Raw genomic sequence first — 47,293 nt, forward strand, 5'->3', positions numbered from 1 at the left:
ATAGTTTTTTATATTGCCTGCTCAATATATAGGCATTTAGATATCAATTAATTCAATATATATGTTTCATATTCTAACGTTGTGTTACATTCGCGGCTCAGAGCTATAAGTGCTTAATTTTTAAGTGTATATATTCTTAGGGTCTTGATTTTTCAACTTGAATATATATTTCAACCAAAGTTAACTCTTTAGTGCTAAGTAGCATAATGTCTGTGCCAACGTCGTTGTATGCACTTATTAGTTGTAATTTTTACTAAGAGTGCGGTGATAAAAAATAGAGAAATAATATAGATGAATTATAAGCATATTCTCATCCCATTAATGTCTGGGATGATGTTCGCCTGTGGACAAGGTAGCGATGAAGACTCATCCAGCACACCACCCGTGCACGGTAAAAACTGTATAACTATCGAGTCAAATCAGTTGTGTACCGCTAGTTCGATAGATGCCCAATCTGGGCAAAGGATAGCAATTGAAGTTTCAGGAATATTACCCGAAGGGTATAGTCTCAATTGGTCAACTGAACAAGTTGATGGCGTAAAAACCCCTTTAATTTACTCACAAGACTATACCGGTTACGTGGTTTTACCCAGAGTACCAACGGATACAGGGCTGAGTGTCTCGGTCACAGCAGTAAAAGAAGCAAACGATGGCGCCAGTGAACTAAAGACGGTTATTAATGTTTCAGATCGTGAAGCACTTATTCTCAACGGAATAACATCGGTTCGGCTAAATACAGATGGCAATTTGTACGTAAATTGGTTGCCTGCGATAACAAGCGACGGTCAAATTTATGATGGCACCTCTTACACGTTATCGGTAACTCGATTTCAAGATGGTGAGCCAACACCTGACATTTCAGAGGTAACAACCTTAAATACCTATGAAGAAGTTCCAGTTAGGTTAGGGGAGACCTATCGCTTACTTCTTAAGGCTATCGACTCAAGTGGTGTCGACTCGTATGCAGACCATATGGACTTTATGGTACCGAGCACATTGCCACAACTTCGAGAAGTACAAACAATCCAGGCATTCTCTTTACCAGACGCCGACGACTTTGAAGAAAATACTTTACTAGAAATAGACAACGAATTGTATATCGTCCGTGTTAATGACGAAGACCAGAGTAAAATCATTACACTAGCTTTAGAGCAAGACATCTTTTTAGAAGAAGCACCATTGGTGATTCAAACACGGTTAAAAGAGCTCACTGAAGAAGAGAAAAAAGCGTTTTCCTCATTAGATCTGGTCGCGAATTATGACGGAAACACAACTGTTTCATTTGAATCTTTTGACATCACTTTTAACCCTACTAACTCTACGTTTGCAGAAGCCAAATCGGGTGGCCCCACTCAATGCTTGAAGTACACAACTTCAGCGGGAGAGGTGTCCGCGTGCTTAGATCCGGAAACGACCATGAGTTGTGACGTGAAGAGTGAAATATCAAGCAGCCCTAAAACAACCCAGATATGTAAAGGCGCTTTTGGAGCGCAGTTTACAGGTGCAATTAAAGGAGAAATTAAAGGTGACTTATATTGGCCTGGTAGCGCGATTAAGACGACTGTAAAAACAGGTTCACCTTATTTTGGTGGTGAGCTTGATAATGAGTATGGACTTCGTGCTGGAATAAAAACTGCCTTTGACTTCGGGACAGTAGAAGTGGGTACTGGGTTTAGATCCTATCAAACATTTACTTCTACATTTAACAATGAAATCAGACGATTAATTCCAAGAATGTCAATGGATATTGATTTGGGGACATCGAAGGTTATTCAAAAGCTACCTGAAAAAGACAGTTGGTGGTGGCTTAGTTTCCCCTCAAAGGATGGTAATAAATACTCCATGAAAGGGGCAATTTCTCTAGGCGTTTTTCCAATTACTAAGCTTGGTGACTCGATTAAAATCGAAGGTGCGTTTGCTGGCAGAGGAAATATCAATCAAGATATAGGTTCTATTCCCGGCATGGAACTCGTTTTCCCGCCTGTTGTTGGAGCGAAAATCTTCATTGATCCTCACTTAGAAGCGAAAGTCATCCTTACCCTGCCTTGGAGTGGAGAATTTGAGTATGAGGGTAAGTTCCTAACCGATGACAAGTATCATATTAGCCTCTACAAACATCCTGAGAAGATAAGACTCGATTTTGACTCCTCACGTGTTTGTACCGGTAACTATAAATATAATGGTGAGTATCCCGTCGATGCTGTTCCAGAATATGGCTCGTTGCAGCCGGGTGATCGTTATGGTCAAGGCTGGCGAATCAACGAAGAAATCGCATTCCCCTATTTGGGAACATTCCGTTTAGTCGATTTCAAAATATCTGGCGATGGCGCACAATTTGTTAAAAACGATCTCGTAGTAAATGAAAAAGGTGGGTCGGTTAGTTCAGAGTACGACACTAAGTATAATCTGCCAGAGCGCTCTTTTGTTAGAATGTATCACCTAGTTAACAAAGAGAGTTGGGCCGGTTTGATGTTCCCTACCTACGTCGCGTCTGAAGCCAGCATGAACTACGGTCCTACCGATTATCCATGGGTATGTTGGGGTAATGCTTACTACCCTGAAGTTGAGACCGAAGATTTCAATATGAAGCTAGAAGATGCATTGTGGATTAGTGATTAACAATAATAAAAAAGCGCTCAACTAAGTTGAGCGCTTCGCAATCATACGAACAAATACTTAATCCACATTATTGTTATAAATCAAATTTTTTACCAGAATAATTACCGACTAGAAGACCAATAAATGAATCAACAGCCTGCGCCATGTCTTGTACTACAAGTACTCTTCACCGGAAGTCTTGTCAGTAGAGGTTACTGAAACTGCATCATTCGTCACATCTTTTATATGTTCAGAATTAGATAAAACGGTTGAGTTACCGAGTATGGATAGCGGTTCCTCTAGGCTTAACTTTGCCCATATAAAATGGTTATTTTATTTGTGATTAAACGGCGTGAAGGGACAGGCATGATGGAAGTCAATCAGTTCGGTGCAATAAGGAATTCGAGGTAATTGGGGGTAAATACCCCCAATTATGATTCAATTAGCGTTTTGCTTTTGTCGCGCTGTCCATCCAAACGGCAAGTAATAGGATTCCGCCTTTAACGACATATTGCCAGAATGTGGGGACATCCATCATGCTCATGCCATTATCGAGTGATGCCATAATAAAAGCACCGATTACTGCACCGATGACCGTACCCACACCACCTGCCATACTTGCGCCACCAATAACGCACGCTGCGATAGCATCAAGCTCCGCAATGTTACCCGCTGAGGGCGATCCTGCACCCAGTCGGCTGCTTAATACCAAGGCTGCAGCGCCAACAAGGAAACCGTTCATTGCATACACAGAAAGCTTCGTCTTTTCTACGTTAATACCAGACAAACGACTGGCTTCGATGTTGCCACCAATGGCATAAATACGACGGCCAAACTGAGTTTTCTTAGCGATAAACGTACCGGCTATTAGAAATGCCGCTAATAAAAGAACAGGAGTTGGGACACCACGGTAATCATTTAGGATAAGAATGATGCTCAACACACCAACACCGAGAAGGCTATGTTTTATCATTGCCGTTTTTGCCGCCTCAACAGGCAGTTGATAGTGAGTTCTTGTTACTCGGCGTTTCTTTTGCCATCCAAAGTACATTGCAAGACCAGCAACACCCAAGATCATGCTGATCATGTTAGGTAGGTAGCTTTGCCCTATTAGCCCCATTTCACTGGAGATAGGGGCGACGGTTGTACCGTCTGTAATACCAATCAAAATACCTCTAAACGCCAACATACCGGCTAGAGTTACGATGAATGAAGGCACTTTTCTGTAAGCTACCCACCAACCATTCCATAGACCTAGCAAGAAACCAGCGCCAAGTGTGAGTACAATGGTCAGTGGCAACGGTAGGCCAAACCAGACATCTAGTATCGCAGCAGCCCCACCGAGCAGCCCCATCATCGAACCTACTGATAAGTCGATTTCACCACTAATAATGACGAAGACCATTCCAATGGCTAAGATGCCAGTGATTGAGGTTTGTCTGAATAAGTTTGATATGTTTCGTGGCGATAAGTACGCCCAATCCGTCATCACGCTGAAAAACAGCATAATAATTATAATTGCCGTCGCCATGACAAGCAGTTGAAGTTTCGCTCCCTGAAACCAACCTTTCCAATTGAACCCAGAGTTTTCTGATACAGATTTTATTTGTTCCATGACATCATACCTCTTCTGCGATCGGCTCTGAGAGCGCGCAGTCCATGATTTTTTCTTGAGTGAGATCCTGATTAACCAGATTGCCTTTCAATTTTCCTTCGTGCATGACAAGTACACGGTCACTGATACCTAGTACTTCGGGCAATTCTGATGAAACCATAATGATGCTGATGCCTTGCTTCACCAGCTTAAACATTAATTTGTATATCTCATATTTTGCACCTACATCGATGCCCCGTGTTGGCTCATCTAATATCAGTACTTTAGGGTTAACCATTAAGAAACGGGCCAAAATAGCTTTTTGTTGATTACCACCCGATAGGTTTCGGATTGGAAGCTCGGCGTTAGGTGTCTTTACGGTGAGAGATTGGATCGATTTTTCGATCTCAGATGCTTCTTTTACATCATCTAATATGCCTGATTTAGCAAAGCCATCTAAGCCTGCTAGTGTTATATTTTCGCCTACACCCATAATCGGGATAATACCGTGGCGTTTACGGTCTTCCGGTACCATTGCAATTCCTGCATGTAACGCGTCTCGACTGCTGGATAATTTAAGCACCTTGCCATCAAGCCAGACTTCACCTGTTGATTTGCCTTGGTAGCAACCGTAAATGCATTCCATTAGTTCAGTTCGACCTGCACCCACTAAACCCGCTACACCGAGTATTTCGCCTTGGCGTAAGACAAAATTCACGTTATTTACTTTAGAAATATGCGTATTCATTTTGTCTTGGGCTTTGATGTTCTTGGCTTCAAGTACAATCTCGCCAATATCGTGTTCCTCTCTTGGGAACAATTGCTTCATTTCACGGCCAACCATCATGGTAATAATGTCATCAGTCGTCATATTTGAAGCGGATTTAGTACCAATGTGGGTCCCATCACGAATGACACAGATTTGATCGGAAATCGCTTTTACTTCGTTGAGCTTATGCGAGATATAGATACAACTAACGCCCTGCTTTCTTAGGTCTTCTACCAGTTCCAATAAAATGTCGGTTTCCGACTCCGTTAGTGGCGCTGTTGGCTCATCAAGCACCAAAATCTTTGCGTCTTTAGAGAGTGCTTTGGCAATTTCTATTAACTGTTGTTGCCCAACGCCAAGATCACCAACTCGTATTTCTGGCGAAATGTTTAGTTTTACTTTTTCCAGCAGCTTCACTGACTCTGCATGCATTTGGTCGAAATCGAGAATCCCATATGACTCTATTTCTGCACCTAGGAATAAGTTTTCCAATACCGACAGTTCTTTAACCAGCGTCAACTCCTGGTGAATAATGGCAATTCCAAGGGCCTCGGTATCAGCAATTCCTTTTGCTTCAACTGCTTGACCTTCGAAGATAATTTCCCCTTCGAATTCACCATGCGGATAAATGCCGCACAGCACTTTCATTAAGGTAGATTTTCCCGAACCATTCTCACCACATAGAGACAATACCTGACCACGACCTAACGTAATACTGACGCCGTCCAGTGCTTTTACTTCACCGAATCGTTTGACAATATTGCGCATTTCTAACAGCGACTCCATATCTCACTCCTTAATCACTGAACGCGAACTAGGGCAAGAGCCCCAGTTCTTGATTGATACCTTATTGGTAGATAGCGTTTTCAGCGTGGAAGTTGTCAGCAACAACGGTTTTCTTGATGTTGTTTTGATTCACAGCGATAGGTTTTAGTAACCACGAAGGTACGTCTTTCACACCATTGTTTAATACCGCATTTGTTTCTGGCGTTTCGTCACTACCAAGCTCAACCGCAATCTCTGCAGCACGTGCAGCTAGTTTGCTGATTGGTTTGTACACTGTCATGGTTTGTGTACCCTCGACGATTCGACGAATTGCCGCTAAATCAGCATCTTGACCTGAAATAGATACTTTGCCGGCTAACCCTTGTGCGTCGAGAGCTTGAATCGCACCACCAGCAGTTGCATCGTTAGAAGCAACCACAACATCGATGTTATTGTTTGTCGCTGTTAGGGCATTTTCCATGATTTTAAGTGCGTTCTCAGCTAACCAAGAGTCGACCCATTGATCCCCTACAACGGTGATATCGCCAGAATCGATCTTAGATTGGAGCACATTCATTTGCCCTTTACGGAACAACTTGGCGTTATTATCTGTTGGAGCACCACCCATTAAGAAGTAGTTACCATTTGGTTTTTGCTCAAGCATTGCTTGTGCCTGCATTTCACCTACTTTTTCATTATCAAATGATAAGTAGAAATCAATTTCTGCATTATTGATTAAACGGTCGTAAGCGAGAACTTGAATACCATCACGTTTTGCTTCTGCAATGACATTTGTTAATACTTCTCCGTTGTAAGGAATGATGACCAGAACATCAACGCCACGAGAAATCATGTTCTCGATTTGAGAGATTTGAGTTTGTTCGTTACCGTTTGCAGATTGTACATAGACTTTAGCGCCAAGTTCTTCGGCTTTATCAACAAAGATATCTCTATCTTTTTGCCAGCGCTCTAAGCGAAGATCATCTATCGCCATACCTATTTTTACGGTATCAGCAAATGTAGGGGTAGCAGCAAAAGCGATGGCGGCAGTACATAGAAGAGAAATTACCTTTTTCATTATATTATCCTTTTTGTTTCACTATGACTTATTTAAAAACCAATTAATTGGCAAGCACAATTAAATTAGCCGTAAAAAAATAATTCTTCCTTTCGTTTTTCTCACTCTCTTTTTACGTTATTTTGTTTTTGTAGAAAGGTGTGACGTAGGTTATAAAAAATACAAGATAAGTCGAATCTTTGCTATTAGAAGAATCCATTTGTATGGGTTGGTGACTGGATGGTTAAGTAAATCGTGATCGGAGTATCATATTTATTTGTAACTCAAAGGTTTATAGGGCATTAACGGTTTTATTTCTAAACGACATATACACCAATCGAAAGGCTATTTATGTGATGTTCTAAGCATTATGTTATTTTGTATAACCCTAAAGAGGTAATTATTTTTCTTGATATGCATTCAGCAGCGTATCTCTTATAGGGGCTAAAGAGGTAATGTCATTACTTTAAATGATTTCTTTCTGTAAGTTGTTGAAATGAATGAAATAAATGAAATAAAACCCCCACACGAGTGTGGGGCGATGTCTATCAGGAACAATAAACTTCTTGCGGGGAATACCATAATAGTAACCTCTATATATGCTTATCTATTGCAAGATATACTATCGGACTTATGATATTTATCTAACGTGATCGCCATCATTTTACCGCTGTTATATTACGTTTGTTTTTGGGATGTTAAGCACATAAAACAAATAGATGAAATTTGGAATCAAAAAACATAATTGCCGTATCTAGGAAAAAGGTAAATATTGATATTGAAACAGGACCTTGTAAATAACTGACTGGATATGGATATGACTGAATATTTCAAAAACATTAATAAAATTCAATTTGAAGGTTCTGAATCTTCAAACGCACTTGCATTTCGTCATTACGATGCCGATAAAATGGTTCTTGGTAAGAGCATGAAGGAACATTTGAGATTTGCAGCGTGTTACTGGCACAACTTTCGCTGGGGAGGCGCTGATATATTCGGTGATGGCAGCTTTGATCACCAGTGGCTAAATGCGAATGATCCAATGGAACAGTCGTTAATGAAAGCTGACGCAGCGTTTGAATTTTTTTCAAAACTGAGTGTTCCGTACTACTGTTTCCACGACACTGATATTGCGCCTGAAGGGAACTCAATAAAAGAATACGTCAATAATTTTCAAACGATGGTGGACGTGTTTGAAAAAAAGCAAGAAGAGACGGGGATGAAGCTGCTTTGGGGGACCGCGAATGCGTTCTCTAATGCACGTTATATGGCGGGAGCGGGTACTAACCCTGATCCTAAGGTATTTGCTTATGCCGCGACCCAAATATTTAACGCGATGGGAGCGACACACCGACTTGGTGGAGAAAACTATGTACTCTGGGGTGGTCGTGAAGGGTATGAAACGCTATTAAATACAGATTTACGACAAGAGCGTAAGCAATTAGGGCGCCTCATGCAAATGGTTGTTGAGCACAAACATAAGCTTGGTTTTAAAGGTACCATTCTTATTGAACCGAAACCTCAGGAACCAACGAAGCACCAATACGATTACGATACTGCTACTGTATATGGCTTCCTAAAGCAGTTCGGTTTGGAAAATGAAGTTAAGGTGAATATTGAAGCTAACCACGCGACTCTTGCGGGCCACAGTTTCCAACATGAAGTTGCAACCGCCACATCTCTTGGATTATTTGGTTCTATTGATGCCAATCGCGGTGATCCGCAACTAGGCTGGGACACTGACCAATTCCCTAACAGCGTAGAAGAGAATACGTTGGTTATGTATGAAATTCTTAAAGCGGGCGGTTTCACAACAGGTGGATTCAACTTTGATGCTCGAGTTCGTAGACCATCAACCGATTTGGCGGACCTATTTCACGGCCATATTGGCGGGATGGATACAATGGCACTCTCTCTTGAACGTGCAGCAACAATGATTGAAAATGATGTGTTGTCTCATAAAATTGCGCAGCGATACGCCGGTTGGAATGAAGATCTAGGTAAGAAGATCTTGGACGGTGATATGAACTTACAACAAGTTGCTGAGTTTGCTGTAAACAATAATATTCAGCCGGTGAAATCATCTGGGCAGCAAGAGCATCTAGAGAATATTGTTAATGGCTTTATCTATAAATAATACTCGATGAGCTTATACATACTGGCCCAAATAGTGTTAACTCGCTATTTGGGCTAAATTTATTGGGAATGACGGTTCCTCTCCTTCAGTGACTTAGCTATCGATACAAACATCAACACTAATCACAGATTCAGCATCGTAAAAATTTAAGTCAGTCATATCCATATTGACATGTCTTCGTCGTCGCACATTTACGGAAACTTCCTCTATCGATAAACCAAGCCTGATTACGAGGGCTGATATATGAACAAGGTTAATCCTAAAGTACTCTTGGTTAGGTGAAGGCTAAAACAGCCCTAAAAATAGGGCTGTTTTATAGGTGTCGTCGCTTGTTAGTCAGCACAATCTGCTCTTGACGCTTCTCGGTAATCTTTGGGAGTTTTCTCTAGATTTTTCTTAAAGACGGTATACATGTATTGCAGTGAGGGGTAGCCACACAACTCAGAAATTTCAACGATAGGCAGCGAAGTACCTTGTAATAAAGAACAGGCGCGCTTGAGCTTTGAGTTGTGGATCTCTTGATGAATGGAATGGTTACGTTCTTCTCTAAAACGCGCTTCCATATTAGATCTAGAAATACCAACATTATCGAGAACTTGATCCACCTTAATGCCTTTACAAGCATTGTGACGAATAAAGTGCATGGCTTGTATCACGTAAGGATCTTTGAGTGCTTGATAATCGGTACTTTGGCGTTCAAATACTTTCGTCGGAGGAATCAAAACTCGCGCAAAGTCTTGTGTGACGTTATTACACGCTTCACCCAGATGTTTCTTGTCGAGTAATTTATGAAGCATTTTCGCTGCTCTATAACCCATGTCTTTACAGCCCTGACCAACAGAGCTAAGTGAGACACGTGTGAGATAGCGAGCAAGCTCTTCATTGTCGATCCCAATAACAGACACTTTGTCTGGGACCATGATATTAAGTTGTTCGCACGTTTGCAGTAAGTGACGCGCGCGCGAATCCGTCACAGCAATGATGCCCGTTGGTGTGGGTAAGCGTTGTAACCAGTCGGCCAATCGATTCATATCGTATTGCCATGTTTGTGGGCTGGTTTCCTTACCTCGGTAAATTGCACTAGAATAGCCTTCACGTTCCACTATTTTCTTAAACGCAAGTTCTCGTTCTAGAGCCCATCGTTTAGCGGAATCATGTGGGATACCATAAAAAGCAAAATTCTCTAGGCCTTTTTCTTTTAGATGCTGAAAACCTAACTCAATTAATGCCTCATTATCTGTCGCTACATAGGGGACAGGGGGGTAATCATCTTTATTGGTGTAAGAGCCACCGACACCAACAACGGGAATATCGGAATCGGAAAGCAGAGCTTGAATTTCTGGGCTATCAAAATCTGCAATGATGCCGTCACCACTCCATTCCTTGAAGTTATCTAGGTGTGTAACAAAATCCTCTTCTAAGAATATATCCCATTCACATTGAGATGCCTGTAGATATTCCCCGATGCCCTCAATTACTTGACGGTCATAGACTTTATTGGCATTAAAAAGCAAAGTAATACGATAGCGTCTATTCATAATGTCCTTATTGTTAGTTTTATTATTGTTAGTTTTATTATTGTTTTAGGATTGTAACAGTGAAAAGCAAGTACAGGGTGTGATCTCTATCCCAATCAATAAATGAGTGAAAGACACTATTAAATAACGCAATTGTGTAACATTTTATGTTGATTAATATTGAAGTGTAGGAAAGAACAACCGACATACATCCCGATGCGTACAGCTCGTGCTTTGTCGTATTTTAATCAACAGAGGTTTAGTTATGTATATTGGAATTGACTTAGGTACGTCCGGTGTAAAATCCATCCTTATGTCACGAGACGGGATTATTATTGGCACTAAAACAGTAGCGATGTCTGTTTCTCGCCCTAAACCACTGTGGTCTGAACAAGACCCCAAAGATTGGTGGGAAGCAACGTGCCAAACCATTGAAGCGCTAAAAAATGAGTTTGATTTGTCCGATGTAAAAGCGATCGGCCTGTCGGGACAAATGCACGGTGCAACCCTTTTAGATAGTGATGGTGAAGTCATTAGACCCGCTATCTTGTGGAATGATGGTCGGTGTGAAGAAGAGTGCCGAGAATTAGAACAAAAAGTGCCTGATAGTCGTTTAATAACGGGCAATATTATGATGCCGGGCTTTACCGCACCCAAGTTGAAATGGGTGGCTAACTATGAGCCAGAGAAATTTAAACGCATCGACAAAGTGCTACTGCCGAAGGATTATTTGCGCTTTAAAATGACCGGTGATTTTGCTTCAGACATGTCAGATTCAGCAGGCACGTGTTGGCTGGATGTAAAGGCTCGAGATTGGAGTGACGCGTTATTGCATGCGACGGGTTTAGCCCGTAAAAATATGCCTAAACTCTATGAAGGAAGTGATGTGACAGGAGTGCTGACCCAAAAGGTGGCAAAGCAGTGGGGAATGCCATGTGTTCCTGTTGTTGCTGGTGGCGGTGATAACGCTGCAGGCGCCGTTGGTGTTGGGTTAACCGAACCCGGTCAAGCAATGTTGTCACTAGGGACATCGGGTGTCTACTTTGCTGTGAGTGATGGCTTTATCTCAAACCCTGAATCTGCATTACACAGCTTTTGCCATGCCGTTCCTAATACTTGGCATACCATGTCCGTTATTTTGAGCGCCGCATCTTGCTTACAATGGGTCGCCAAATTAACAGGTTTTGATGATGTTGGTGAGATGATTGCTAGCGTTGATGAACACGCCGATGAGGACTCTCAAGTGGTGTTTTTACCATACTTATCCGGTGAACGTACTCCACATAATGATCCCAATGCCAAAGGTGTCTTTTTTGGAATGACGCACTCAACCACACGCAATGAACTTGCTTTGGCCGTGATGGAAGGCGTAGGGTTTGCATTCGCAGACGGCTTTGATGCGTTGCATGTGACTAAGGTGGTGCCAGAGGAGATTTCGTTGATTGGAGGGGGTGCTCGAAGTGAATATTGGCGTCAAATGCTGGCAGATATAGTTGAAAAGCCACTGGAGTATCGTAAAGGGGGTGACGTTGGTCCGGCTTTAGGTGCAGCTAGGTTGGCAATTTTAGGTACTGAAGAAGCCGTGTCATTAAAAGATATTTGTCCCGTGCCGGAACTGGTGCAGCGTCATGAACCCAATAAAGATAGACAAAATTATTACCAAACGAAAAGAGCGGTGTATAGAAACTTATATATTAAGCTGAAAGATTTATTCTAAATTATAAGGTTGATATGCGATCAGATGAGTTTATTTTGTTCGCGTATTCTCTTTACTTATCAAATGTGCCGTCAAATTTCTGGCTGTTTTTTGTTGCTGAAATATTATTCATCTAGGAAGTTAATATCTAAAGTGTTAACTTCCGAGGTGAATGGTAGAGAGTGGATTTTTTACATAAGTATTAACTTTTATCTATCCTCTCGTTGTTAATCAACTAACTTGTTAATCAACTGGCTTGTTAATTATTTTGTATGTCTATTACTTATTTGACTGGTATCTGTTGACCATTCTTACATCGAGATAATTTTCCAGTGAGGATTGTTGCCTCAATAATATTGTCTGCATAATATCGTCCAAATAATGTTTTCGCATGGGTTTGTTGGTCATTGATACACTGTGGCGATAGATATTTCCTCTACTTAATTTAGTAATTATATTATGATTTTTTGTAACTGTGATTATTCTTTTGTTTATAAAGTGAGCAGCCTTATCTTGTGTATGAACTGAACTTTACTACGTAAGGTGATTCTTACGGGACGTGTAATGTCGTGTAAATCACTATGATTAAAAATAATTCAGACATGGTAAAACAAGGAAGAATAGATTGATGAATATAAAAGTTAGCAGTTCAATTAATCGGAAAAACTTATTGCTTGCTACTCTTATTACCCCATTTATCGCGGCCAATGCGTATGCTGAAACACTTCGAAATAGAACATTACTCCCAGAAGTTTGGGCTCCAAATTTGATATGGGATGGTGGAAATAATCCGCACTTTAATCAGTGGCAGCCAGTGGGTTCTGCTGATCCTACAGCGAAAGTCTTTGATGGAAAGCTGTACGTTTATACCTCAACAGACAGTAAAGACCTATGTCAGCTGAGGTCTGATAAATTGCAGAAACATTCTTATTCTCCGTGGGCAAATACCGGTTTTTGTATGCCTGGTTATCAGGTGTTTTCGTCGGTTGACACAGCATTGAATCAAAATACGTGGCAAAAACACGGATTAGTGCTTCGTCAAAAAGATGTGCCTTGGGCAAGAAAGTCCGCAGAGGGGTGGGGCAATAGCGCCACTATGTGGGCTGCAGATGTTGTTCAAGGTGACGACGGGAAGTTTTATATGTTTTTCCCTAGTGTACGCCAAGACAATAACCATCAGACGATTGGTGTTGCGGTCGCAGACACTCCCGCGGGGCCTTTTGTAGCAAGGGCAAACCCTATTTCCACCAGCAATAACTTTGATCATGTGTTTGACCCATCGGTGATTAAGATCGGTACACAGTGGTACATGTTCTACGCTAAGAATGGCAGTGGTGGAAATAAAGCGATTTGGGCGGCCAAGATTGATGCCAACTTTAATTATATCTATAGTCCTATGGACCTCATGTTAGAGCCTGGAAGTTACTTAGAGGGACCACATGCTTACAAAGTAGGAGAAGATGTTTGGTTGCAATGGGCGAGTGTTACTGCGCCAGCCGACTGGCCATATCCAGGAGGGTATCAAATAAAGCAGGCGGTTGCTTGGAATAATAGCAATCCAATGCATAACTTTGATCAACGAGGGATTTTGGTTCATCCATTTGGCAATGCTGGAACGAATCATGGTTCAGTGGTGGAGTGGGCTAACAACTACTGGGCGTTTTACCATGATCATTTAAATGGTAAAAGCGACGGGTACAACCCAACCGCTCCTGATCAGGTTCATAATTACCGACGGGCGATGTACAGCTTAGTCGATATTGATGTGACAAAGCGTGGCCAAATTAATGCCTTTAGGCCTGATAACATTGTCAGTCAACCAAGTCTTTCAAACTAGAGTCGGTGTTGATGTCTTTAATTGAGCTGTAAACTGCAAATAGTAACAGCGGTACAAAGGAAGATACATTTCGGATTTGTTATGTATCTTCTACTTAGAGGATTCATCTCGTTACCTTGATTTTACTATTACGTCCTTCATGGAGCGCACGCCATGTTATCTAAAGCATTAACCCCGGTTGTTGCCATAGCAATAAGCGTAGGTTTAATCTTTGTTTTACGAACTATCATTTTCGCCAGTACAGAGTCCGTTTATCAAGAGAAGCCAAGTGAAGAATTAGAAAAGAGCGGATTTGAATCAGAGGTGCATCATGCTGATTTGATTGCTCGTTCCGCTGACATTGAAAGCGTGGAATCAAGCATTGACTATTCATTAATAAACAATGCTTTCATCAAACATCATCTAGAGTCAAAGAAGCAAGCAGAGGTGAGTCGTGAAAACATTCAAACCACACTTTTATTGCTACAAGAAAGCACAGCAATGAAGCCATCTTTGGCCATAAAGAAAATAATCGAACTTAGTCGGCACGACCTTGATACTGTTTTGGCGTGGTTGCCACAGTTAAAGGTTGAGCAACAATCCCTTTATTATCAGGCGATTTTTAACGATTTACGTTACCGATTAGACGATAACACGCTGTCGGTTGTCATGGAGCATTTCTCACATCTTCATACAAACTTGCCAAGCAGAGGACATTTTATTGCTGAATTAAGCTCTGAGATAGCGAAGAATGATATTGACCTCGCTCTTCGTTGGTTAAATGATTTAGAGCAAAGCTCTGTTGTTAGTTCTGCGCGATCCGCTGTTCTTATGCGATGGTCGCAGAGGGAGCCCATGGAAGCATTGGAGTTTATTTTGCTCAATAGCGAGGTTAACTCCGCATCTAACGTACAAATTATTCAAAATGCATCCGCTGCTTTTTCGGATAAAGAGGTGGCTCAATATCTAGAATCTTTACCCAGTTATGATAAAACTGTTCAGCAAGTGATGATGGAGTCTCTAATGAGCACGCTGCTCGAGAACAACACTGAAGTACTCCATGAGTGGTTTAGTCGTCAAAGCTCGAGCGCGCTAAAGGATACTGCGCTTTTAGGGTACTTGAGACAAAAAAAATCGACCTTGAGTGATGACGAGCTATCTCAATATATCGTTCAGTTTGACGATACTGAGTTAGCGGTATTAATCGATTAGCTTGGGTATTACGACAGCAAGCGTGTAAGCAAATCTAGCATGTTGTTTGGATTGCGAATGAACGCCTTCTCCTTTCGATGTTTAAGTATCGTTTCTGGTATCTAAAACGTCTGGTGCCGCTCTTATTCTGAGCGGGTATTTTTCGGTATCAGGAGGCGGCTAGATGATTAAAATCCGAATGTCAGTCCCACTCGGATTTTAATCTTAGTATCAATACTATATCTCTTAAATCTCTTATATCGCTATCAGGCCCTATAGTCCCAGTTTATGCGCGGTTAGAATTGCGGCGTAAACAGACTTTGAAGAAACAGGGAAAGGCATGTTGTGGATCGTTTCCCCGTCATCACAGGATGCTTCTGCCACTTCCATTAACTTCTCATGGTTAAGCTCTTTAACACCCATATCGTGCAAGTTCGTTGGTAGACCAACGGCTCGGCAGAAATTGAGTACTTCTTCGATTTCTTCTTTCGGGGCGTTCTCAAGCACGAGTTGAGTCAAAGTACCAAACGCGACTTTTTCGCCGTGAAGAAGGTGATGGCATTCTTCGAGTTTGGTAAGACCATTGTGGATGGCATGTGCAGCGGCTAGACCTGAGCTCTCAAAACCGATCCCGGAAAGGTAAGTATTTGCTTCAATGATGTTTTCAACTGCTTTAGTCGAGACTTTATTTTCTACCGCTGCTTTTGCTTTTTCACCATCCGCAATCAAGGTGTCATAACAAAGCTTCGCAAGTGCTTGCGCTGAGCGAGTCGGAGCGCCACCAGCCATCGTAGCTTTACCTGATAGGCCGTTTGCACGCGCTTCAAAGTATGTGGAGAGCGCATCACCCATGCCTGCAACGAGCGTGCGGACGGGAGCTGCTGCAATGATACCCGTATCCATGATGACCATATTTGGGTTTGATGGGAATAGTAGGTACTCACTGAACTCACCTTCTGGGGTGTAAATTACGGCTAGAGCGGATGTTGGGGCATCAGTTGATGCAATAGTAGGGACAATAACCACAGGTAGCTTGGTGTAAAATGCTGTCGCTTTCGCGGTATCTAGTGTTTTACCGCCACCGATGCCTATGATGACATCGTTCCCCGCGGTTTTGCATACTTCGACAAGGCGTTCGATTTCTGCGCGAGAACATTCGCCATTAAAAGTATCAAAGCTAACACTCAGACCTTCACCAACTATGCTTGTTTCTATGCGGTCACGAGTTAAACCCATAACAAAGTCGTCAGCGATAGCTAATGGGTTTTTACCAAAGACTGAAACGTAGTGACCAATGTTATCGATCGCGCCTTCACCTTGAATATACTTGCTTGGTGAGATGATGATGTTGTCCATGTTCTATTCCTTCAATTCTTTATACTATTAATCACTATAGGGGTAGGGGTGCTGAACTCCGCTCTGAGCTCAGCACCTTTAAGCTTGTTCGTCTTGAGTTATTGGCCCTGAAGCTGTGTGAAGACGGTTTCTACTGCAAATGCACCGGGATCTTTCGTCCCAGATAGGCTGTCACTATTAAGGTAAGAGGAGCGACCGGCATTCGCGTTGCCCATTTCAACGGTTGATTCCGCTCCGGCTTTCGCCGCGTCAATACCAGCAGCGAAGCCTTGGTTTTCCCATGCCATCAGTGCAGGGTGAAGGGCATCAATCATCGTGCGGTCACCAGGTTTGGCTCCACCGTATGCCATCATCTGTTGTAACCCTGCTTGAAGTGCTTTTGGTAGCGAGCCATTGATTTCGTAATCGCGGCCTGCTGCAGTAAACATAATGGACAGAAGTACACCTGAAGACCCCCCCATAACTGAAGTTAGGTTGTCTGCAATGATCGTGAGAAGCTTCGCCTTGTCTTGCAGGGGAAGGTTGTTCGCTTCTAACTGAGCCAACACCTTACGAGCACCCGCAGCAAATGTAGAACCCGTATCACCATCACCAACAATCGAATCAAGATGGTTTAGCTCAGCTTCAATATTAATGATTGCGTGACACACTTTGCCTAGGACTTCAGCCGTCTCTGCGTCATGAGATGCTTCAAACTCTTTTTTTGCAATGTGATTTTGACACTTAGTGACCGGCACTTCGCGTCGTGCTACTGCGCCAGGCCATGCTTGTGTTTCAACGTCAAAAGTTAGGGCTTTTGTAATGTCTTCGTTTAATTGAATGGTGGAAATAGAGAAGCCTTTCATATCGACAGCCGTCATTAGAGGGCCACTGATAATGAACTTCGCTTGAGTACCAAGATCAGACTCCATTACTTCTTTCGCAACGATGTTCATTTCGATTGGAGATAGGCCACCGAGATTATTCAATAGGATCGCGTTTTCAGTGGTTGGCTTTGCTTGTAAAATTTTGTTGACCATCGTTGTCACAAGATCTTTAGCCGCTGGAAGATCGATCGTTTCAATCCCAGCTTCGCCGTGAATACCAAGGCCTAATTCAGCTTTGCCTTGTGCAATACGGTCATTCGTTTCCCCTGGCAATGAGCAGCTGGTTAATGCAACGCCAATAGAGGCTGTTTTCTCACTCGCATCAACGGCGGCTTGCTTTACTTCTTCCAATGAGCCACCGATCTGTGCGACGTATCCAGCAACTTTCTGTACAAATAAGGTGCCAGCAATACCGCGAGGTTGTGGGTTACCAGGAATAGAGATGTCATCGCCAACCACGATGAGGTCTACGTTACGGCCCATTTCTTTGGCTTTTTCTACTGCCAGACCAAAGTTGAGACGGTCGCCGGTATAGTTCTTGATAATAACAAGACAACCTGCAACGCCCGTTACGTGCAAAATCGCATTCAATACTGCATCGACGCTCGGAGCGGCGAAAAGGTCACCACAGACGGCGGCGGTCAACATACCTTTACCAACAAAACCAACGTGTGCAGGCTCATGACCAGAACCACCGCCACAAATTAGAGCAACTTTATCTTTATTCCAATCATTGCGCGCAACGACCTTAATATCATTATCAAAGTCTAAAAACGTTAGGTTGTTGTGCTGTGCGGTATAAAGGGTTCCTTCAATAGAGTCGACGACGAAAGACTCTTTATTATTTAAAATAAGATCAGACATTTTATTTCCAGATTTTGTTCAAGCGTAAGGGGACAGAGACTGCATATTTTGTTAGCAAACAGTCTTATTTATAATGTGCTTTGGGATCATAATGGCCAAATATAAATGATTTGGCCATTATTTACAGAGTGGTTATTTAGTATAAAAAGTACGAGTAAGGGCTAATTCAACGCCACGAATCTCAGCAAGACCTTTCAAACGACCAATACAAGAGTAACCTGGATTTGTCTGTTTCTTTAGGTCGTCAATCATCTGATGGCCATGGTCTGGACGCATAGGGATTAAACGCGTTTCACCCGCGTCTTTTCGACGGTTTTCTTCTTTTAACAGCGCATTAATCACGTTGTACATGTCGACATCACCTTCTAGGTGTGCCGCTTCATGGAAACTTAACTGGTTTTCTTCACGCTGAGTTGAACGCAGGTGAGTAAAGTAAATGCGATCACCAAAGGTCTCAATCATATTCACTAAATCATTATCACCACGAACACCGTAAGAGCCTGTACACATAGTAATACCATTCATTTTGCTCGGTACAGCTGTAGTTAGCGCTTCGATATCTTCAATGGTTGATACGATACGCGGTAGACCAAGGATCGGACGTGGTGGATCGTCAGGATGAACCGCTAGTTTCAGGCCGTATTGGTCGCAGATTGGCATTAGCTCTTCAAGGAATAGCACCATGTGCTCACGAAGTTTAGCTTTATCAATGCCTTTATAAGTATCTAGGCGTGCTTGAAACTCTTCTAACGTGTAACCCTCTTCCGCACCTGGTAGACCAGCAATGATGTTCGACGTTAGCTTATCTATTTCCGCTTGAGTCATCGACTCAAAGCGCTCACGAGCATCTTTTTGTTCCGCTTCAGTGTATTCAGCGTTTGCGCCAGGGCGTTTAAGGATGAATAATTCAAAAGCCGCAAATTCGATTTGGTCAAAACGTAGCGCTTTGGACCCATCTTCCAATTCAAACTCTAGATCGGTACGAGTCCAATCCAATACAGGCATGAAGTTATAACAAACAGTGTCAACGCCACATTCAGCAAGGTTGATCAAGGATTGCTTATAGTTATCAATCCAAAGCTGAAAGTCACCTGAGCGAGTTTTAATTTCTTCATGCACCGGAACACTTTCAACAACAGACCATACAAAGCCTTTCGCTTCTATAATGTCTTTGCGTTTTAGAATTTCTTCTTTTGTCCAAACTTCGCCATTGGGAATGTGGTGTAGTGCATTTACAATTCCGGTTGCGCCCGCTTGTTTAATATCATCTAGAGATACTAGGTCATCTGGGCCATACCAACGCCATGTTTGTTCCATAATCAATCACCTATTTTTTATTCCAGCAATTATTATTGATATATTACCGGTATTTTCATGAGACGTGACTGATGAGCAATGAGTTAGTCATGACTCATCAGTTAATATAATTTAAATTGTTATCTTGTTTATATGTCTATTATCTAAATAGAAACCCATCAAATTGAGGGTCATCGACATCAGATAATTCAAATAACGTTTGTTTTACGTTTTCAAGATGATCCCACATTGCTTTTCGAGCCCCTTCAGGGTCACGGCGTTGTAGTGCTCTAAGAATAATCTCATGGTCTTCAAGCCAAGCAGAACGATAACTGATGTCAGTGATGCGAGAATGCAACTGGCTCCACATTGAACTTTCATCTCGGCGGAACCATAAATCCTGAACAATATCGCTTAAGACGCTGTTTTGTGAGGCTTCGGCAATCGTAAGGTGAAACATCTCATCACCATCGTAATCGCCATGCCCAGTCTCAAGCTGCTTACGTTCTGTGTCTAATGCTTCACGTAACTTTGAAATATCATTCTTAGTGACATTCATTGCCGCAAAACTGGCGATCTGGCTCTCTAATACTTGTCGAGCCTGAAGTAGTTCAAATGGACCAATATCAGAGGATTCACGTGCAACATTAACAGGTGCTCGTTGCGTGTCTTCGTTGGTCGGTAGCTTATTAACATAAACACCCGAGCCTTTGCGCACCTCAACTAAACCTTGCAACTCCAACATGATGATTGCTTCTCTGACTACCGATCGGCTTACCTGCATATCTTCAGCAAGGTCGCGTTCTGGTGGAAGTCGTTCTCCAATTTTAAACTCACCGACTATGATACGCTCTTGAAGCGCTAAGCCGATTTCTTGATAAAGTCTTTTTGGAGCAGAGATAGCAATATTCATAGATACATCTTTATAACTGTTATAGGGTAATAATATCACTCAAACGCAATTGGTCAACCAATTGGTTGACCAATTGTGAGAGCTAAAGCATAGTTTCGCTTTTTAACTTAGCGTAAAAATCAGCGAGTAATGTAAACGACTGTTTTTTAGTAAATTTATCATTTGCAATTAAGCCCTTTCGGTTCCAACCTAATTGGAACATGTTCTGACGACGTTCAACACGGAAGTCATACATAATCCAAGGTGATATCCCTTTGATATAATCAAGCTTTTCTAAGTACTCAATTTGTTTTTTGTATACTTCAGTCATGTAGGACTCACTAAAGAAACCAGTCTTTGGTGCACCTTCACCAATAAAGCCATCCGCGCCTGTCTCAGAAATCACCACAGGCTTACCTGGGTTAGAGTTCTCACCAATTTCAATGAGTTCATCAAAGACTTCTTCATACCAACCGTAATATTCGTTGATACCAATGACATCTAAGTGGGCAGCCAGTCTATCTTCAATCTTGTTCTTAGCGTGGTTAACTAAACACGCAGCAGAGATGAGGCGGCATGGGTCGTTGTCTCGTGCCGCTTTAATCAAATTGGACATGAAGGTTAGACGAGCATCAGTGTCTGCGTTCTCGTTACCCACAGACCACATGATAATACTGGCTCGGTTTCTATCACGCTTAACCATCTCTAATAGCTGGTTTTCTGCGTCGTTGTACGTCGCTTCATTTTCAAAGTCAATCGCCCAATACACAGGAATTTCAGCCCAGATCAAGAAGCCCATTTCATCGGCCATCTTGGTTGCCAATTCATGATGTGTATAGTGCGCAAAGCGCATGTAGTTACAGTTTAGTTCCTTAGCATGCTGAAAGCGACGTTTTAAGTCTTCAGGTGTCACCACTTTACCTAGCGTTTTATCGTCCTCGTGGACACTGATCCCACGTAGGAATGTATTGACACCGTTGATAAAAATATCAGTCCCAATGACTTCAACTTGACGGAAACCGACGCGGTCATTGGTAACGTCTTGTCCAAAGGTGGCTTTGACATCGTATAACTTCGGATTTTCTGGCGACCATAGTTCAGGCTCAACGCATAATTCAGCGGTTGCTGTGCCGTTTGTCACTGGTAACCTAATCGAAATGTTCAGTTCTTCTATCGTGAAAAGAACCTCAGATTCGTCACCTTCAACTTCAACATCGACATGCAACAGATTGTATTGATTATTGGGAACAAGATATACATGTAAATCACGAACTATCGATTTTGGCGTTCTTACGATCTCAACATCTCGATAGATGCCGCCGTAATTAAACCAATCTGTATTACGCATAGGGACTCGGTCTAGTGTTCGAGTATTGTTTACACAAAACATAATCCAGTTACGGCCAAGGTTCAGTTTGCCCGTGAATTCAGCGAAGAATGGTGTAGAACCACCATAGTGGTTACCCACAAACTCTCCGTTTAAGAAGACCTTACAATCATACTGAGCGGCACCCACGCGCAAGAATACACGTTCATCTTGTTCTACTTCTTCATAATCCCAAGCTTTGGTATACCAAGCGCTGCCTTCAAAGAAGTACCATTTCTCTTTTTGCATCTGCCAGCAAGAAGGAACAGGCGTTGTTTCGCCAACGTATGGGTCATAATCCCAAGGTTCTGTTCTTTGTTCTGCGGGCATTGGTTTCATATCATACCAACGCTGACGAAGACCAGTATCAAGCAGGTCTACTGCAAAGTTCCAGTGTCCATTAAGAGATTCAGTCGTACGCTCTCCCATGAACAACATATTGGTATGATTTAGATTTTGTAGGTTAAATGGCAGGTCATACTGCTCATCGTGTAGACAGTTGATAGCATTTTCTGCTAATTCCGAACGCTCTAACATGATGGTAAAAACTCCAAAAAAAAGAGCGCCTTGCGGCGCTCTAATACTAGCCTAGGTTAATTAGTTGCTAATGCATCAATACCACTAACGTATTCAGCAATTGCTGGATTGTTCAATGCGGCATCATGCATAGGTTTTACTGCATCAACAAACGGTTGCTTCTCAACAGAAACAAACTTCACGGACATTGAATCTTGCGCTTTCTTAACCGCTTCTTCTGTCATTTCAGTCCATAGTTCCTTATGGAACATCATTGATTCTTTCGCCGCTTTCTTGATTGCTACTTGTTGATCTTTTGGAAGTTTATCCCATGAAGCAGAACTGATAACTAACACGTCAGGAATCATTGTGTGCTCATCTTGGCTGTATACTTTCGATACTTCACCATGACGAGAGTTAGTCAGTGCTGTCGGGTTGTTTTCTGCACCGTCTACAACACCTTGTTGTAGTGCTGTATATAGCTCACCATATGCGAGTGGTGTTGGTGAACCGCCCATGAGTTTTATCATCTCAACCGCTGTTGGGCTTGGTTGAACGCGAATTTTTAAACCTTTAAGATCTTCTGGAGAGTTAATCGGTTTGTTAGCGTAGAAGCTACGAGAACCCGCATCATAATAAGTGAGGCCAACGAAACCTTTATCATGAGAAGCTGCTAGGATTTTCTCCCCAACTTCACCGGTCATTGCTCGGTAGTAGTGGTCACGGTCGCGAAAAATGTAAGGAATATTGAATGCGCCGTACGCGGGTTCAAACGACTCCATCTCACTCGCATTCGATTTTGCGATCTGAAGTGCGCCATTTTGTAGTAGTTCCATTGACTCACGCTGAGTACCTAGCTGACCATTAGGGTAAATACGAATTCTTACTTCACCGTCAGTGTATTCTTTTACTTGGTCTGCCATGAACTGCATTGATTTGTGTACAGGGTGGTTACGATCTTGGTTGTGACTCAGCTTAAGCGTGGTTGCCGCGGATGCCGCAAAGCTTGTTGTTGCTAGTGCACAAGTTACGACTGTCGCCAGGGCTTTTTTGTTCCAACGCATAGTGTTTCTCCATTTCGTAAATTGTAATCGGATTAGTTGTTACATTCTGGTTAACCAGTTTATTGGTTTCCAGTTATTATTGACTGCCTGAATAATTTGGCGCTATTCCAACCAAATCTCAAGCACATATTTCCAATTGGTTGACCAATGCCACACTTTGGTTGACAAAATTGGCCGGACCAATCTTTCTGTGACACCTATCACGCGGAATATCTTAAGTCTGTGATTAAATCCTACCAACTTAATGTCCTTAACTCTTTTTCTTAAATATTTAGGCGCACAGACTCGCCAATTAGGAGACTTTATGAATAAGCTCATAACGATCATGAATAAAGCGTTGTCTTTATTTTGTATCTCACTGAGTAGTGTGTTGGTTCTTTGCGTTGTGTGGCAGGTATTCTCTCGCTATGTATTAAATGTACCAAGTACGTTCACTGACGAAGTTGCACGCTTCTTGTTTATTTGGGTGGGCCTAATGGGGGCCGCTTATACGTTAGGGCAAAAACGTCACTTAGCCATTGATTTATTTGCAATGAAGCTGGAACACGATGAGAAAAAACATAATCAGTTGCGACTTGTCATTAATGTAATCAGTCTCACTTTTGCTTCAGTCATCATGGTTTACGGCGGTGGGAAATTAATGTTGAAGACACTTTCAACCGGTCAGGTTTCACCAGCGTTAGGCATTGAAATGGGGATGGTATATGCAGCAATCCCTCTATGTGGTTTATTTATGATGATCTATTTACTACGCGATATTACAGAAAATATATCGAGTATTTCTAATTCTTCTACCCCGACTAATAGTTAAGAAGGAATATAACAGTGGAATGGCAAGTTATTATTGTTTTATTTGGTAGTTTCTTTCTCTTTTTAGGGCTAGGTGTACCAATTTCATTCGCGATTGGTATCGCATCATTATTAACCGTTATGCTTTCTTTACCGTTTGATGCTGCGATTGCGGTTATTTCGCAAAAAATGGCATCAGGTCTAGATAGTTTCGCCTTGCTCGCAATACCGTTCTTTATCCTCGCGGGTAATATTATGAACCAAGGTGGTATCGCAATTCGTTTGATTGAGTTTGCAAAGGTTCTTGGTGGTCGTTTACCAGGGTCTCTTGCACACGTTAACGTATTAGCAAACATGATGTTTGGTGCAATTTCTGGTTCAGCTGTCGCCTCTGCAGCGGCCGTGGGTGGCACAATGGCACCGTTACAAAAGAAAGAAGGTTATGATCCCGCTTTCTCTGCCGCGGTTAACATTACTTCGTGCCCTACAGGTCTATTGATTCCGCCAAGTAATACTTTCATTGTTTACTCTTTGATCTCTGGTGGTACTTCTATCGGTGCACTTTTCCTTGGTGGTTACATTCCAGGAATGCTGATGGGTCTTAGTCTGATGTTGGTGGCTGGTTTTATTGCGAAGCGTCGTGGTTATCCAGTATCGCCTAAGCCAAGTGGCTCAGAAGTCATGAAAAAGACGTGGGACGCTCTACCTAGTTTAAGCTTAATCGTTGTTATCATGGGCGGTATCATTGGTGGTATCTTCACAGCAACGGAAGCGTCAGCCATTGCGGTTGTTTATACGTTACTTCTAGCGGTCGTGTTCTACCGTGAAGTCAGCATCAAACAGCTTCCAAGTATCATTCTTGAATCTGTGGTTACCACATCAATTGTGCTTCTTTTGATCGGTGCTTCAATGGGGATGTCTTGGGCGATGGCGAACGCTGATATCCCTTATATGATCAGCGATGCTCTTGTCGCAGTATCAGATAATCCAATCATTATCTTACTGATTATCAACGTTATCCTATTGGTCGTTGGTATCTTCATGGACATGACACCAGCACTATTAATTTTCACACCTATTTTCCTACCAATAGCGATGGATCTAGGTATGGATCCAGTACATTTCGGCATCATGATGACGTTCAACCTAGCAATTGGTATCTGTACTCCACCAGTAGGCTCTGCACTGTTCATCGGCTGTTCTGTCGCGAAGGTCAAAATCGACAAGGTGGTTAAGCCATTATTACCTTTCTATGCGGTACTGATTCTGGCACTCATGCTTGTGACATTCATCCCACAACTTAGTCTGGCACTGCCTCAATTCTTCCTAGGCTACTAGTCACACGACGTCACTCAGTATTTCTAATAAATTTATAACGAGAGCCCAATGTAAAGGGCTCTCTCATCAAATCGGAATTCATAATGAAAAGCTTAAAAAACTGGACATTCAATAAGCAAGACAATAATGAAATCATCCTAAGTGTGGATGAGAAGCATGCTCTGCACCTATTCGTATTAGAAACTAACCTTATCCGTGTTCTTATTAAGCGCAAAAACGAGCTTCGTTTAGATCGTACGTGGATGGTTGCCCCAGATGGGCAAGATGTGCCTTGGGAAGGTCGTGACCGTATGTCGACAGACGGTTTTTCTCTACCAAACTTTAAGTTAAACCAAAACGAACAACAGGTCGTCATTGAGACGGAGCAACTCCGTCTCACTGTGCACCAACCCCTTTGGATGGAGTGGGAACACAACGTTGATGGCGAGTGGATGCCACTAACAAAAGACCGCAAAACAGGCGCGTACCAACTGGGTGTATCTGAACCGGGTATTAGCCATTACATGAACCGTGGTGATGATGAGTTTTACTACGGCCTGGGCGAAAAAACAGGTAATCTAAACCGCGAAGGTCGTCGCTTTGAAATGCGTAATCTTGATGCGATGGGCTATGATGCGAGCAAGACTGATCCACTGTATAAACACGTCCCATTTTATATTACAAAAACAACATCAGACGACAGTGCTGCTTCTTTCGGTGTATTCTACGATAACCTTGCAAGCTGCTGGTTTGATCTAGGTAATGAGCTCGATAATTACCACATTAAGTACCGTAGCTACCGCGCAGAAGATGGTGATATTGACCTGTACTTCATGTATGGAGAAAGCATCAAAAGTGTCACTAAGCAATTCGTAAGTCTGACTGGTGGTACGGCATTTGGTCCTAAGTGGAGCTTAGGTTACAGCGGGTCAACAATGCAATACACCGACGCGCCAAACTCTCAAGAATTACTAGAAGGCTTCGTTGACCACTGTGCTGATCACGGTATGCCATGTGATTCATTCCAACTCTCTTCAGGCTACACATCAATTGGTGACCTACGTTATGTATTCAACTGGAACTACGATAAGGTGCCAAACCCTGAGGCAATGTCAGAGCATTTCCACAACAATGGCTTAAAGTTAGCGGCAAATATTAAGCCTTGTCTACTCCACGATCACCCTCGCTTTGAAGAAGCAAAAGAGCAAGGCCTATTTATTAAAGACTCTGAAATCGATCAACCAGAAAACTCTGTATTCTGGGATGCAGACGGTTCACACCTTGACTTCACAAACCCTAAAACGGTTAAGTGGTGGCAGGATAATGTGAAAGAACAACTGCTTGAAAAAGGCATTGATTCAACTTGGAATGATAACAACGAATACGAGATCTGGGATAAAGGCGCGCGATGCTTTGGTTTCGGTAAAGAAATTCCTGTAAGCCTAATTCGTCCTCTTCAGCCATTATTGATGATGCGTGCGTCTTACGAAGCACAAACAGAATTTGCTCCTGAACTTCGTCCGTATCTGATCTCTCGTTCTGGTTGTCCTGGCATGAATCGTTACGTACAAACCTGGAGCGGAGATAACCGAACAAACTGGACAAGCCTTAAGTACAACATCAAGATGGGACTAGGTATGAGCCTGTCTGGCCTATACAACCTTGGTCACGATGTCGGTGGCTTTTCTGGTGAGAAACCCGATCCAGAGTTGTTCGCTCGCTGGGTCCAAAATGGCGTGATGAACCCGCGTTTCACTATCCATTCTTGGAACGATGATGGCACGGTGAACGAACCATGGATGCACCCATCGGTCACACCGATAATTCGTGACGCTATGAAGATTCGTTATCAACTTCTTCCTTATATTTATGATTCTCTATACCAAGCGCACGCATTTGACGAGCCGATGCTGCGTCCAACATTCTTAGATCATGAGCACGATGCGAACACATTTGTAGAAAACGATGATTACCTGCTAGGTAAAGATCTACTGGTCGCTTCAATCGTTGAAGAAGGTCAGCGTCAACGTCAAGTTTATCTGCCAAATAACGAAAAGGGTTGGTACGACTACTATACCGGTCAATGGTACAGCGCTGGCAGCACTGTCACGGTTGATGCACCGCTGGAACGTATCCCGCTTCTCGCACGCGCAGGCTCAATCATTCCAACCAGTGAGCGTATTGCCAATGCTGACGCGAAGAAAGATGACCGTCGTGGTTTGAATATCTACCCACTTCAAGGTGTAGGTTGCAGCCAAAGTAGCCTATTCGATGATGATGGTGAGTCGAATGGTTATCAGTCTGGCGATCACATTACCTTAGACATCGAAATGACATGCGACAACAGCACGATTGAACTTACTATTATTCGCTCTGGTGATTTCAAGCCTGCTTACGAAGCACTAACGCTTCGTTTGCCACAAGGTGAAACTCGTCAGCTTGTTATCAACGGCGAAACGTACCAAAACGGTGCCGCGTTTCCACTTGCATGTGCAATCGCTAAATAAGGAACAGATTCAATGACTAATATTAGCAATCAACCACTAAACGCATCAGTAAGCCAACCCACTTATGATCGTTCCAAGCTAAAATCTCGAATCGTTCACCTAGGATTTGGCGCGTTTCATCGTGCCCACCAAGGCCTTTTTACAGACGAAGTTGCTCGTAAAACAGAAAGCGATTGGGGGATGTGTGAAGTCAACCTGTTTGGTGGTGAAGATCTAATCAAATCTCTACGTGAGCAAAACCATTTATACACAGTTGCCGAGAAAGGTGCGGAATCAACGGATGTGAAAATCATCGGGTCTGTAAACGAATCTCTACATCCAAGCTGTGATGGTACTGACGCTGTTATAGAAAAGATGGCTGAACCTCAAGTTGCCATCGTTTCTATGACAATTACAGAAAAGGGCTATTGTGCCGATCCGGCAACGGGTCTCCTAGATAAGAATAACGCATTAGTTATCGCTGATCTTGCAAACCCAACACAGCCAAAATCGGCATTGGGTTACATCGTCCAAGCACTGAAGATTCGTCGAGAGCGGGGCTTAACGCCATTCACCGTCATGTCTTGTGATAATGTTCAAGAGAATGGCCATGTCGCAAAAGCGGCGATACTGGAATTTGCACAACTGCTTGATGCGGAGCTTGGGGCTTGGATAGAAGCCAATGTAACCTTCCCATGTACAATGGTTGACCGTATCGTTCCCGCGGCAACAGAAGAAACGCTAAATGAGATCACTGAATTACTTGGCGTTCAAGACCCTTGTGGCATTGCATGTGAACCTTTCCGTCAATGGGTGATTGAAGATAATTTTGTGGCTGGCCGTCCAGATTGGAACCTCGCGGGCGCTGAATTTGTTGCCGACGTTGTGCCATACGAAGAAATGAAGTTGCGCATGCTAAACGGCAGCCATTCATTTCTTGCTTACCTCGGCTACCTTGGTGGTTACGCTCACATCTCTGACACTATGACAGATGAAGGCTATCGCACGGCTGCATTCGACATGATGATGCAAGCCCAAGCCCCTTCATTAAATATGCCTGAAGGGACGGATCTTGAAGGTTACGCTAAACTGCTGATTGACCGTTTCACGAACCCAAGTTTGAAGCACAAAACGTGGCAGATAGCGATGGACGGTAGCCAGAAAATTCCTCAGCGTATGGGGGGAAGTTTACGCTTCCACTTAGAGCAAGGCTCAGATTTTAAATGGTTAGCCGCGGGTATTGCAGGCTGGATGCGTTATGTTTCAGCGGTAGATGAGCAGGGTAACGACATCGATGTACGTGACCCAATGGCTGATATGCTAAAAAGTGTATGCGATGAACACGGCCACAATGTTTCTGTGGTTCCAGCATTATTGTCTGTTGAAGCGGTTTTTGCTCCTGAGATTGGCAAAAACGCACGAGTTATCAAAGAAGTAAGCGCAGCATACCAATCTTTGATTGAGAGTGGCGCACGTGCAACTGTAGCGGCACTATAAGAGGAATAATGAAATGAAAAACTTTTTATGTGATGATTTCTTATTGAGCAATGAGACGGCTCGACGCCTCTACCATGAGCATGCTGCGGACCAGCCAATTTTTGATTACCACTGCCACTTAAACCCAGCAGAAGTCGCTCAAGACCGTCAATTTGAAAACCTAAGCCAAATTTGGCTTGCAGGCGATCACTACAAATGGCGTGGTATGCGTTCCGCAGGTATTGAGGAGCGCTTAATTACCGGTGATGCTTCTGAAAAAGAGAAGTTCCAAGCATGGGCGAAAACCGTTCCAATGACACTCGGAAACCCTCTTTTTCATTGGACTCATCTAGAGCTGCGTCGTCCATTTGGTATTACCAACAAACTGTTGGGTCCCGATACGGCAGAAAGTATTTGGCACGAATGTAATGACATGCTGAAAACGCCTGAGTTCTCTGCTCGCGGCATTATGAAGCAGATGAACGTTGTCATGGCTGGAACAACGGATGATCCTATCGATTCACTCGAACACCATAAAGCTATCGCTGCAGATAACGGGTTTGATGTTGAGGTTCTACCAAGCTGGCGTCCAGACAAAGCATTCAAAATTGAACTCGATGGCTTTGCTGATTATATGAGGCAACTCGGTCAGGCTTCGGACATTGAAATCACAAGTTTTGATGCTCTCACCCAAGCTTTAAATGTTCGCCTAAAACACTTTGATGCCCATGGCTGCCGCGCAGCTGACCATGGCATTGAAGTGGTTCGCTACGCGATAATTCCATCAGAGAAAGTACTTGATAGCTTAATTACTCGTCGTCAAAGCGGCGAAGTTCTGACAGAAGAAGAATGTGCACAGTTTTCAACCGCGGTACAAGTATGGCTTGGCAAGCGTTACGCGCAGCTTGGTTGGGTTATGCAGTTACACATTGGTGCACAACGTAACAACAGCACTCGTATGTTTAAGTTACTGGGTCCTGACGCAGGTTTTGATTCTATTAGCGATCGTACGTTCGCATTTGAATTGGCGCACCTACTGGATGAAATGGACCAAACTGACGAGCTACCGAAGACTATCTTATACTGCCTCAACCCTCGTGATAATGAGATGATGGCAACTATGATTGGTAACTTCCAAGGTGGTGGCATTGCAGGGAAAGTACAATTTGGTTCAGGTTGGTGGTTCAACGATCAAAAAGATGGAATGACGCGCCAAATGGAACAATTGTCACAGCTAGGTTTATTGAGCCAGTTTGTCGGAATGTTAACGGACTCTCGTAGCTTCCTTTCTTATACTCGCCATGAGTACTTCCGTCGCATCCTATGTGACATGGTGGGTCGCTGGGCTGAGAATGGGGAAGTACCTAATGACCTATCTCTATTAGGCCCAATGGTTGAAGATATTAGTTTTAACAATGCAAAATGTTACTTTGCATAGTTAAGGCGTGAGTCAGACATTGATGAATAAGCGAAACGGCAAGCCGATTGGTTAGATGCAGCACATCGTTGCTAGAAGTACGTTTAATGCTGCGGTTTATTTAATGTTACGGCTTAGTTAATGTTACGGCTTATTTAAGCGGTAGCAGCGAATTGGATACCGATTCAATCACCCACTGTTTCTGTGTAAACCTCTCCTTTGTGGGGAGGTTTTTGTTTAAGAATGGATAAAGGAACATTGTCTGTTATGAAAATATTGTTTCTTCACACCCTTGCTAGCAACATTGCGCTGTTCAAACCGCTCGCGGCTGAACGCTTCCCACAGCACGACCTCCATCATGATTTACAAGAAGACTTCTTAACGGATATACGCAAGTACGGCCAAAACACGATGTCTACCCAGGCCATTCATGACTACCTCAATACACAGATAAATATGGGTATGGATTATATCGTCTGCACCTGCTCCACATTGGGGCCAGTGGTGGACAGCTTTCCTAGTGAGTGTGTGTTCCGTGTCGATAAACCCATGGCACAGCTTTGTAAGCATTACCAAACTATGCTTGTGTTAGTCACACTCGAAAGCACGATTGAACCCACACGTCAGTTGCTTGAATCGCAAAGTAACAGCACGAATTTTGTTTTTCAGCTCATTGAAGGGGCCTGGGAGCATTACGCCTCTGGAGACGTGGATGCATTCAATCAGTGTATTGTCGATGGAGTTGGTGTGAGTTTGCGGCAAGATCACAGCTTTCAAGCCATTGTTCTGGCTCAAGCTTCGATGATGAGCGCCGCTCCGTTGATCTCAAAGGATCTTCAACTTTCCAATGTAATCCCGGTATTAACCAGCCCTGAAATATGCTTAAGTTACCTTGCTGAGCACCTTAACTAGATTCATAAAGGAATAACGCGATGATAGCAGCGCAAATCGTAGGTGGTATCGCTTTTTTATGTGGTGTCTTGGCCTTCTTACAAAAAGAAGATTTGCGCTTTCGCTATGGCATGGTCGGGTTCTGTTTCATCATGGCGATCCACTTTGTCATGATGGACGCAACAGTGGCGGCGATCGGGGTCACGGTGAATGGTATTCGTGCTTTTGTGTCGATCAAAACGCAATCTCGATGGGTGATGTGGGTCTTTATCGTCTTGCTTATTGGCGTGACCGTACCACAGTTGAGTGCTCCGATTGAAGCACTGACAATCGTTGGTTCAGCCGTCGGAACTTGGGCTCTATTCTCGCTAACCGGTATCAAAATGCGTAGTGTGATCCTTTTTAATTCGTGCTGTTGGTTTATCCACAATCTGTGGTTAGGCTCGATAGGCGGTAGCTTGGTGGAAGGGACATTTATCATCACTAATTTGATGACGATTTATCGGATGTATGTAGCGGCTCAATCATCGAAGTAAGGTGATGGTTTGTTGAGTGTAGGTACTTATATGCGTTCGTTTCGGGTCAGCATGTCACTTGGTAGTATCATTTCACGTTGATATAAAGTGGCCACTTTTTACACGGCCTATCGGTTTCAAAATGGCAAGTGATCTCGCAAAATATCGGCTCTGGATGTCAATCCTAACGCGGCTACTTTGGATACTCCCAAAAAATAGTTAAATCAGTCCGTTATCTTGCAATAGTGAGATACGTGTACCAATCTTATCTCATAAGCATAGATAAGGATTGTGTATGCCTGCACGTTCAATCAAAAGCAAAGGGGTAGTAGGAAAAGTTCTGCTCCCTTCTTTGTTGATCAATATTCTCACTCTCGCCGTTCCTTTAACGGTTTTACAGATTTACGATCGTATTTTACCGAACCAAAGTTATGGAACTGCAACCTTACTTTTGGCTGGTGCAACGTTGGCTGTAGCGATGGAAGCTGTTATCCGGTTCGTACGGACTTGGCTATTGTCTGCGGCGGCCAGTAATACCGAAAAAGAAACCTATCAAACCTTAGTCGAACGAGTGACCAACGCTTCTTCAAATCATCTCCGCCAGTTAGGTGTTGGGGGGGTGGAAGAAGGTTTAGGTTCGGTATCTAAAGTTAAAGATTGGTATTCAGGAGGCGTTATTGCGGGCTTTATCGACCTACCTTTTGCGTTGATCTTCTTAGGGCTGGTGGCATATATCGGCGGAGAGTTAGTGGCGATACCTTTGGTTGTTTGGTTGATTACGCTGGGTATCGTTTGGCTATCTTCGGTGCGAGTTAAAGGCTTGAGCGAACTCGCATCTCAAGATGAGCAGGAGCGAAAAGCATTCTTGATTCTCTTAAGTCAAACCATTCAAGGCATTAAACGTCAGGCTGTTGAATCTCGGATCTTTAATCAGTTTAAGTCGCTTAATAATGTTCGCTCTCAATCTAAAGCTAAAGAAGAAGAACAAAATGCATTTGCACAAGAGTGTATTCAGCTCGCTGCACTCGCAACCTCAGTCTTACTTGTGATTACTGGTAGCTTATGGGTACTGGATGGCCAATTGACGACAGGGGGATTAGCGGCTTGTTCTATCTTATCGGGCAGAGCTGTCGCCCCTCTGAGTGCTTTGGTTGGGGTTCGAATAAAGCTCAACTCGATACACAGTGCTAATCAGGCAATAGAACAATTGAGTGACTTGCCTACATCCGAAGCGTCAGATTCTGAGCTGTCTCAGATTCATTTATCTGACTTTGAAACGGTGGAAATCAAACAAGCGACTGTTGAAAGGTATGGCGAACAGTCTCATGTACACGTGACCCTCAATAGAGGGGAATGGGTATTATTAGAGAGTGAAGACCGCCATACCAATAGTTATATATTGTCGTCGATTTCGGGTGTGGATGAGCTACAAGCCGGTGAATGTTCGATTAACGGGTCACCTGTTTCGACTGCATCCCTAGCCAACATTACGGCTTACTGCGGTGTCAAAGGGCAATTGGTGGCAGGTACTATTCTTGATAATTTATGTGGCTTTAATCCCGACAAAACACAAAGTGCCAATGACTACGCCAAGCGTCTTGGTTTAACTAAAGAAATTACACGCTTACCCGATGGACTAGAGACCAAAATCGGTCATACGAGCGCTGCTTTATTGAGTATGGGCAACGTGAAGATGCTAAATATCGCGACGCAATTGGCAAGTGATAAACCTGTTATTGTGTTAGACCGACCGGATTCTTCATTAGATTTAGATGCTCTTGGAAACTTAGCTAACGTATTGGAACAAGAAGTGGCAGCCGGACGCACCATATTTATGGTGAGTTATCATTCTAAACTTCGCGAATTGGCCGATCGCACCATTATGGCGGAAGGTAACAGTAACAGTAACAGTAATGGTAATGGTAAGCAGGAGGCGCTTGCATGAATAGTGTAAAGACTTCTAGCCGTGCAGAATCGAGCGATAGTTTAGAAGAAGGGAAGAATCATTTGGAAACGGTGAGCTTATCCGTTCTCAAGCAGTTGGAAGTGAATGCCAATATTCAACTGTTCGCTAACCAATGGGTCGACGAAAATGGTATTGAATCAATAGATGACATGTTTGCCATGTTCGATCGGTTAGCACTGCCATACCGCTTAGCTGCGAATGTAGATGAAGTTGGAGAGCACAAATTAGTGCTACTGGTGCTGAGTGAAAATGATCTGGTTGTCGGGCATTTTGAATCAAAACAGTTTATGGCTTCAGACTCTAATGAAGACATCACAGATGTACCTCAGTTCTATATCGTTATAGACGGTCCACCGCTAGAAAAGGCATCACCGGATTGGGTAGGGGAACGGTTACACGCGTTTCGTCCGATTATTCCTAAGTTGCTATTGGTTAGCTTTGTGACCAATCTGTTTGCGCTAGCGGTTCCATTCATCACGATGTCGATTTACGACCATGTGATTGGTGGTGATGCGGGGCATGAATTGCAGGGGATTGCGATTGGCGCGGTGTTGCTGTTTGTGATGATGGGGTGGTTAAGAACGCTGCGTAGCCGCGTTTTTGCTTCAGTATCGAACCGAGTGAGCCGTGAGATCTCTCAGTCTTTAGTGCAACGTTTGTTAAAAAATAGCTACGCTCAAAACCAGCAAACTACGTCTTCGAGTCAACAGAATCAAGTGATGCTTTCTGAGCGTATTTCGGGCGTGCTGTCCGGGCCACTAGGGAATGCACTCTTTGATCTACCATTCATTGTTATTTTCGTCCTTGCGATCGGTCTTTTAGGCGGATGGCTAGTCCTGGTTCCTATCGTTTCATTGATTCTGTATTACTTGTTCGCAAAGCGCTCGATACGTTCGAGCAGCAAGTGTTCAATGCAATCGACAGTGGCGGGGACTAATCGTCAGAATATGACTAATGAGCTGTCATCTAAGCTCGCTTTTATTCGCAGCTCTGGATTTTCACGACATTGGATTCAACGCTTCAAAAAAGCCAACCTTCTTGCGTCGACCGTGACGTTCAATCAATCGGTCCTACAAAGTCGATACACCTCCATTTATTACTTTATTGGTGTGGGGTCGACGTTAGCAATTATGGGGCTAGGCATAGGGCTTATTTTTGAACAGGTCATGACTCCCGGTGGTCTTATTGCTTCAATGATGTTGATATCCAAGGTGACAGGTCCTGCGCAGGTATTGGCAAACAGCGCGATGCGTTTTAATAGTTTTAATCAATCTAAGTTACAGGTAAACCGTATTCTGTCGCAACCGTCTGAGCGAGAATTTAGTTATCAGCATCACCCGCTGCCAACGGTCGCGCCTAGCTTGAAACTAGAGCAGGTGACGTTGCGCTACCCCAAACAGAGTCGTCCTGCATTGAATGGTGTTGGCTTTGAGATTGAAGCCGGAGAGATTGTGGCGATCACAGGTCCATCTGGAAGTGGTAAGTCGACGTTGATAGAAGTGTTGTCAGGCTTACAGCCAATTCAAAATGGCATGGTGGAGCTTGATGGCGTTAATCTCGTTCAATACGATCCCCAACTTTATCGCCATTGGTGTTTTATTCGAGCAGCCTATCCCGATTTATTAACGTTGAGCATTCGAGAGTGGCTCAGCGACGGCCATAAAGTCAACGAGAAGAGAATGGTCACTGCAATAGAAATGGTGGGGGGAAAGGGTTGGTTTGCCACGTTACCTAATGGGCTAGATACGTCTATTAGCAGCATTCAACCAGATAGCGTCTTTGACATGCTTTCCGGTAGTGTAGCCCAAATACTCATTGACGCTAAAGCGCTGGTTTATGATTACTCAATGTTCTTAATGGACAATCCGGTACCTGACGCTCACCCAAATGCCAAACGCATATTTGCTGAATTTGTGCGGTCAAAAAAAGGTAAAGCAACCGTTATCTACACATCCCACGACCCGGATTTAATCAAGCTTGCCGATAAAGTCGTGGTGTTAAATGAAGGTGCTGTGGTGTATGCCGGCCCATTAGAAGCTGAACAGTCTACCGATCTTCAAGCTTCTCAAGAACCGCAGTTATCAGAGCAACCGTTATCTCAAGAACAAGTATTACCTCAAGAGCCGACTGCTCAAAAAAATGCAGCCCAACAAGAACAATCAGAGTCTAAGCAAGGAGTCGCTAATGGCTAAACAACTTATCGAGAAGGGCAAGCGCTACGGTGAACTTGTTGAATCACAAAATACGGCTCGTACATTGGCGGTTGCGACCTGGTCGGTTGCTTTATGTGTTGTCGCGTTTGTTACTTGGTCTGTCTTCACTCAGGTCGATGAGATTGCCAAAGCCAAAGGTGCCGTCATTCCTGAGGGAGAGAAGCAAGTATTACAAAGTGCGATTGGCGGTAAGTTAAAACAAATTTTAGTAAAAGAAGGTCAATTGGTGGAAAAAGGTCAGCCGCTAGTTGAGTTCGATGCTACTTTTCAACGAACTGCCCTTGAAGAGTTAAAGTCTCAGCAAGTCACGCTTTTAGCCAGTGTTGAGCGTATGAATGCTTTGCTTGAAGAGCGCGAGCCAAATCTTGCTGAGTTTGAAGTGGATTATCCAGAGATAGTCAGTCAACAAAAAGCGCAATTGAACGCGCAAAAAGCCCTTTATTTCCAAAAACGAGTCGTGCTTGAAAAAGAGAGCGAGCAAATCGCAGAGCAGCTCCGTAGCCTTGAAAAGTCTCTGCCAAGTTATGAGAAAGAATTGAATGCGACAAAACAAGAGTTGAACATCCTTGAAAAGGGCTATAAAGCAGGCAATATTTCACGCCTTCGTGTACTTGAAATGAACCAGAAGTTGGCCAGTATTGAACAGAAAATAGAAGAAGCGCGCGGTAAAAAAGCGGTGCTAATTAGGCAAGCCGATAGTACGGAACAAAAAATTGTTCAGCTGCTTGCTGAAGCGAAAGCCAAAGTCAGCGATGATCGTTCTAAAGCGGTGTCTGACTTATCGGCTTTGAATGCCAGAGTGCGCTCTAGCCAAGCGAAATTGACGAACACAATGTTAGTGTCGCCATTACAAGGTTTGGTGCAAAGCCTGCCGAGCACACAAAACGGTGGTGTTATTCAGCCGGGTGGCACTGTGGTTGAAATTGTTCCTGTTGGAGGGAAAGCCGACTTTAAAGCGCGCTTGTCTCCTCGAGATATTGGTTTTGTGAGTGTCGGTCAGCCAACTCGAATTAAAATTGATGCGTTTGATTATAGCCGTTTTGGGGCGTTAAAAGGGGCGGTTGAGAGTATCTCACCGACAACCAGCCAGAGTGAGCGTGGTGAGGTCTACTATGAAGTGGTGGTATCTGTAGAGACACCTTACTTTCGTGACAACCCTGAAAGTTATTCTATCTTGCCTGGTATGACGGGCGAGGTAGACATCACCACAGGTGAAAAGTCCGTGTTCCAATATCTATGGAAGCCGATTTATACCAACATCAGTGTAGCGTTTGGTGAAAGGTAGTCGGGTAATGAGAATAACGGCAGAGTAACCGTACAAGGGAATCGCCGAGTATAATAGGAAAGGGAGTACATATAATGTACTCCCTTTTTAGTGGCCGTTGAATGGTTACTTGTTAGCTATTTGGGTCGACGTCCGGCAGTCCATCAATGTCGTTATGATGATGGTGTTCATCATCATGATTAATATCGGCATTATGGTGCTCAAGAGCATCTGACATGTCTACATCAGCATGTTCATGAGTGTTGATGTCTTGTTGGTCTACGTTTGCCAGTACGATGTCCATATCGGCAGGTTGTTCGTGGTCTGTCGTAGATGTCGCATCTGGTTTGATGCCTAGAGCATCTAAATAAGCTGCCGCGCCGTGGTGGCTGGTTTTGTGCTCGGGTTCTTGGTGAGTATGCTGAGTTAAATCAAGATAACTATCATCGTTTTGCACGACAGTAAAGTCCGCTTGGGAAGCCACGTCTGGCTCATCATGTAGAACTGGAGGTGGCGGAGCAGGATGTGATGCATGGACAACAGGTGTGATCGTCATATCAACCACTTCAGTTCCAATAGTAAGCTTGCCACTATGCCCAGGCCCATGACTGAGTATCTGGACGTTCACGTGGGCAACTACTTCATCTTGATTTGCCCCTTGCAGTGCCACTTCAAATTTATCTTCATGTTGACCGATACCAGAAGCGCTGCCATGAGGGCCAGTATGAACTTGGGCTTGCTCTTGGTAATGTAAGTGGCCGGTTTGAGGATCAATGGTTAATGTTCCATATTGCCCATGGTGGCTGGTGACATATTGTCCATTAGGTAAATGGATTCGCCAACCGCTTTGTGCTGTTGGTACCGGAGTTAAAGATGGTAACAGTGGTGGTACCCCAAGTGTGCCAGACACTTGGTGGCTTCCCGATGGCGGTCTGACAATGATCGGTTCAGGAATAGCGCTTGCAGCAAAACCTTGACTACCTGCGGTATTACCGTGTTCGTCAGTCATTGTTGCTTGTACATTAGAACCCGGATGAACTTCAATTTGTATTCCGTGCTGTAGAGTATGAGCATCTAATACATGATCCTGACCGTTAACGATAAGATGCTCACCGATTTTGGCATCACCAGGAGGCGTAACGGTTGCTGTGATCGTGTTTGCTTGTCCTCGGGCGATTTCAGCTTTGCTGTATAAGTTGTCTGCCCCTGCGTTTTCAAAGGTAATCGTAGGAACGCTAACCTGTGTATCAACTTGGTAAGTAACATCTGCAGTGGCATGAGCGCTATTACCTGCGGTATCTGTTACCGCTACTGATGCCTCTATTTTTTGGTCAGCATCGGCAATGAGTTCACTGCCAGGTACGGCAATTGAATAGTGTCCTTTTGCATCGACCACGCCAGTATGCTGTGTCCCATTTACATCTAAAGTCACAATGTCGCCTGCATTATAATCGCCAGAAACGGATCCGGTGATGTCAATGGAGCTGTTGGATTCTTGAGCATTAATCACATTATCGGCGGTAATTGGGTCTGTTTGAATACCGACGTGTACTTGTGTATCTATATGGACGGAAAGAAGCGAAGAGGTAGCCGGTAGCACTGACGAAGGAGCCAATGCTTTGGCGGATAGATTATGATCGCCCTCCGATAAGCTGCTTACGGCAACACTATATTGGCCAGAGGCATCAGATACCGAGTGTCCAACGGGTGTGGAACCATCGTAAATCGTGACTTTCGAGAATGGAATATCAGTGTGTCCGGTAATCGTTGGGGTAGTGTCGTTGGTCAGGTTGTCAGTTTGCGATGAACCTGAATCGCTTGTTGACGCGAGATCCAGAGTAACGGTGTTCGTTGGCGCGACGTTAGTGCCTGAAGGCAAGGTTGGTTGCGTCGCAGTTACCACCGGTTGGTGCGGAACAGTCGTCGAGGTGATTAAGCTACCCGTTGGTGACATGGTGACATGTCCCGAGGCATCAAAGGTGATGAATTTCGAATCTTCAGTATGGCCGTCACTGACTTTTACTTCGAATACATCGACACCATGATAGGAGTTGGTGGCAGAGTTATAACTCATTCCTGTGATAGACGTATTTGGTGTGTAGATGTAGTCACCAGTGTTTGGATCTACCGACAATGAACCGAATTGCCCTGTTGAACTGACAATAGAGAAGGTATGAGTGTCATTAACGTCTACATCTGTCTCTGTTAATGTACCTGCTGTTGATGATGTTTGGTTAACGCCGAGAATCGGTGCGTCATTGGTGCCGGTAATGGTAACCACGATATCATGGTGCGTGCCATCTGCAGATTGAACCGTGATGGTTTCAGTGTCTGTCTGACCTTCGCCAAGCTCTTGAACTATAGGATGGTTGTTGTCAAGGTCGTAAGTCCAGTGACCATTTACATCGATATGAGCGTGCCCATAGCCTTTGCTTCCGGCTATTCCAGCTCCACCCTGTACCGCGGTAAACCCTGCTGTTCCATCAGGGTCACTCGCCGTCAACGTACCTGAAGCTTGAAGTGTTATGTCTTCTTTTGCCACTCCTGTGGAGTCTCCACTGAATGTTGCAGGGTCAGCGACACTCGCTATATTAATGAGTATTGACCCTTCTTTTGAATCAGTCTGGCCATCGTTTGCGGTAAATTGCACCGCACCCAGCCCGTTGACACCAGAACTAAAATAGTTGTGAGTTGGGGTGAAGATGAGTGATGAAACGTCGGAGGCACTGACGTCATCGCCAACATTCACAGTGACACCATTCAGGGTTAGCACGCCATGGGCGACATTGGTAATCGTGAGATGGTTTAACGCATCGCCATCAATATCAGAGTATTTAAAGTCAGCAGTGGTGAACGCATGAGGTTTATCTTCTAAAGAATTAATAAAACTCGATCCAACGATAGGTGCATCATTAACTGCATTGACATCCACTACCATCGTGGCGCTTGCCGAATTTTTATGGCCATCATTCGCCGTAAATGTAAATTGCGCATAGTTTGCACCGTTTTCATTACTGATTGGCGTGAAGGTTAAATGACCTGCGTCTAAGTCTGCCTTACTGATTTGCTGGTTGGTGGTGACTGCTTTACCGTTTAGTAGTAATAATCCATGACTCGGTATGCTGCTAATGGTCACGAACTGCAGGGCATCGCCATCTTGATCACTGTAACCAAAGTCACTGGTAGTAACGGTTCTGGTGATGTCTTCATTCGTAGAAACGGTTTGCCCTGTGACTGTAGGTGTATGCTGTAGGGGTGGGGTGACTTCAATAGAGAGAGAGTTTTGAGAAGAGTCTCCTATTGGGTTACCCCCATCATCACCGACACGATAAACCATACTTGGCACTTTACCTGTAAAGCCAGCTTCCGGGGTAAAGGTATAATGACCATTCGCTTCGATCGCGAGTGTCCCGATTCCGGTCATCGTATGTGGTTGCCCGGGCCTTACCGCGACATAACCTGATACGGGGTCATTTATTTGAATATCTTGCAACACCAGATGTGCGTTGGAATCGGTGTCTGTTGCTGCACCACTCAATCCTTGATCCGTCCCAGAGCCAGTAAGTAGATTCCCTTCAACTGGACCACTATGTTGAACACCAGAATCACTGAGACTGTGGAGAACAGGATCATCGGTGGTCCCATTAATCGTGACGGTAATGGAATGCTTGGTACCGTCTTTTGATGTGACTTCAATGCTATCTGTGAGTGTTTGTCCATTATCTAAGTCTTGAATAGGCGTACTATTGTTGTCTGCTTTATAAACCCATCTCCCACTGCTAGTGATGTCGAAATGACCATAGGTTCCATCAAGAGATATTTTCTGTTGCCCCTTAAGATCTAATGCAGCTTCGCCATGACCATCAGCGTCAGAAACAATCAGGTGCCCATGACAAAAAAGGGCATCTGGAATGGTTGCTAACCCGGTGGTATGCAAGTTGTGGTGAATGTTTGTATCTTCACTTATGCTGCCGGAGTCACCGGTAAATGTTGCGGCATCATTAACAGCAACAAGAGAAGTGTTTGCTCCTGTATGAGCTATGCCACCGTGTCTATCGGCAACATCGTAAGTAAAGTGGACCGTTCCGTTGTAATTAGGGTCGGGGTTAAAGGTAAAACTACCATCTGAATTTGATACTAAGCTACCGTGGTCTGCAGTTAAGTTTTGAACGTGTAACCAACCTCTATCGTTAGTATCAACATTGGTAGCATTGGCGATTAATTCAGCGTGCGTAATATGTATTGAAGTATCTTCCTTACCTGAAGGCAAAGTGACTTCACCACTAACTGCTGGGTCATCATTGTTGCCATGCACGACAACCGATACACTTTTCGATACATGGCTACCATCAGTAGATACTGCCTCAACTGTAAAGTGTTCCCAATATTCGTCGCCGTCTCCTAATTTTGTCGCTTTGCTCTGATCAACGTCATAATGCCATTGTCCGTCTGCACTTAGGTGGAACGTGCCATACTGACCGCTAATGCCTGCTGTTGGTGTTTGTGTCCAACTCACCGTATCGTGAAGGTCGACATCGTGGGCTATTACGCTGCCGGAAACTGAAGCACCTGTTTGGGCATTTTCTACGACATGGCCAAGTTCTGACTTGGATTCGATTATGATCCCATCCTCTGTGCCGTTTACCTTAACCGTAATAGGAAACTCAGTACCGTCGGTTGCTATTAGCTTTATAGATTCAGTTAACGACTCACCGTGCTTTAACTCTTGAACGTGAACATTATTATTGTCGCCAATATAACTCCAAGAATGCTCACCTTTGTGAGAACCACTTGCGATAGTGTGGAACTGGAATTTGCCATAAGGAGTCGTAACATCTAGGTCACTGCCTATATTCCATGTGTATTGTTTGCCTGCAAATTCGACAGTGACTTGAGTATTAGGGCTATCTATATCAGTAACCTGTAGCGCTTGCCAATCTACAGCATCCATAATATTGGCATTCGTAGACATATGAGTGGCGATATCTTCAGTTGCAACACCATGATCAATGCCAGAAATAATGGTTTTGTCATCGACTGCAGCAAGTGTCGTACTCGCTCCGGTATGCGTAACACCACTATGCGCGTCTTTTACATCGTAACTAAAATGAACTTGGCCGTTATAGTCTTTGGTTGGGGTAAAAGTGTATGTGCCGTCTTTGTTATCTTGAATAGATCCATGATCGGCATGAAGATTCGTAATCGTCAGCTTGCCTATGTCGTTCGTATCTACATCTACGGTGTTTGCCAAAAGTTCAGATGCAGTGATGGTTTGAGCAAGATCTTCTTTACCGCTGTTGAGTTGCACCTCACCAGAACAATACGGGCGGTCGTTATCGCCATGAATGGTGATAACGATATCGTGTGTGGTGCCATCTGCAGATTTAACGGTGACAGTATCGGTTAGTGATTCCCCTCTACCCAGATGATCAATAGCTCTGCCGGTTGCATCTTGGCCGATGGAAGCAAAGTAGCCCCAGTCCCCGTTAGTTTGAAGTATGACACGACCAAGAGTGCCATAATAAACCCCCGTTTGGGCATAGCTTTCACCAGCATCAGCATCAACTATCGATAGGTGGCCATCGGTATGGATTTCATCGTTCCACAATTTCCCGATGTTTCCATGCATATGATCAGGTGAACGGTCATCAACATAGCCGCCAGTCATACTACCGTCTGGTGCGGTGAAAGTGTGTCCTTCATGAATATCGCCGGTATCAACACCTGTAATAACGGCTTTATCCCCAACCGCATCAATATGAAGAGTGTTAGTAGCCTCTTGTGAGTCAACACGCCCATCGTTAACAGTATATTTAAACTGAACATCGCCATTAAAATCTTGCGCAGGAACGAACTGAAGTTTACTGATGTCAGCTGTAGGGATGTGTTGCCCCGTTGTAACATCGTGTCCATTGAGTAAAAACTTACCTTGTGTTGATGGCGGAAGATCTGTGATTGCTATGGAATGTAACGTATCGCCTGTGTCGATATCACTGAATCCAAACTGACTGGCTTGCATTTGGTAGTGTGTATCTTCAGTGCCATGTGCAAGTGTCGTCGCAGTGATGGTTGGTTGATCATTGGTGCCTGTCACCGTTATGGTTATATCGTGGGCAGTGTAGTCTGCAGAATAAACACGATATACAACCTTTTCTACTTCACCTTCAGCTAATGATTGCAAGCGATTGTTTGAAACCTCATACCCCCAACTTCCAGCTGGAGTTATTCTTAGATCTCCACCAAAGGGGTCATGTATCGCTTTCTCACCAAATTGGTTAAACCGGAAATGATCTTCGCCTGTGTCAGGATCAGTTACAGACAAAGAACCTGATATTGCAATCTTTTGAGCTGAGCTGTGCCCGACATTATGATCTTCAATAATCGTTCCGGTATCATTGCCCGAAATCACAGCAGAATCACGGGTGGGAGCCAGAGTGATTGAGGCTGTTGTGACGACACTTCCACCATGTTTATCCAGCACATCATAGGTAAAGGAGACTTTGCCGTTGTAATCTTGGTTAGGGTGAAAGGTGAAGGTTCCGTCATGATTATCGGTGATTTTGCCATGGTCGGCGGTGAGATTGGCCACCGAGAGTTGCCCTGCATCATTGTGGTCGATGTCCGTAGCGTTGGCGAGTAAATCAGAAACGTGTAGAACGACATCTGTATCTTCAGTACCAGCCGCAAGTGTCACTGCGGAGCTAACAACGGGAGCATCATTGTCACCTTGGATAGTGACTTGAATTTGATGAGGCGTACCATCAGCAGAACGTACAGTAACAGTATCAATTAACGTTTCACTACTACCGAGAGATTGAATCTTTGCGAGGCTATTATCAATTTCATAGCGATATGAACCATTGGATTGAAGAATGAGTTTTCCACCTTCCTGTGTTGTATATCCGGTATCCCATGTGCCTGTTTGTTGGTTTTGATGAAGATTTCCATCAAAATGGTCTTCTCCAGCATCGGCGTCAGTAATGGTTAATTGGCCGTTGTATATGATCGTATTACCCGAGTTTAGGGTAAGGTTATGATCCTCTTGAATAGTAAAGGTGTCTTGTCCGCCAATTGTTGCACCGTCATTCGTTCCGTGTACAACTAACGTTAGAGTCTTCGTATCCGTACCACCATTATGGTCATCCACTTTTACCTGAACATGTATAACTTGGTCATTGTTTGCTCGCAAGTTTTGATAACTTGCATGGGAGGGGTCAAAAGTGTAACTACCATCATTGTTAAAGGTTAAGCCATCTACAGGTTTGTCAATAGTGAAGGTATGCGTGTCTTTTGTATCCACATCCGTGGCATGCATCTGACCAGATAAAAGGGTTCCACCTTCAGTTACCGATTGTGATTGGGCAGAGAGGACTGGTTTATCATTGGTCCCCTCAACGGTAAACTCCACTTTGTGTTGAGTTCCATCAACGCTGTGAATGGTATACTCCTCTTTGAGTATTTCACCCTCTGAGAGATGTTGTACTAAATAATTACTTATATGGTAGTAATAGTTACCATTACTATTAACCTGAAGATCTCCCCCATGAGACCCTTGATAAATACCACCATAGAGCACATCTGGAAATTGTGACTGTGCAGGACCATCAGGGTCAACCACATGAAACTGACCAGAAGCTCCAAGGAGATGCCCACTGGAGATATCCACATTGATATCTTCTTTAACCCCAGAACCGGAGCCTGTAATAACCGCCGCATCACTGGTTGGTGCTAACGTCATACTCGCTGAAGTCGCAGTGCTGCCAGCATGTGCATCTTTTACATCATAGCTAAAAGAGACTTTTCCATTGTAATTTTGGGTAGGATGAAAGGTGAAGGTTCCGTCATGGTTATCGGTGATATTGCCATGGTCGGCGGTGAGGTTGGCCACTGAGAGTTGCCCTGCATCATTGTGATCGATGTCTGTAGCGTTGGCGAGTAAATCAGAAGCGTGTAGAACGACATCTGTATCTTCAGTTCCTGCAGGAAGAGTTGTTACCGAAGAAATCTTAGGGTCATCATTTGTACCGTGGATTGTGATCTGAATTTCATGACTTGTTCCATCGGCACTGTAGATTGTCACCTTATCGACAAGAGTCTCTGTTGACCCTAGATTTTGAATTTCTGGTTTACGATTATCAATTGTATAAGTATAAGTGCCATCTTGTTGTAAAAGTACCCAGCCACCCATTTTTGTATCATAGCCAATTCCGTGATAGGTGTGGCCTCTTTGAATATCAAACTGAGCTTCACCTTGGTCGGGGTCAACAATATCTAATTTGCCATCAAAATGAAGATTATAATGTGTATCGATATAACCACGATCTTCTGTCACATTTCCGCGATCAACTCCAGTAATAGTCGCGGCATCGCCAGTTGCTTGTAAATGTAAATTCGCGCCTGTTGCAGTGACACCTCCATGCGCATCTGTTACGTCATAAGTTAAGTGCACTTGGCCGTTGTAGTCTTTGGTTGGCGTGAAAGTGAAGGTACCGTCTTGATTATCTTGAATAGAACCATGATCGGCATGAAGGTTCGCAATCGTCAGTTTGCCTAGGTCATTGGTATCCACGTCTATAGTGTTTGCTAAGAGTTCGGCGGACGTGATGGTTTGCGCTAGGTCTTCTTTGCCGCTGTTGAGCTGCACTTCTGAAGAACAGTATGGGCGGTCGTTATCGCCATGAATGGTGACAACGATATCGTGTGTGGTGCCATCTGCAGATTTAACGGTGACAGTATCGGTTAGTGATTCCCCTTTACCCAGATGATCAATAGCTCTGCCGGTTGCATCTTGGCCGATGGAAGCATAGTAGGTCCAGTCCCCGTTAGTTTGAAGTATGACACGACCATGAGTACCGTAATAAGTGCCTGTTTGGGCATAGCTTTCACCAGCATCAGCATCCATTATCGATAGGTGGCCATCGGTATGGATTTCATCGTTCCACAATTTCCCTATGTTTCCGTGCTGATGATCAGGTGAACGGTCATCAACATAACCGCCAGTCATACTGCCGTCTCGTGCGGTAAAAGTGTGTCCTTCATGCACATCGCCTGTCGATGTCCCCATTATCACCGCAGCATCATTGGTGCCATTCACCGTGATAGTCACTTGATGCGGCGTGCCGTCAGCAGAATGGACAGTAATAGTATCAGTGGCTGTTTTATTCGCGCCTAACGCTTGAACTGTAGGGTTAGTGTTATCTAAGTCGTACGTCCAAGCACCTGAATCGGTCAGATGTAGAGTACCTAAGTTGCCTACGATATCGGTATTGGAGAAGTGCGCTTCGCCAGTATCTACATCAGTGACAGTCAGTGTGCCTGAAGTCTGAAGTTTAGATTCTTCGGCTACCGAACCTGAGCTGGAGCCACTAATAAGAGCCGAATCATTAGTACCATTTATCGTGACTTTAATGGTAGACGGTGTGCCATCAACAGACGACACCGTAAAGGATTCTTCTAATTTATCGCCGACATTCAATTGGTTAAACGCGCTGTTAGCGGTGAAGATCCAGTGACCATTGGCATCAATAGTTAGGTCACCGTTGGTGCCTGAAATAGAATCCGGCGTAAACGTGTTGTCTGGGTTGTCTACATCGGTACTG

At 43.8% G+C, this 47,293-nt stretch carries 26 protein-coding genes; 15 read left to right on the forward strand and 11 right to left on the reverse strand.

What is annotated here, in order from left to right; all coding sequences use genetic code 11:
• Window positions 1-291 precede the first annotated feature (291 nt).
• The gene (locus tag M9196_RS21220) at window positions 292-2,619 is read left to right on the forward strand and encodes a hypothetical protein (RefSeq protein WP_250619497.1); all 2,328 of its coding nucleotides are present in this window, start codon (window positions 292-294) and stop codon (window positions 2,617-2,619) included.
• A 421-nt stretch (window positions 2,620-3,040) separates the two neighbouring features.
• Here M9196_RS21220 and M9196_RS21225 read toward each other — a convergent pair whose 3' ends face one another.
• From M9196_RS21225 to xylF, 3 genes are all read right to left on the reverse strand, one after another.
• Window positions 3,041-4,213 carry a sugar ABC transporter permease gene (locus M9196_RS21225; protein WP_250619498.1) on the reverse strand — a complete coding sequence of 391 codons (1,173 nt, stop codon included), beginning with the start codon at window positions 4,211-4,213 and terminating at the stop codon, window positions 3,041-3,043.
• A 4-nt stretch (window positions 4,214-4,217) separates the two neighbouring features.
• Complete coding sequence (locus M9196_RS21230) at window positions 4,218-5,747, reverse strand: xylose ABC transporter ATP-binding protein (RefSeq protein WP_250619499.1); 1,530 nt, start codon at window positions 5,745-5,747, stop codon at window positions 4,218-4,220.
• A gap of 61 nt (window positions 5,748-5,808) precedes the next feature.
• Window positions 5,809-6,804, reverse strand: coding sequence for a D-xylose ABC transporter substrate-binding protein (xylF, locus tag M9196_RS21235; protein WP_250619500.1), 996 nt, complete (start codon window positions 6,802-6,804; stop codon window positions 5,809-5,811).
• A gap of 796 nt (window positions 6,805-7,600) precedes the next feature.
• On the opposite strand from xylF, the gene xylA reads away from it, so the two are divergent.
• Window positions 7,601-8,920, forward strand: coding sequence for a xylose isomerase (xylA, locus tag M9196_RS21240; protein ID WP_250619501.1), 1,320 nt, complete (start codon window positions 7,601-7,603; stop codon window positions 8,918-8,920).
• Between the two features lie 332 nt (window positions 8,921-9,252).
• Here xylA and M9196_RS21245 read toward each other — a convergent pair whose 3' ends face one another.
• Window positions 9,253-10,458 (reverse strand): XylR family transcriptional regulator, encoded by a 1,206-nt coding sequence (locus M9196_RS21245; RefSeq protein WP_284677252.1) that lies wholly within the window; start codon window positions 10,456-10,458, stop codon window positions 9,253-9,255.
• A gap of 244 nt (window positions 10,459-10,702) precedes the next feature.
• On the opposite strand from M9196_RS21245, the gene xylB reads away from it, so the two are divergent.
• The 3 genes from xylB (at window position 10,703) to M9196_RS21260 (ending at window position 15,161) form a co-directional block, all read left to right on the forward strand.
• A complete protein-coding gene (gene xylB, locus M9196_RS21250) occupies window positions 10,703-12,154 on the forward strand; it encodes a xylulokinase (RefSeq protein ID WP_250619502.1) in 1,452 nt (483 codons plus the stop codon).
• Between the two features lie 607 nt (window positions 12,155-12,761).
• A complete protein-coding gene (locus tag M9196_RS21255; RefSeq protein WP_250619503.1) occupies window positions 12,762-13,970 on the forward strand; it encodes a family 43 glycosylhydrolase in 1,209 nt (402 codons plus the stop codon).
• A 153-nt stretch (window positions 13,971-14,123) separates the two neighbouring features.
• On the forward strand, window positions 14,124-15,161 hold the full coding sequence (locus M9196_RS21260; RefSeq protein WP_250619504.1) for a hypothetical protein: 1,038 nt from the start codon (window positions 14,124-14,126) through the stop codon (window positions 15,159-15,161).
• A gap of 252 nt (window positions 15,162-15,413) precedes the next feature.
• Here the strand turns inward: M9196_RS21260 and M9196_RS21265 are convergent, their stop codons facing one another.
• From M9196_RS21265 to M9196_RS21290, 6 genes are all read right to left on the reverse strand, one after another.
• Complete coding sequence (locus M9196_RS21265) at window positions 15,414-16,496, reverse strand: glycerol dehydrogenase (RefSeq protein WP_250619505.1); 1,083 nt, start codon at window positions 16,494-16,496, stop codon at window positions 15,414-15,416.
• Between the two features lie 98 nt (window positions 16,497-16,594).
• Window positions 16,595-18,226 carry a dihydroxyacetone kinase subunit DhaK gene (locus tag M9196_RS21270; protein WP_250619506.1) on the reverse strand — a complete coding sequence of 544 codons (1,632 nt, stop codon included), beginning with the start codon at window positions 18,224-18,226 and terminating at the stop codon, window positions 16,595-16,597.
• A gap of 132 nt (window positions 18,227-18,358) precedes the next feature.
• Window positions 18,359-19,543: a mannonate dehydratase gene (uxuA, locus tag M9196_RS21275; RefSeq protein WP_250619507.1), complete on the reverse strand. Its 1,185-nt coding sequence runs from the start codon at window positions 19,541-19,543 to the stop codon at window positions 18,359-18,361.
• A gap of 139 nt (window positions 19,544-19,682) precedes the next feature.
• Complete coding sequence (locus M9196_RS21280) at window positions 19,683-20,435, reverse strand: FCD domain-containing protein (protein WP_250619508.1); 753 nt, start codon at window positions 20,433-20,435, stop codon at window positions 19,683-19,685.
• Between the two features lie 82 nt (window positions 20,436-20,517).
• Window positions 20,518-22,317, reverse strand: coding sequence for a glycoside hydrolase family 2 protein (locus M9196_RS21285; RefSeq protein WP_250619509.1), 1,800 nt, complete (start codon window positions 22,315-22,317; stop codon window positions 20,518-20,520).
• 56 nt (window positions 22,318-22,373) lie between these two features.
• A complete protein-coding gene (locus tag M9196_RS21290) occupies window positions 22,374-23,360 on the reverse strand; it encodes a TRAP transporter substrate-binding protein (protein ID WP_250619510.1) in 987 nt (328 codons plus the stop codon).
• Between the two features lie 304 nt (window positions 23,361-23,664).
• On the opposite strand from M9196_RS21290, the gene M9196_RS21295 reads away from it, so the two are divergent.
• The 10 genes from M9196_RS21295 to M9196_RS21340 all read left to right on the forward strand — a co-directional run bounded on the left by M9196_RS21295 (window position 23,665) and on the right by M9196_RS21340 (window position 37,715).
• Window positions 23,665-24,171: a TRAP transporter small permease gene (locus tag M9196_RS21295; RefSeq protein WP_250619511.1), complete on the forward strand. Its 507-nt coding sequence runs from the start codon at window positions 23,665-23,667 to the stop codon at window positions 24,169-24,171.
• A gap of 14 nt (window positions 24,172-24,185) precedes the next feature.
• The gene (locus M9196_RS21300) at window positions 24,186-25,487 is read left to right on the forward strand and encodes a TRAP transporter large permease (RefSeq protein ID WP_250619512.1); all 1,302 of its coding nucleotides are present in this window, start codon (window positions 24,186-24,188) and stop codon (window positions 25,485-25,487) included.
• Window positions 25,488-25,570: 83 nt separating this feature from the next.
• Complete coding sequence (locus M9196_RS21305; protein WP_250619513.1) at window positions 25,571-27,973, forward strand: glycoside hydrolase family 31 protein; 2,403 nt, start codon at window positions 25,571-25,573, stop codon at window positions 27,971-27,973.
• Between the two features lie 12 nt (window positions 27,974-27,985).
• A complete protein-coding gene (locus M9196_RS21310) occupies window positions 27,986-29,449 on the forward strand; it encodes a fructuronate reductase (RefSeq protein WP_250619514.1) in 1,464 nt (487 codons plus the stop codon).
• A gap of 13 nt (window positions 29,450-29,462) precedes the next feature.
• Window positions 29,463-30,866 (forward strand): glucuronate isomerase, encoded by a 1,404-nt coding sequence (uxaC, locus tag M9196_RS21315; RefSeq protein ID WP_250619515.1) that lies wholly within the window; start codon window positions 29,463-29,465, stop codon window positions 30,864-30,866.
• Window positions 30,867-31,088: 222 nt separating this feature from the next.
• Window positions 31,089-31,757 carry a hypothetical protein gene (locus M9196_RS21320; RefSeq protein ID WP_250619516.1) on the forward strand — a complete coding sequence of 223 codons (669 nt, stop codon included), beginning with the start codon at window positions 31,089-31,091 and terminating at the stop codon, window positions 31,755-31,757.
• A 20-nt stretch (window positions 31,758-31,777) separates the two neighbouring features.
• Window positions 31,778-32,272: a YgjV family protein gene (locus tag M9196_RS21325; protein ID WP_250619517.1), complete on the forward strand. Its 495-nt coding sequence runs from the start codon at window positions 31,778-31,780 to the stop codon at window positions 32,270-32,272.
• A 274-nt stretch (window positions 32,273-32,546) separates the two neighbouring features.
• Window positions 32,547-34,196, forward strand: a complete 1,650-nt coding sequence (locus M9196_RS21330; protein WP_250619518.1) for an ABC transporter transmembrane domain-containing protein — start codon at window positions 32,547-32,549, stop codon at window positions 34,194-34,196.
• The gene (locus M9196_RS21335; RefSeq protein ID WP_250619519.1) at window positions 34,193-36,409 is read left to right on the forward strand and encodes a peptidase domain-containing ABC transporter; all 2,217 of its coding nucleotides are present in this window, start codon (window positions 34,193-34,195) and stop codon (window positions 36,407-36,409) included. The genes M9196_RS21330 and M9196_RS21335 overlap by 4 nt, the downstream gene beginning before the upstream one ends.
• Window positions 36,402-37,715, forward strand: coding sequence for an HlyD family type I secretion periplasmic adaptor subunit (locus tag M9196_RS21340; protein WP_250619520.1), 1,314 nt, complete (start codon window positions 36,402-36,404; stop codon window positions 37,713-37,715). The genes M9196_RS21335 and M9196_RS21340 overlap by 8 nt, the downstream gene beginning before the upstream one ends.
• A gap of 112 nt (window positions 37,716-37,827) precedes the next feature.
• On the opposite strand, the gene M9196_RS21345 is transcribed toward M9196_RS21340, so the two are convergent.
• On the reverse strand, window positions 37,828-47,293 hold a 9,466-nt coding region (locus M9196_RS21345), incomplete at its 5' end, for a VCBS domain-containing protein (RefSeq protein WP_284677253.1).

The sequence above is a fragment of the Vibrio methylphosphonaticus genome (assembly GCF_023634655.1).
Classification (GTDB): Bacteria; Pseudomonadota; Gammaproteobacteria; order Enterobacterales; family Vibrionaceae; genus Vibrio; species Vibrio methylphosphonaticus.

Excerpts from the sequence above, each read along its gene's own strand:
- M9196_RS21220 (WP_250619497.1), top strand. The coding sequence starts at position 292 with ATGAATTATAAGCATATTCTCATCCCATTAATGTCTGGGATGATGTTC.
- M9196_RS21225 (WP_250619498.1), bottom strand. The coding sequence starts at position 4,213 with ATGGAACAAATAAAATCTGTATCAGAAAACTCTGGGTTCAATTGGAAA.
- M9196_RS21230 (WP_250619499.1), bottom strand. The coding sequence starts at position 5,747 with ATGGAGTCGCTGTTAGAAATGCGCAATATTGTCAAACGATTCGGTGAA.
- xylF (WP_250619500.1), bottom strand. The coding sequence starts at position 6,804 with ATGAAAAAGGTAATTTCTCTTCTATGTACTGCCGCCATCGCTTTTGCT.
- xylA (WP_250619501.1), top strand. The coding sequence starts at position 7,601 with ATGACTGAATATTTCAAAAACATTAATAAAATTCAATTTGAAGGTTCT.
- M9196_RS21245 (WP_284677252.1), bottom strand. The coding sequence starts at position 10,458 with ATGAATAGACGCTATCGTATTACTTTGCTTTTTAATGCCAATAAAGTC.
- xylB (WP_250619502.1), top strand. The coding sequence starts at position 10,703 with ATGTATATTGGAATTGACTTAGGTACGTCCGGTGTAAAATCCATCCTT.
- M9196_RS21255 (WP_250619503.1), top strand. The coding sequence starts at position 12,762 with ATGAATATAAAAGTTAGCAGTTCAATTAATCGGAAAAACTTATTGCTT.
- M9196_RS21260 (WP_250619504.1), top strand. The coding sequence starts at position 14,124 with ATGTTATCTAAAGCATTAACCCCGGTTGTTGCCATAGCAATAAGCGTA.
- M9196_RS21265 (WP_250619505.1), bottom strand. The coding sequence starts at position 16,496 with ATGGACAACATCATCATCTCACCAAGCAAGTATATTCAAGGTGAAGGC.
- M9196_RS21270 (WP_250619506.1), bottom strand. The coding sequence starts at position 18,226 with ATGTCTGATCTTATTTTAAATAATAAAGAGTCTTTCGTCGTCGACTCT.
- uxuA (WP_250619507.1), bottom strand. The coding sequence starts at position 19,543 with ATGGAACAAACATGGCGTTGGTATGGCCCAGATGACCTAGTATCTCTA.
- M9196_RS21280 (WP_250619508.1), bottom strand. The coding sequence starts at position 20,435 with ATGAATATTGCTATCTCTGCTCCAAAAAGACTTTATCAAGAAATCGGC.
- M9196_RS21285 (WP_250619509.1), bottom strand. The coding sequence starts at position 22,317 with ATGTTAGAGCGTTCGGAATTAGCAGAAAATGCTATCAACTGTCTACAC.
- M9196_RS21290 (WP_250619510.1), bottom strand. The coding sequence starts at position 23,360 with ATGCGTTGGAACAAAAAAGCCCTGGCGACAGTCGTAACTTGTGCACTA.
- M9196_RS21295 (WP_250619511.1), top strand. The coding sequence starts at position 23,665 with ATGAATAAGCTCATAACGATCATGAATAAAGCGTTGTCTTTATTTTGT.
- M9196_RS21305 (WP_250619513.1), top strand. The coding sequence starts at position 25,571 with ATGAAAAGCTTAAAAAACTGGACATTCAATAAGCAAGACAATAATGAA.
- M9196_RS21310 (WP_250619514.1), top strand. The coding sequence starts at position 27,986 with ATGACTAATATTAGCAATCAACCACTAAACGCATCAGTAAGCCAACCC.
- uxaC (WP_250619515.1), top strand. The coding sequence starts at position 29,463 with ATGAAAAACTTTTTATGTGATGATTTCTTATTGAGCAATGAGACGGCT.
- M9196_RS21320 (WP_250619516.1), top strand. The coding sequence starts at position 31,089 with ATGGATAAAGGAACATTGTCTGTTATGAAAATATTGTTTCTTCACACC.
- M9196_RS21325 (WP_250619517.1), top strand. The coding sequence starts at position 31,778 with ATGATAGCAGCGCAAATCGTAGGTGGTATCGCTTTTTTATGTGGTGTC.
- M9196_RS21330 (WP_250619518.1), top strand. The coding sequence starts at position 32,547 with ATGCCTGCACGTTCAATCAAAAGCAAAGGGGTAGTAGGAAAAGTTCTG.
- M9196_RS21335 (WP_250619519.1), top strand. The coding sequence starts at position 34,193 with ATGAATAGTGTAAAGACTTCTAGCCGTGCAGAATCGAGCGATAGTTTA.
- M9196_RS21340 (WP_250619520.1), top strand. The coding sequence starts at position 36,402 with ATGGCTAAACAACTTATCGAGAAGGGCAAGCGCTACGGTGAACTTGTT.